This window comes from Micromonospora sp. WMMD998, assembly GCF_029581235.1.
Lineage (GTDB): Bacteria > Actinomycetota > Actinomycetes > Mycobacteriales > Micromonosporaceae > Micromonospora.
On the sequence record NZ_CP120740.1, the window covers coordinates 1,262,389 to 1,319,681 of the forward strand.

General features: G+C 71.5%; 56 protein-coding genes and 1 tRNA gene (1 of these 57 running past the window's edge). 35 read left to right on the top strand and 22 right to left on the bottom strand.

Annotated elements, in window-relative coordinates:
- From O7619_RS05985 to O7619_RS06010, 6 genes are all read left to right on the top strand, one after another.
- Window positions 1-43 carry the final stretch of an ATP-binding protein gene (locus O7619_RS05985; protein WP_282286213.1) on the top strand. The gene continues 395 nt to the left of window position 1, outside the view, so 43 of the gene's 438 nt are visible here — the last part of the coding sequence; the start codon falls outside the window, past its left edge; it ends in the stop codon at window positions 41-43.
- A gap of 293 nt (window positions 44-336) precedes the next feature.
- Entirely contained in the window at window positions 337-2,688 is a 2,352-nt protein-coding gene (locus O7619_RS05990) for a sodium-translocating pyrophosphatase (RefSeq protein ID WP_282286214.1), read from the top strand.
- A 96-nt stretch (window positions 2,689-2,784) separates the two neighbouring features.
- Entirely contained in the window at window positions 2,785-3,327 is a 543-nt protein-coding gene (locus O7619_RS05995) for a hypothetical protein (RefSeq protein ID WP_282286215.1), read from the top strand.
- A complete protein-coding gene (locus O7619_RS06000) occupies window positions 3,318-3,926 on the top strand; it encodes a hypothetical protein (protein ID WP_282286216.1) in 609 nt (202 codons plus the stop codon). Before O7619_RS05995 ends, O7619_RS06000 begins: the two co-directional genes overlap by 10 nt.
- A gap of 299 nt (window positions 3,927-4,225) precedes the next feature.
- A complete protein-coding gene (topA, locus tag O7619_RS06005) occupies window positions 4,226-7,066 on the top strand; it encodes a type I DNA topoisomerase (RefSeq protein WP_282286217.1) in 2,841 nt (946 codons plus the stop codon).
- A gap of 102 nt (window positions 7,067-7,168) precedes the next feature.
- Window positions 7,169-8,128, top strand: a complete 960-nt coding sequence (locus O7619_RS06010) for a DUF559 domain-containing protein (RefSeq protein ID WP_282286218.1) — start codon at window positions 7,169-7,171, stop codon at window positions 8,126-8,128.
- Window positions 8,129-8,191: 63 nt separating this feature from the next.
- Here O7619_RS06010 and O7619_RS06015 read toward each other — a convergent pair whose 3' ends face one another.
- On the bottom strand, window positions 8,192-9,499 hold the full coding sequence (locus O7619_RS06015; RefSeq protein WP_282286219.1) for a D-arabinono-1,4-lactone oxidase: 1,308 nt from the start codon (window positions 9,497-9,499) through the stop codon (window positions 8,192-8,194).
- A gap of 227 nt (window positions 9,500-9,726) precedes the next feature.
- Between O7619_RS06015 and O7619_RS06020 the strand changes: the two genes are divergently transcribed.
- The gene (locus O7619_RS06020) at window positions 9,727-10,302 is read left to right on the top strand and encodes a TetR/AcrR family transcriptional regulator (RefSeq protein WP_282288691.1); all 576 of its coding nucleotides are present in this window, start codon (window positions 9,727-9,729) and stop codon (window positions 10,300-10,302) included.
- Window positions 10,303-10,355: 53 nt separating this feature from the next.
- Here O7619_RS06020 and O7619_RS06025 read toward each other — a convergent pair whose 3' ends face one another.
- On the bottom strand, window positions 10,356-11,564 hold the full coding sequence (locus tag O7619_RS06025) for an amino acid deaminase/aldolase (RefSeq protein ID WP_282286220.1): 1,209 nt from the start codon (window positions 11,562-11,564) through the stop codon (window positions 10,356-10,358).
- 147 nt (window positions 11,565-11,711) lie between these two features.
- Between O7619_RS06025 and tmk the strand changes: the two genes are divergently transcribed.
- From tmk to ricT, 6 genes are all read left to right on the top strand, one after another.
- The gene (gene tmk / locus O7619_RS06030; protein WP_282286221.1) at window positions 11,712-13,937 is read left to right on the top strand and encodes a dTMP kinase; all 2,226 of its coding nucleotides are present in this window, start codon (window positions 11,712-11,714) and stop codon (window positions 13,935-13,937) included.
- Window positions 13,934-15,157, top strand: a complete 1,224-nt coding sequence (locus O7619_RS06035; protein WP_282286222.1) for a DNA polymerase III subunit delta' — start codon at window positions 13,934-13,936, stop codon at window positions 15,155-15,157. The genes tmk and O7619_RS06035 overlap by 4 nt, the downstream gene beginning before the upstream one ends.
- A gap of 151 nt (window positions 15,158-15,308) precedes the next feature.
- Window positions 15,309-15,638 carry a YbaB/EbfC family nucleoid-associated protein gene (locus tag O7619_RS06040; RefSeq protein ID WP_282286223.1) on the top strand — a complete coding sequence of 110 codons (330 nt, stop codon included), beginning with the start codon at window positions 15,309-15,311 and terminating at the stop codon, window positions 15,636-15,638.
- Window position 15,639: 1 nt separating this feature from the next.
- Window positions 15,640-15,945 carry a hypothetical protein gene (locus O7619_RS06045; RefSeq protein ID WP_282286224.1) on the top strand — a complete coding sequence of 102 codons (306 nt, stop codon included), beginning with the start codon at window positions 15,640-15,642 and terminating at the stop codon, window positions 15,943-15,945.
- Complete coding sequence (locus O7619_RS06050; protein ID WP_282286225.1) at window positions 15,945-16,613, top strand: hypothetical protein; 669 nt, start codon at window positions 15,945-15,947, stop codon at window positions 16,611-16,613. Before O7619_RS06045 ends, O7619_RS06050 begins: the two co-directional genes overlap by 1 nt.
- Window positions 16,614-16,874: 261 nt before the next feature.
- A complete protein-coding gene (ricT, locus tag O7619_RS06055; protein WP_282286226.1) occupies window positions 16,875-17,720 on the top strand; it encodes a regulatory iron-sulfur-containing complex subunit RicT in 846 nt (281 codons plus the stop codon).
- Window positions 17,721-17,819: 99 nt separating this feature from the next.
- Here ricT and O7619_RS06060 read toward each other — a convergent pair whose 3' ends face one another.
- On the bottom strand, window positions 17,820-19,559 hold the full coding sequence (locus tag O7619_RS06060; RefSeq protein WP_282286227.1) for a metallophosphoesterase: 1,740 nt from the start codon (window positions 19,557-19,559) through the stop codon (window positions 17,820-17,822).
- Between the two features lie 132 nt (window positions 19,560-19,691).
- Between O7619_RS06060 and O7619_RS06065 the strand changes: the two genes are divergently transcribed.
- Window positions 19,692-19,765, top strand: a tRNA-Thr gene (locus O7619_RS06065).
- Between the two features lie 138 nt (window positions 19,766-19,903).
- Here O7619_RS06065 and O7619_RS06070 read toward each other — a convergent pair.
- The 4 genes from O7619_RS06070 to O7619_RS06085 are packed head-to-tail and all read right to left on the bottom strand — an operon-like array spanning window position 19,904 to window position 23,335.
- The gene (locus O7619_RS06070; RefSeq protein ID WP_282286229.1) at window positions 19,904-21,121 is read right to left on the bottom strand and encodes a site-specific integrase; all 1,218 of its coding nucleotides are present in this window, start codon (window positions 21,119-21,121) and stop codon (window positions 19,904-19,906) included.
- A gap of 3 nt (window positions 21,122-21,124) precedes the next feature.
- Window positions 21,125-21,334, bottom strand: coding sequence for a helix-turn-helix domain-containing protein (locus O7619_RS06075; RefSeq protein WP_282286230.1), 210 nt, complete (start codon window positions 21,332-21,334; stop codon window positions 21,125-21,127).
- Entirely contained in the window at window positions 21,331-22,587 is a 1,257-nt protein-coding gene (locus O7619_RS06080) for a DNA methyltransferase (RefSeq protein WP_282288692.1), read from the bottom strand. Before O7619_RS06080 ends, O7619_RS06075 begins: the two co-directional genes overlap by 4 nt.
- Window positions 22,588-22,600: 13 nt before the next feature.
- Complete coding sequence (locus O7619_RS06085) at window positions 22,601-23,335, bottom strand: hypothetical protein (RefSeq protein WP_282286231.1); 735 nt, start codon at window positions 23,333-23,335, stop codon at window positions 22,601-22,603.
- 660 nt (window positions 23,336-23,995) lie between these two features.
- On the opposite strand from O7619_RS06085, the gene O7619_RS06090 reads away from it, so the two are divergent.
- The 20 genes from O7619_RS06090 to O7619_RS06185 all read left to right on the top strand — a co-directional run bounded on the left by O7619_RS06090 (window position 23,996) and on the right by O7619_RS06185 (window position 44,109).
- Window positions 23,996-24,817 (top strand): hypothetical protein, encoded by an 822-nt coding sequence (locus O7619_RS06090; RefSeq protein ID WP_282286232.1) that lies wholly within the window; start codon window positions 23,996-23,998, stop codon window positions 24,815-24,817.
- A 280-nt stretch (window positions 24,818-25,097) separates the two neighbouring features.
- Complete coding sequence (locus O7619_RS06095) at window positions 25,098-25,541, top strand: pilin (RefSeq protein ID WP_282286233.1); 444 nt, start codon at window positions 25,098-25,100, stop codon at window positions 25,539-25,541.
- A 332-nt stretch (window positions 25,542-25,873) separates the two neighbouring features.
- On the top strand, window positions 25,874-27,568 hold the full coding sequence (locus O7619_RS06100) for a hypothetical protein (protein ID WP_282286235.1): 1,695 nt from the start codon (window positions 25,874-25,876) through the stop codon (window positions 27,566-27,568).
- On the top strand, window positions 27,565-28,491 hold the full coding sequence (locus O7619_RS06105; protein ID WP_282286237.1) for a PrgI family protein: 927 nt from the start codon (window positions 27,565-27,567) through the stop codon (window positions 28,489-28,491). The genes O7619_RS06100 and O7619_RS06105 overlap by 4 nt, the downstream gene beginning before the upstream one ends.
- Before the next feature lie 5 nt (window positions 28,492-28,496).
- Window positions 28,497-30,281: a DUF87 domain-containing protein gene (locus O7619_RS06110; RefSeq protein ID WP_282288693.1), complete on the top strand. Its 1,785-nt coding sequence runs from the start codon at window positions 28,497-28,499 to the stop codon at window positions 30,279-30,281.
- Between the two features lie 140 nt (window positions 30,282-30,421).
- Window positions 30,422-31,672: a hypothetical protein gene (locus O7619_RS06115; RefSeq protein WP_282286239.1), complete on the top strand. Its 1,251-nt coding sequence runs from the start codon at window positions 30,422-30,424 to the stop codon at window positions 31,670-31,672.
- Entirely contained in the window at window positions 31,669-33,267 is a 1,599-nt protein-coding gene (locus O7619_RS06120; RefSeq protein WP_282286240.1) for a type IV secretory system conjugative DNA transfer family protein, read from the top strand. The genes O7619_RS06115 and O7619_RS06120 overlap by 4 nt, the downstream gene beginning before the upstream one ends.
- 62 nt (window positions 33,268-33,329) lie before the next feature.
- Window positions 33,330-34,151, top strand: a complete 822-nt coding sequence (locus tag O7619_RS06125) for a replication-relaxation family protein (protein WP_282286241.1) — start codon at window positions 33,330-33,332, stop codon at window positions 34,149-34,151.
- Entirely contained in the window at window positions 34,139-35,191 is a 1,053-nt protein-coding gene (locus O7619_RS06130) for a M23 family metallopeptidase (RefSeq protein ID WP_282286243.1), read from the top strand. The genes O7619_RS06125 and O7619_RS06130 overlap by 13 nt, the downstream gene beginning before the upstream one ends.
- Window positions 35,192-35,621: 430 nt before the next feature.
- On the top strand, window positions 35,622-36,821 hold the full coding sequence (locus tag O7619_RS06135) for a hypothetical protein (RefSeq protein ID WP_282286245.1): 1,200 nt from the start codon (window positions 35,622-35,624) through the stop codon (window positions 36,819-36,821).
- 250 nt (window positions 36,822-37,071) lie between these two features.
- Window positions 37,072-37,536: a hypothetical protein gene (locus O7619_RS06140; RefSeq protein ID WP_282286248.1), complete on the top strand. Its 465-nt coding sequence runs from the start codon at window positions 37,072-37,074 to the stop codon at window positions 37,534-37,536.
- Window positions 37,533-38,093, top strand: coding sequence for a hypothetical protein (locus O7619_RS06145; RefSeq protein ID WP_282286249.1), 561 nt, complete (start codon window positions 37,533-37,535; stop codon window positions 38,091-38,093). Before O7619_RS06140 ends, O7619_RS06145 begins: the two co-directional genes overlap by 4 nt.
- Before the next feature lie 170 nt (window positions 38,094-38,263).
- Complete coding sequence (locus O7619_RS06150) at window positions 38,264-39,250, top strand: DUF932 domain-containing protein (protein WP_282286251.1); 987 nt, start codon at window positions 38,264-38,266, stop codon at window positions 39,248-39,250.
- 127 nt (window positions 39,251-39,377) lie between these two features.
- Window positions 39,378-39,875 carry a hypothetical protein gene (locus O7619_RS06155; protein ID WP_282286253.1) on the top strand — a complete coding sequence of 166 codons (498 nt, stop codon included), beginning with the start codon at window positions 39,378-39,380 and terminating at the stop codon, window positions 39,873-39,875.
- 94 nt (window positions 39,876-39,969) lie between these two features.
- On the top strand, window positions 39,970-40,428 hold the full coding sequence (locus tag O7619_RS06160; RefSeq protein ID WP_282286254.1) for a hypothetical protein: 459 nt from the start codon (window positions 39,970-39,972) through the stop codon (window positions 40,426-40,428).
- Between the two features lie 28 nt (window positions 40,429-40,456).
- The gene (locus O7619_RS06165) at window positions 40,457-40,876 is read left to right on the top strand and encodes a hypothetical protein (RefSeq protein ID WP_282286255.1); all 420 of its coding nucleotides are present in this window, start codon (window positions 40,457-40,459) and stop codon (window positions 40,874-40,876) included.
- Window positions 40,876-41,541 (top strand): hypothetical protein, encoded by a 666-nt coding sequence (locus tag O7619_RS06170; protein ID WP_282286256.1) that lies wholly within the window; start codon window positions 40,876-40,878, stop codon window positions 41,539-41,541. The genes O7619_RS06165 and O7619_RS06170 overlap by 1 nt, the downstream gene beginning before the upstream one ends.
- Window positions 41,538-41,933, top strand: a complete 396-nt coding sequence (locus O7619_RS06175) for a hypothetical protein (RefSeq protein WP_282286257.1) — start codon at window positions 41,538-41,540, stop codon at window positions 41,931-41,933. The genes O7619_RS06170 and O7619_RS06175 overlap by 4 nt, the downstream gene beginning before the upstream one ends.
- A 209-nt stretch (window positions 41,934-42,142) precedes the next feature.
- On the top strand, window positions 42,143-42,790 hold the full coding sequence (locus O7619_RS06180) for a hypothetical protein (RefSeq protein ID WP_282288694.1): 648 nt from the start codon (window positions 42,143-42,145) through the stop codon (window positions 42,788-42,790).
- A gap of 581 nt (window positions 42,791-43,371) precedes the next feature.
- Entirely contained in the window at window positions 43,372-44,109 is a 738-nt protein-coding gene (locus O7619_RS06185) for a hypothetical protein (protein ID WP_282286258.1), read from the top strand.
- A 100-nt stretch (window positions 44,110-44,209) separates the two neighbouring features.
- On the opposite strand, the gene O7619_RS06190 is transcribed toward O7619_RS06185, so the two are convergent.
- The 15 genes from O7619_RS06190 to O7619_RS06260 form a co-directional block, all read right to left on the bottom strand.
- A complete protein-coding gene (locus O7619_RS06190) occupies window positions 44,210-44,371 on the bottom strand; it encodes a hypothetical protein (protein ID WP_282286259.1) in 162 nt (53 codons plus the stop codon).
- A gap of 164 nt (window positions 44,372-44,535) precedes the next feature.
- Window positions 44,536-44,925 carry a hypothetical protein gene (locus O7619_RS06195; protein WP_282286261.1) on the bottom strand — a complete coding sequence of 130 codons (390 nt, stop codon included), beginning with the start codon at window positions 44,923-44,925 and terminating at the stop codon, window positions 44,536-44,538.
- Window positions 44,926-44,974: 49 nt separating this feature from the next.
- Window positions 44,975-45,886: a DUF2637 domain-containing protein gene (locus O7619_RS06200; protein WP_282286263.1), complete on the bottom strand. Its 912-nt coding sequence runs from the start codon at window positions 45,884-45,886 to the stop codon at window positions 44,975-44,977.
- Window positions 45,883-48,696, bottom strand: a complete 2,814-nt coding sequence (locus O7619_RS06205) for a BTAD domain-containing putative transcriptional regulator (RefSeq protein ID WP_282286265.1) — start codon at window positions 48,694-48,696, stop codon at window positions 45,883-45,885. Before O7619_RS06205 ends, O7619_RS06200 begins: the two co-directional genes overlap by 4 nt.
- A 28-nt stretch (window positions 48,697-48,724) precedes the next feature.
- A complete protein-coding gene (locus tag O7619_RS06210) occupies window positions 48,725-49,180 on the bottom strand; it encodes a pilus assembly protein TadG-related protein (protein WP_282286267.1) in 456 nt (151 codons plus the stop codon).
- A complete protein-coding gene (locus O7619_RS06215) occupies window positions 49,177-49,638 on the bottom strand; it encodes a TadE/TadG family type IV pilus assembly protein (protein ID WP_282286269.1) in 462 nt (153 codons plus the stop codon). The genes O7619_RS06210 and O7619_RS06215 overlap by 4 nt, the downstream gene beginning before the upstream one ends.
- Entirely contained in the window at window positions 49,635-50,120 is a 486-nt protein-coding gene (locus O7619_RS06220; protein WP_282286272.1) for a TadE family protein, read from the bottom strand. The genes O7619_RS06215 and O7619_RS06220 overlap by 4 nt, the downstream gene beginning before the upstream one ends.
- 3 nt (window positions 50,121-50,123) lie before the next feature.
- Entirely contained in the window at window positions 50,124-50,315 is a 192-nt protein-coding gene (locus tag O7619_RS06225; protein ID WP_018803909.1) for a hypothetical protein, read from the bottom strand.
- A gap of 67 nt (window positions 50,316-50,382) precedes the next feature.
- On the bottom strand, window positions 50,383-51,282 hold the full coding sequence (locus O7619_RS06230) for a type II secretion system F family protein (RefSeq protein ID WP_282286281.1): 900 nt from the start codon (window positions 51,280-51,282) through the stop codon (window positions 50,383-50,385).
- Window positions 51,279-52,184, bottom strand: a complete 906-nt coding sequence (locus O7619_RS06235) for a type II secretion system F family protein (RefSeq protein WP_282286283.1) — start codon at window positions 52,182-52,184, stop codon at window positions 51,279-51,281. Before O7619_RS06235 ends, O7619_RS06230 begins: the two co-directional genes overlap by 4 nt.
- Window positions 52,175-53,563, bottom strand: a complete 1,389-nt coding sequence (locus O7619_RS06240) for an ATPase, T2SS/T4P/T4SS family (RefSeq protein ID WP_282286285.1) — start codon at window positions 53,561-53,563, stop codon at window positions 52,175-52,177. Before O7619_RS06240 ends, O7619_RS06235 begins: the two co-directional genes overlap by 10 nt.
- On the bottom strand, window positions 53,560-54,369 hold the full coding sequence (locus O7619_RS06245) for a hypothetical protein (protein WP_282286287.1): 810 nt from the start codon (window positions 54,367-54,369) through the stop codon (window positions 53,560-53,562). The genes O7619_RS06240 and O7619_RS06245 overlap by 4 nt, the downstream gene beginning before the upstream one ends.
- A gap of 1 nt (window position 54,370) precedes the next feature.
- Window positions 54,371-54,976: an SAF domain-containing protein gene (locus tag O7619_RS06250; RefSeq protein ID WP_282288695.1), complete on the bottom strand. Its 606-nt coding sequence runs from the start codon at window positions 54,974-54,976 to the stop codon at window positions 54,371-54,373.
- Window positions 54,977-55,131: 155 nt separating this feature from the next.
- Window positions 55,132-56,043 carry a hypothetical protein gene (locus O7619_RS06255; protein WP_282286288.1) on the bottom strand — a complete coding sequence of 304 codons (912 nt, stop codon included), beginning with the start codon at window positions 56,041-56,043 and terminating at the stop codon, window positions 55,132-55,134.
- Window positions 56,037-56,390, bottom strand: a complete 354-nt coding sequence (locus tag O7619_RS06260; RefSeq protein ID WP_282286289.1) for a hypothetical protein — start codon at window positions 56,388-56,390, stop codon at window positions 56,037-56,039. Before O7619_RS06260 ends, O7619_RS06255 begins: the two co-directional genes overlap by 7 nt.
- 518 nt (window positions 56,391-56,908) lie before the next feature.
- Between O7619_RS06260 and O7619_RS06265 the strand changes: the two genes are divergently transcribed.
- Window positions 56,909-57,238: a hypothetical protein gene (locus O7619_RS06265; RefSeq protein ID WP_282286290.1), complete on the top strand. Its 330-nt coding sequence runs from the start codon at window positions 56,909-56,911 to the stop codon at window positions 57,236-57,238.
- Window positions 57,239-57,293 lie beyond the last annotated feature (55 nt).

The window sequence follows — 57,293 nt, forward strand, 5'->3', positions numbered from 1 at the left end:
CGGCACCGAGGTCCGGATGGCCTGGCCGGCCGGCCGCCTCTGACCGTTCTTCCCACAGGCCGCGTTTCCCGCACGGGGGGCGCGGCCTGGTCGTGTTGACCGGCCCATATATCAGATTTCCTCGCCTAACACAGTTACGAAGATCATCGGCGGCGGGTGCCCCCTCGGTGTGACCCTCACCACGCCAGAGGGCTACAGTACCCGGGTTGTCAGCAAGTGATCGCTCCCCGCAGCCAGCGGGACCGGGTGGATGGCGCACGCTGGCGAGTTCGCATCCAGGCGTCGGCCCGTGCGTCTCCACGAGCCGACGCGAGTGTTCGGTACAGGAGGACACAGATGTCCGGGACCTTGGCCGCCGACGGCGGCGCACTGTCCCTTACCGGAGCCAACGTGACGTACGTCGTCATCGCCGCGGTCATCGCGCTGGTGGCGCTCGTCTTCGCCGCCGCCTTGACCAAGGCGGTACTGGCAGCCGGTACGGGAACCACAAACATGCAGGAGATCTCCGGGGCGGTGCAGGAGGGCGCGTCGGCGTACCTGCTGCGGCAGTTCCGCACGCTGGCGATCTTCGTGGTGATCGCCGTCGTGCTGCTGTTCCTGCTGCCGGTGCACGACACCGACGGCAATCAGACGCTGGTGAAGATCGGCCGCTCGGCGTTCTTCGTGGTGGGTGCGCTGTTCAGCGCGTTCATCGGCGGCGCCGGCATGTGGCTGGCCACCCGCGCCAACCTGCGGGTCGCCGCCGCCGCCCGGGAGCGGGAAGGCGGGCGCGAGGGCGCCATGAAGATCGCCTTCCGGACCGGTGGCGTGGTCGGCTTCCTCACCGTCGGCCTCGGCCTGTTCGGCGCGGCGCTCGTCGTCATCCTGTTCCGGGGGGACGCGCCGACCGTGCTGGAGGGCTTCGGCTTCGGCGCGGCGCTGCTCGCCATGTTCATGCGGGTCGGCGGCGGCATCTTCACCAAGGCCGCCGACGTCGGCGCCGACCTGGTCGGCAAGGTCGAGCAGGGCATCCCGGAGGACGACCCGCGTAACGCCGCCACCATCGCCGACAACGTGGGCGACAACGTCGGCGACTGCGCCGGCATGGCCGCCGACCTCTTCGAGTCGTACGCGGTCACGCTCGTCGCGGCGCTGATCCTGGGCCGGGCCGCGTTCGGCGAGGACGGCCTGGTCTTCCCGCTGATCATCTCCACCATCGGCGTGCTCGTCGCGATCGTCGGCGTGTTCATCACCCGGCTGCGCGCCAGTGACCGCAACGGCCTCACCGCGATCAACCGGGCCTTCTACCTCTCCGCGGTGATCTCCGCGGTGCTGGTGGCGATCGCCGCCTTCGCCTACCTGCCGGCGACCTTCGGGGAGCTGGAGGGCGGGCTGACCGACGTCGACCGCAACCCGCGGCTGGTGGCGATCGGCGCGGTCGTGATCGGCATCGTGCTGGCCGCCGCGATCCAGGCGCTCACCGGCTACTTCACCGAGACCAACAAGCGCCCGGTGCAGGACATCGGCAAGAGTTCGCAGACCGGCGCGGCCACCGTCATCCTGGCCGGCATCAGCGTCGGCCTGGAGTCGGCGGTCTACTCGGCGCTGCTGATCGGCGCCGGCGTCTTCGGCGCGTTCCTGCTCGGCGGCAGCTCGATCACGCTGTCGCTGTTCGCGGTCGCGCTGGCCGGCACCGGCCTGCTCACCACCGTCGGCGTGATCGTCGCGATGGACACGTTCGGCCCGATCTCCGACAACGCGCAGGGCGTGGCCGAGATGTCCGGCGACATCGACGAGCACGGCGCGCGGACGCTCACCGAGCTGGACGCGGTCGGCAACACCACCAAGGCGATCACCAAGGGCATCGCGATCGCCACCGCGGTGCTCGCCGCGACCGCGCTGTTCGGCTCGTACACCGACACGCTGCGGACCTCGTACTCCGACGCGGGTGTGGGCGACGTCGGGACCGAGATCCTCAACGCGCTGAACGTGGCCAACCCGCGCAACCTGGTCGGCCTGATCATCGGTGCGGCGGTGGTCTTCCTCTTCTCCGGCCTGGCCATCAACGCGGTCTCCCGCTCGGCCGGCGCCGTGGTGATGGAGGTACGCCGCCAGTTCCGCGAGCTGCCCGGCATCATGGACCGCACCCAGCGGCCCGAGTACGGCAAGGTCGTGGACATCTGCACCCGGGACGCGCAGCGCGAGCTGATGACCCCCGGCCTGCTGGCCATCCTGGCCCCGATCGCGGTGGGCTTCGGCCTCGGCCCGGGCGCGCTGGCCGCGTACCTGGCCGGCGCGATCGGCGCGGGCACGCTGATGGCGGTCTTCCTGGCCAACTCCGGTGGCGCCTGGGACAACGGCAAGAAGCTGGTGGAGGACGGCGCGTACGGCGGCAAGGGCTCCGACGCGCACGCCGCCACCGTCATCGGCGACACCGTCGGTGACCCGTTCAAGGACACCGCCGGCCCGGCGATCAACCCGCTGATCAAGGTGATGAACCTGGTCTCGCTGCTGATCGCGCCGGCCGTGGTGGCCTGGAGCGTGGGCGACGACCGGAACAACCCGCTGCGGATCACGATCGCCGTGGTGGCCGCGCTGATCATCGCGGCTGCGGTGGTGTTCAGCAAGCGCAAGGGTGTGGCCATGTCCGACTCGGACGACACCGGCGCGGGCACCCCGGACCAGCGCCCGGAGACGGTGAGCGCCTGATCGACGTGACGGTTCCCGGCCGGCCCACGGGTCGGCCGGGAACCGCGCGAAACCTGACCGGTGGCGGTTCCACCCGGAGGTCGTACGCTGCAACGCATGCGTACGTGCCGGGCGGCAACCGCCGGAAAGCTCACGGTGGTCCTGGCCACGCTGGTCCTCGTCGTCGCCGGGTGCGGCGGCGGCCCGAGCCCGCGGGCCTGGGCCGCCTCGGTCTGCCAGGCGCTCACGCCGTGGCGCGCGGAGATCTCCAAGCTGACCAGCAGCACCCAGCAGCAGATGACCGCGCAGACCACCCCGGCGCAGGCCAAGGAGAACCTGGTGCGGCTCTTCTCCGGCGCCGAGCAGGCGAGCGAGACGGCCCGGCGCAAGGTCGAGGAGGCGGGCGTGCCCGAGGTCGAGCGCGGCAGCGACGTGTCCGCCGGGTTCCAGGGTTCGCTCGGCAAGATGCGCGACGCCTACGGGCGGGCCCGGACCACCATCGACGGGCTGGACACCGCCCAGGCCGGCCCGTTCTACGACGGCGTGCGCGCCGCCGTGGACACGCTCAACAAGGAGTACGACGCGAGCGCGCTGGACACCAGCAAGCTCAACTCACCCGAACTCAAAGAGGCCTTCGACGAGGTCCCGGAGTGTCGCTGACCCCTCCCACACCCAACCCGGCCCGCCAGCCCTCGCTGTTCTCCACCGAGGCGGCCGATCCCTCGCTGGCGGACCTCGCCGGCCTGCTCGCCGGGCCGGGGGAGATGGTGCGGATGGGCGGCACGGCCCGGCTCTCCGTGGTGGTGGACGCGGCCTGGCGGGTGCACGTGCTGGTGGCCGAGATGGCCGCCCGGGGCGTGCCGGCGAGCTGGGAGCCGACCGAGGACGGCCGGCACCGGGTGCGCACCGCGTACGCGACCACGCTGGCCCCGCTCGCCCGGGCCTGGCTGCGTGGCACGGCGAAGCGGCCACCGGCCCGGTTCCACCTCGACGGGCGGCGGCTGCGGCTCTGGGTCGCCGCCGCCGGTGCCGCCGAGCCGGCCGGGTTCCGGCTCCGGCTCGGCCCGGCCGACGAGCAGTGCTGGCCGGCGGTGCGCGCCGCGTTGGCCGGGGTGGGACTGCCGGCCGCGTTCGTCGAGCCGGGCGACGGCGGGCCCGCGTACCGGATCGGTGGCCGGCGGATCACCCGGCTGGCCGAGTTGGTCGGGGAGCGGCCGTCGGCCGCGCCGGCCGGGACCTGGCCGGGCCGGGCCGGCTGACCCGCCGACTGTCCGATCGCGGACCGGCCGGGCGGCGATTTGGGCAGGAAAACGACGGGCGTCACCTCCGCCGGGGGTGCGTGATCGTCACAGTGACCCGCCCGGCGCCCTACCCACGGTGTACGGTGGCGCCGTCCGGCAGGGTTCGGCCGACCGTCGCCCGGAAGGCGACCCGTCTGCCGCCCACGAAACCCGGAACGCGGGCGGCGCGTTACGTTGGACGTCCGGGCCACCGGCGGTCCGGACGGTGCAGGACGGCCCGAACCGGGCATGGCGTAGGAGTGAGGTCGGAGAGAGACGTGCCGAGCAACGCTGGAACCACCCGTCTGGTCATCGTCGAGTCACCGGCGAAGGCCAAGACGATCTCGGGCTACCTCGGCCCGGGGTACGTCGTGGAGGCCAGCTTCGGCCACGTCCGGGACCTGCCCCGCAACGCCGCCGACGTGCCGGCGAAGTACAAGGGCGAGCCGTGGGCGCGGCTCGGCGTCGACGTCGACAACGGCTTCCACGCCCTCTACGTGGTCTCCGCCGACCGTAAGCAGCAGATCAGCAAGCTGGTGAAGCTGGCCAAGGAGGTCGACGAGATCTTCCTGGCCACGGATGAGGACCGCGAGGGCGAGGCGATCGCCTGGCACCTGGTGGAGACGCTCAAGCCCAAGGTGCCGGTCAAGCGGATGGTCTTCCACGAGATCACCAAGCCGGCCATTCAGGCCGCGGTCGCCAACCCGCGGGAGATCGACCGCGACCTGGTCGACGCCCAGGAGGCCCGGCGCATCCTGGACCGGCTCTACGGCTACGAGGTCTCCCCGGTGCTGTGGAAGAAGGTCATGCCGAAGCTCTCGGCGGGCCGGGTGCAGTCCGTGGCGACCCGGATCGTGGTCGAGCGGGAACGGCAGCGGATGGCGTTCCGCACCGCCGAATACTGGGACATCCTGGCCACCCTGGCGGTGGCGAAGCCGGGCGAGGGCCCGCGCACCTTCAACGCCACGCTGGTCGCGCTGAACGGCGACCGGATCGCCACCGGCAAGGACTTCGAGCCGACCACCGGCCGGGTGCGGCCCGGCGCAGGCGTGGTGCACCTCGACGAGGGCGGGGCCCGGGGCCTGGCCGCCCGCCTGGCGGACCGGCCGTTCACCGTCACCCGGGTCGAGGAGAAGCCCTACCGCCGCCGCCCGTACGCGCCGTTCATCACCTCCACGCTCCAACAGGAGGCGGCCCGCAAGCTGCGCTTCTCGTCGCAGCAGACGATGCGCACCGCGCAGCGGCTCTACGAGAACGGCTACATCACCTACATGCGTACCGACTCGGTGAACCTGTCGGAGACCGCCATCGCGGCGGCCCGCCGGCAGATCGTCGAGCTGTACGGCGAGCGCAGCGTGCCGCCGGAGCCGCGCCGCTACACCGGCAAGGTGAAGAACGCCCAGGAGGCGCACGAGGCGATCCGCCCGGCCGGCGACAACTTCCGCACCCCCGGCGACGTGGCCCGGGAGATCTCCGGCGACGAATACAAGCTCTACGAGCTGATCTGGCGGCGCACCATCGCCTCGCAGATGACCGACGCGGTCGGCTCCAGCGTGTCGGTGCGCATCCGCGCGGTCTCGTCGGCGCAGGAGGAGGCCGACTTCGGCGCCACCGGCAAGACCATCACCGACCCGGGCTTCCTGCGCGCGTACGTCGAGTCGAGCGACGACGAGAACGCCGAGGCGGAGGACGCCGAGCGGCGGCTGCCCACGCTGGTCAAGGACCAGCCGCTGACCGCCGACGAGCTGGCCGCGCAGGGCCACCACACCCAGCCGCCGTCGCGCTACACCGAGGCGTCGCTGGTCAAGGCGCTGGAGGAGCTGGGCATCGGCCGCCCGTCCACCTACGCATCGATCATGCAGACCATCCAGGACCGTGGGTACGTCAACAAGCGCGGCCAGGCGATGATCCCGACGTTCCTGGCGTTCGCCGTGATCGGGCTGATGGAACGGCACTACCCGCGCCTGATCGACTACGACTTCACCGCCAGCATGGAGAACGAGCTGGACGAGATCGCCGGCGGTGACCACGCCGCGGTCGACTTCCTCACGTCCTTCTACTTCGGCAGCGCCAACGGCACCGGCGACCAGGCCATCGCGCACGCCGGCGGGCTGAAGAAGCTGGTCACCGAGAACCTCAGCGAGATCGACGCGCGCAGCGTCAACTCGATCCCGCTGCACACCGACGACGAGGGGCGCGAGGTCGTCGTCCGGGTCGGCCGGTACGGGCCCTACCTGCAACGGGCGCTCCCCGACTCGGCCTCGGGCTCGGCGTCGGCGTCCGGCTCGGCCTCCGGGGAGGGTGAGGGTGAGGAGGGCGGCTCGCAGGGCGACCGGGCGCCGATCCCCGAGGGCCTGGCCCCCGACGAGCTGACCCCGGAAAAGGTGCACGAGCTGTTCCTCGGTGGCGGCGGCGAGCGCAAGCTCGGCGACGACCCGTCGACCGGCGAGCCGATCCTGCTCAAGTCCGGCCGCTTCGGCCCGTACGTGGCGAGCGGCGAGCGGAAGTCGTCGCTGCTGCGCTCGCAGTCGCCGGACAGCCTCACCCTGGACCAGGCGTTGCGGCTGCTCAGCCTGCCCCGGCTGGTGGGCGTGGCCCCGGACGGGGTGGAGGTCTTCGCCAACAACGGCCGCTACGGCCCGTACGTCAAGCGCGGTGACGAGTTCCGCTCGCTGGACTCGGAAGACAAGATGTTCACCGTCACGCTCGACGAAGCGCTGGCGCTGCTGGCCGCCCCGAAGACCCGCCAGCGTCGGGCCGCCGCCCCGCCGCTGCGGGAGATGGGCGCGGACCCGCTCACCGAGAAGCCGCTGGTGATCAAGGATGGGCGCTTCGGGCCGTACGTGACGGACGGGGAGACGAACGCGTCGCTGCGGCGCGGGCAGACGCCGGAGGAGCTGACGCTGGCGGAGGCGTCGGAGATGCTCGCCGAGAAGCGCGCGAAGGGTCCCGCCCCGAAGAAGAAGGCCACCAGGAAGGCCGCCCCCGCCAAGAAGACCACCGCCGCGAAGAAGACGACGGCCGCGAAGAAGACGACAGCGAAGTCGACAACGGCTGCGAAGAAGGCCCCCGCAAAGAAGGCGGCACCCAAGAAGGCGACCTCAACCCCGAAGGAGTGAATCTTGGAAGCAAACGGCCCTCAGAGGGGCCGGTAGCTTCCAAGATCTCGCGGTTGTCCACAGGGGCGGCGCAGCCGGCATTCGAGCGGCAGTGTTGGGCGGGTGGGGGATTCGTGGGCGGGTATGCGGCGGGCGCTTCCGTCGGACGACGCGGACGAGTTGACCTGGCTGCTGTTCCGGCAGGATGACGTGCTGAGCCTCGGTCAGGCGCAGGCGCAGGCGCACCTCACCCGCAAGGCGATCCGCCACCGGGTCGCCACCGGTCGTTGGCGCCGGGCCCACCGTGCCGTTCTCGTCGCACACAACGGTCCGGTCAGTTCCGCTCAGCTCCGCTGGATCGCGGTGCTGGCCGCCGGGCCGACCGCGTTGCTCGGCGGGATCACCGCCGCCCAGGCGGGTGGTCTACGCGGGTTCTCGGATCGCATCATCCACCTACTCCTGCCGGCCACCTGCCGGCGCGCCCCGCTGCCGGCCGGGGTGCGAGCACACCGGACGACTCACCTGCTCGACGAGGATGTGGTGCACGTCGGCCGACCGCCCCGCACTGCTGCTGCGCGGTCGGTCGTCGACGCGGCCCAGTGGGCGCCTTCCGACGGGCAGGCCCGGGCCGTCGTGGCGGCGGCGTTCCAGCAGCGGCTGGTGGGCGGTGACGATCTGCATGAGGTGCTCGACCGGATGCCGCGGGTCCGCCGACGGCGGCTGATTCTGTCCACCGCCACCGATGCGGCCGGCGGTGCGCACTCCCTGGCTGAGCTTGACCTGCTCCGTCTGCTGCGCGGTGCCGGCCTGCCCGAACCGACCCGCCAGTTGGTCCGGCGTGACGCCGCCGGCCGGCGGCGCTACCTCGACGCCTACTTCGAGGAGTGGCGGGTGCACGTCGAGGTGGACGGCGGGCAGCATCTCGACCCGGCGCACGCGTGGGCGGACATGCGCCGGCAGAACGAGCTCTGGGTCGAGGGCGACCGCGTCCTCCGGTTCCCCTCTTGGGCTCTTCGCACGGAACCGGAGGCGGTCATCGCCCAGATCCGTGCCGCTCTCCTGGCCGCCGGCTGGCGAGGATGACGAAGGCCGAGATCTTGGAAGCAAGCGGCCCTCGGAGGGGCCATCATCTTCCAAGATCTCGGGTCAGGCTCCTAGCACCTGCTGCAGATACGGGTTTCCGAAGAGGTTTTCGGGGTCCAGGCGGGCGCGTTGGGCCTGGAAATCGGCGAACTTCGGGTAGGCGGTGGCCAGCGAGTCCGCGTCGCGCCAGTGCAGCTTGCCCCAGTGCGGCCGGCCGCCCAACTCGGTGGCCACCTGCTCGAACGCGCGGAAGTACGGCTCGTACGGCATCCCGACATACTGGTGGACCGCGACGTAGGCGGAGTCCCGCCCGTAGGAGTGGGACAGCCAGATGTCGTCGGCGGCGGCGAATCGCACCTCGACCGGGAAGAGCACCTTGAACGGCAGCCGGTCCACGATCCGACGCAGCTCCGCCAGCGCCGTGGGCAGCGCGTCGCGTGGCAGCCCGTACTCCATCTCCACGAAGCGGACCCGGCGCGGGGTGCAGAAGACCCGGTCGGAGCGGCCGGTGTAGGTGCGTTCGGTGAGCGCGCGGGCGGAGACGGCGCTGATCCCGGGCGCGAGGGCGGGCACGGCGCGGCCCAGCCGGCAGGCCCCGGCGAAGACGGTGTTGGACAGGAAGTCGTCGTCCAGCCAGCCGCGCCAGCGGGGCAGCGGCCGGTCGTCGGCGGGGACCCGGTCGTTGGCCTTGACCTGCACCCGGTCGGTGTAGGGGAACCAGTAGAACTCGGCGTGGTCGTGCCGCTCGTAGAGGCCGGGCAGGTCGTCGAGCACCTCGGCGAGCGCGGCGGGCCGTTCGTGCGCGCGGAGCACGAAGGCGTCCACGCAGCGCAGGGTGACCTCGACGAGCACGCCGACCGCGCCGAGCCCGACCCTCGCTGCGTCGAACACGTCGGGGTGCTCGTCGGCGGAGCAGCGCAGCACCTCGCCGGTGCCGGTGACCAGCGTCAGCCCGGTCACGAAGGTGGAGAGGCAGCCGAGTTTCGCGCCGGTGCCGTGGGTGCCGGTGGAGAGCGCGCCGGCGATGGTCTGCGCGTCGATGTCGCCGAGGTTGGGCATCGCCAGCCCGTGCCCGGCGAGCAGGTCGTTGAGCGTGTGCAGGGTCATTCCGGCCGGTACGGTGACCAGGCGACGCGCCACGTCGACGGTGACCTCGGTGGCCAGGTCGGCGAGGTCGAGCCGGTGTCCGTCCGCGACGGCGGTGGCGGTGAAGGAGTGACCGCTGCCGACCGCCCGGATCGTCCGGCCGGCGGCGCCCGCCTGCCGGACCGCGTCGGCGACCTCGGCGACGGTACGCGGGCGCACGGTGACGATCGCCGTGCTGTGCTGGTTGCCGGCCCAGTTGGACCAGGCGGCGGAGGTACCGGCCATGGCGCCACTCCTCGACATGAATATGAACTGAATTCATATCAGGAACGTTGTGCCTGGTAAATACCGCAATCGAGCCCGGCTCGTTGTACCGGTAGTCACAGACTCGTGACGTGCAGATATGTTCATCCGTCGAAGGGGGGTGGCGCCGAGTGTCCACACCAGCCGCCACGACCGGGCCGCTGCGTCGGGTACCGGTGCAGGGTCGAAGTGTGGCGCGGGTCCAGCGGATGCTGGACGCCTGCGCCGAGCTCGTCGACGAGGTGGGGTACGAGGGCTTGACCACGACCCTGCTCGCCGAGCGCGCCGAGGTGGCGATCGGGTCGGTCTACCAGTTCTTTCCGGACAAGCGGGCGATCGTGCAGGCGCTGACCCTGCGCACCATGGAGTCCTACCTCCAGCGGCTCGACGAGCGGTTCGCCTCGGACGACCTGACCCACTGGTGGGACGGGGTCGACGCGGCGATCGACGAGTACATCTCGATGCACCGCACCGTCCCCGGTTTCCGTACCCTGCACTTCGGCGACGTGGTCGACCTGCACCTGCTGGACGACGCGCGGGACAACAACGGCGTCATCGCGGAGCAGCTCGCCCGCGTGCTCACCGAGCGCTTCGGCCTGGCCAGCGTGCCTGACCTGCGGTTCCACCTGGAGGTCGCGGTAGAGGCGGCCGACGCCCTGATCAAGCTGGCGTTCCGTCGCCGTGCCGACGGTGACGAGCGGGTGCTTGTCGAGGCGAAGGCGCTCATCCGGGAATACCTGCACCGGCAGGTCGACGCCCCGACCGAGGCCGTCCAGCAGGGCTGAGCGGCACGCGATCGGCGGGTTCGGAGAGCGCGCCCGGGCCCGCCGTCGTCAGGTCAGAGGAACGCCTGGCCCTCGCCCCGGTAGGTGGGCACGGTCCCGACCAAGGTGTCGCCCTCGACCAGGTGCACCTCGTTGACGTGCTCGCACACCTCGCCCGCCTTGGCGTGGCGGAACCACACCCGGTCACCGACCCGCAGCCCGTCCGCGGCCTGGCCGGCGAGCGGGGTCTGCACCTCGCCCGCGCCCTCCGCGCCGAGGAGCTTCAGCCCGGCCGGGAGCCACGGCCGGGGCAGCCGGCTCTCCGCCGCCGGGCCGGAGGCGATCCAGCCGCCGCCGAGCACGGTGGCCAGCCCGGGCGCCGGCCGGCGGACCACCGTGCAGGCGTAGAACGCCGCCGGGGTCGGCCGCCAGGCACGGTATCCGTCGAACAGCGTGGGCCCGTAGAGCCCGGAGCCGGCGGTGACCTCGGTGACCGCCGGGTCGGCGCTGGTGGCGGCCACGCTGCCGGTGCCGCCGCCGTTGACGAACTCCAGGTCGGCGTGCTCGCGGACGGCGGCGACCGCCGCCGACCGGCGGGCCAGCAGTTCCCGGTACGACCGGCGCTGGGCCACCCGGATCGCGGAGCCGAGCACCGCCTGTCCCGGCGGGGCGTCGCCGAGGCCGGCGATCTGTGCCTCGTACGACATCAGGCCGACCAGCCGGAAGCCCGCCCGGCCGGCGACGGCGGCGGCGAGCGCGCCGGCCGCCCGGGCGCTGTGCACGGGCGAGCGGCGCACCCCGACGTGCACCCGACCCCGCAGCGGTCGCCAGGAGGCGTCCAGGTCGAGGCAGACCCGCAGCGCGGTCCGGCTTCCGGGCGGGCACGCCCGGTCGATCAGGTCGAGCTGCCCGGCGTCGTCGATCATCAGGGTGACCGCGTCGGCGAGCTTCGGGTCGGCCGCCAGCTCGGTGAGCGCCCCCCGGTGTGCGGTCGGATACGCGACCAGCACGTCGTCGGCGACGCCGCCACGGACCAACCAGAGCGCCTCGGGCAGCGTGAAGGCCATCACGCCGTGCCAGCCGGGCCGCTTGAGCACCCGGGTGAGCAGCTCGCGGACCCGCACGGACTTGCTCGCCACCCGCAGCGGCTTGCCGCCGGCACGTCCGGCCAGCGCGTCGGCGTTGGCGTCGTACGCGGAGAGGTCGACCACCGCGTACGGCGGGTCGAGGTGGGCGGTCGCCCGGTCGAGGCGATCGCGAAGTTCGGCACGGTCGATGGCCACGTCTGCACGCTAACTGTCTGGACGGCAATGCGAAATACCCTCGCGTCTGTCCGGGCTGCGGGCGGTGGTTCCGGCGGCCTAGGCTCGACGATCAGGCGATGTCACCGGAGGGGACCCCCTCCGCGCGGCTAGAGTGTTCCACCGGGGATGCCCAGACCTGGGCCGGCACGTGGAGGTACGGCCATCGAAAGCCAGCAGAACGGCGAGTCGTCCGGCGTGTCGTCGCCCGGCACACAGGCCGACCGGTCCGGCCTCGCCGCCATCCGCGCGGTGCTGCGCATCCGGCCGTTCCGCAGGCTGTGGATCGTGCTCAGCGCGGCCTCCTTCGGCGACTGGCTCGGCCTGCTCGCCACCTCGGTCTTCGCCGCCTCGCAGGTGTCCGGCAGCACCGCCAAGGGCGCCGCGTTCGGCACCACGATCGCCATCCGGCTGCTGCCGGCGCTGATGCTCGGGCCGGTGGCGGGCGTCTTCGCCGACCGGTTCGACCGGCGCTGGACCATGGTCATCTGCGACCTGCTGCGCTTCCTGCTCTTCGCCTCCATCCCGCTCTACGCGCTGACCGGCGCGGCGGGCGGCCTGGTGGTCGGCTGGGCGCTGATCGCCACCTTCCTGATCGAGTCGATCACGTTGATGTGGATCCCGGCCAAGGAGGCCGCGGTCCCCAACCTGATCCCGCGTACCCGGCTGGAGGCGGCCAACCAGCTCACCCTGATCACCACGTACGGCCTGACCCCGGTCGCCGCCGCCATCGCGCTTGCGGTGCTGACCCGCGGCCTGCCCGGCGCGGTCGGCGGCAACCTGCCCGACTGGGCCCAGCCGGCCCAGCTCGCGCTCTGGTTCAACGCCTTCTCCCGGCTGGCCACCGCGCTGGTGGTGGCGTTCGGGATCAAGGAGATCAGCGAGGCCCAGCGCGGCGACGCCCAGCGCACCGAGCAGAGCATGTTCCGCCAGTTCGCCGACGGCTGGAGGTTCATCGGCCAGACGCCGCTGGTCCGTGGCCTGGTGCTGGGCATCTTCGGCGCGTTCGCCGGCGGCGGCATCGTGATCGGCACCGGCAAGTTCTTCGCCAACTCGCTCGGCGCTGGTGACGCCGCCTTCTACATGCTCTTCGGCGCGATCTTCGTCGGACTGGCGCTCGGCATCGGGCTCGGGCCGATGATCGTGCGGGACATGTCCCGCCGTCGCTGGTTCGGCATGAGCATCGTGCTCGCGAGCGCCTCCGTGCTGGTGCTCGCGTTCGCCATCCACCTGTCCATGGCCATCCTCGGCGCGATCCTGGTCGGCGCCGGCGCCGGCATGGCGTTCCTGGCCGGCACCACGCTGCTCGGCGGCGAGGTCGCCGACGAGGTGCGCGGCCGGGTCTTCGCCGTGGTGCAGATCGGCACCCGGCTGGTGCTGATCCTGGCCATCGCGCTGAGCAGCCTCCTGGTCGGTGTCGGCGGTTCCCGCCAGCTCACCATCGCCGACCTCGGCATCTCCATCTCCTCGACCCGGCTGCTGCTGCTCGCCGCCGGCGCGGCCGGCATCTTCGCCGGGATCAGCGCGTTCGGCCAGATGGACGACAAGAAGGGCGTGCCGGTCCTCGCCGACCTCTGGGGCTCGATCCGGGGCCGTCCGCTGATGCCGGCCGAGCCCTTCGTCTCCACCGGCCTCTTCGTGGTCTTCGAGGGCGGCGAAGGCGCCGGCAAGTCCACCCAGCTCGCCGCGCTCGCCGAGCGGTTGCGCGGCGGCGGCCGGGACGTGGTGGTCACCCGGGAGCCGGGCGCCACCGGGGTCGGCGCGCGGATCCGCTCGCTGGTGCTCGACACCGCGACCGACGACGCGCCGTCGCCGCGCGCCGAGGCGCTGCTCTACGCCGCCGACCGGGCCCACCACGTGGCCACCGTGGTCCGCCCGGCGCTTGCCCGCGGCGCGGTGGTGATCAGCGACAGGTACGTCGACTCGTCGCTGGCCTACCAGGGCGCCGGCCGGACGCTGCCGGTCGACGAGGTCTCCTGGCTCTCCTCCTGGGCCACCGGTGGGCTCAAGCCCGACCTGGTGGTCCTGCTCGACGTCGAGCCGCACACCGGGCTGGGCCGGGTGGCGGCCCGCAGCGAGGGCGCCGACCGGCTGGAGGCCGAGTCGCTGGCGTTCCACGAGCGGGTCCGGTACGCCTTCCTCGACCTGGCCTCCGGCGACCCGAAGCGCTACCTGGTGCTCGACGCGTCCCGTCCGGTCGAGGAGATCGCCGACGCGGTCGCCCGCCGGGTGGACGAGTTTCTCGTCAACCCGGCCGGGATCGTGCACCCGCGCCCGGCGCAGGGCCCGGACACCTCGGTCCAGCCCGAGTTATCCGAATCGGAGCTGGTGACGATGGAGCGGCGCCGACGATGACGGACGTCTTCGGCGATCTGGTCGGGCAGGACGAGGCGGTGGTCACGCTGCGGCGGGCCGCCGCCTCCGCCGCCGCGCTGCTGCGGGCCGGCGAGGCCGCGCCGGCCGGCGACACGGGCGGGGCCGGGCCGACCGACGCCGGGATGACACACGCGTGGATCTTCACCGGCCCGCCCGGTTCCGGCCGGTCGGTGGCCGCCCGCGCCTTCGCCGCCGCCCTCCAGTGCGTGCACGGCACCGGGTGCGGTCACTGCCCCGGCTGCCACACCACGCTCGCCGGCACCCACGCCGACGTGCGGCTCGTGGTGCCGGACGGGCTCTCCATCGGCGTCGGGGAGATGCGGGCGCTGGTGCTGCGGGCGGCGAGCACGCCCTCCGGCGGCCGTTGGCAGGTCGTCATCATCGAGGACGCCGACCGGCTCACCGAGGCCGCCGGCAACGCGCTGCTCAAGGCCGTCGAGGAGCCGCCACCGCGTACCGTCTTCCTGCTCTGCGCCCCGTCCACCCACCCGGACGACGTGTCGGTGACCATCCGGTCGCGGTGCCGCGTCGTACCGCTGCGCCAGCCGCCGGCCGGCGCGGTGGCCGAGGTGCTGGTCCGTCGGGACGGCATCGCCCCGGACGTGGCGCAGTGGGCCGCCGCGGCGGCGCAGGGGCACGTCGGCCGGGCCCGGCGGCTGGCCCGCGATCCGGAGGCCCGGCAGCGGCGGGACGCCGTGCTCGCCGTGCCGCGCCGGCTCACCGGTGTGGGCGCGGCGTTCGACGCCGCGTCGGCGCTGATCGAGGCCGCCGAGGCGGAGGCCGCCGCCTCGGTCGCGGAGGCCGACGAGGCGGAACGGTCGGCGTTGCAGACCGCGCTCGGCGCGGGCGGCACCGGCCGGGGCGCGGCCGGCGCCATGCGGGGGGCCGCCGGCCAGCTCAAGGAGTTGGAAAAGCGGCAGAAGTCGCGGGCCACCCGGGCCCAGCGGGACGCGCTCGACCGGGCGCTCGTCGACCTGGCCGGCTTCTACCGGGACGCGCTCACCATGGCACTGCGGGCACCTGTCGCGCCGGTGCACACCGACACCGCGACGCTGGCCGGGGCCGGCGCCCAGAAGTGGGACGCGGAGGGCTCGCTGCGCCGCCTGGAGGCCGTGCTCGAGTGCCGGACGGCGATCGGGGCGAACGTCAAACCGCGGATCGCGGTCGAGGCGATGATGCTCTCCCTCTGGCGGGGTTGAGGCGCTCGTCCCGCGCTGTCCACAGGGCATCGACACGCGCAATTGACGTGCGGTACGGTCCGGTGATGCCGTGGTGACGAGGGCGGCACGCTCAGTGAGGGTGGCGTCGGGGTGGGGCCGGCGGCGCCGACCGGCCGGGAGGAGTGCGCCGATGGCGCGGGGGGAGATCGACGAGGCCTGGATCGAGGAGGCGGTGCGGCGCTATCGCCGCATCGAGGCCCTACAGGCCGAGTTCGACCAGTCGGTAGCCACGGTGGAGGTCACCGTCCGCTCACCCGACGGGCTGGTCGAGGTGGTGGTCACGGCCGGCGGGCGGATCACCGACGTGCGTTTCCTCGGTCCACTGCACCAACGCAGCCCGCGCGACGTGGCCGGCTCGGTGCAGGCCGCGGTGACCGCCGCCGCCGACGCGGCGCAGTGGGCCCGGGAGAAGCTGCACAACGAGACCTTCGCGGCATACCGCCCGCTGGCGGGAGCCTGACATGGAATCGCTGCGCACGCTGGCCGCCCGCCTCGACGACGCCGGCGCGACCCTCGCCACGCTGGCCCGCACCGTGACCGCCGCCGACCCGCCGCACCCCGCCTTCGGCGCCCACGCCGCCGGCCGGCCCGGCGAGGTGGGTCGCGCCCTGCACCGGCAGTGGACCGCCGCCACCGCCGACCGGGCGCGCGAGGCGCAGGCCGCCGCCAACCGGTTGGCCGCCGCCGCGGCGGCGTTGCGCAGCGCCGCCGAGCGCTACACGGCGGCCGACGACGCGGTGGCCGGCCGGCTGGCCCGGGAGGCGTGATGGACGCGCTGGACCGCCTCGCCGAGCCGGGTCTCGACCTGCTCACCCGGGTCGACACGCTGCTCGCCGCCGGTGCGCCCGAGGGGCACCGGCTCTGGCCGCTGCTGCGCCGGATGCAGGTGCTCCCCGGCGTGGCGGTGCGCGAATTCCTCGAACTGCACCCCGCGCCGCTGGCCGACGCCGGCCACGCCGTGCGCCGGCTCGTCCGGGGGTACGACGACACCTGCGCCGTCCTCGCCGACCCGGTCGCCTGGTCCGGGTCGGCCGCCGGGGCCTACGACGAGGCGCGCGGCGCTCTGCTCCGCCACCTCGACGAGGGGCCGGAAAGCCTGGTCGGGCGGCTGGAGTCGACCGCCGGCTACGCGGACGCGCTCGCCGCCTGGGTGGAGAGCAGCCGGGCCGCGCTGGCACGGGCGCTCGCCGAGGCGATCGGCTCGGCCGAGGCGGTCACCGTGCACGCCGCCGTCCGGCCGGGGGTCGAGGCCGGCCCGGCCGGCGCGTCGGCGGCGGCGGAGATCGCCACCCGGATGCTGGGCGTGCTCGGCGTGGCCTACGACGGGGCCGAGACGCTGCTGCGTCAGTGGGGGCCGAGCCTGGCCGAGACGACTTGGCGGGACCGCGCCGGCACCGCGCCGCGCTATGGCGGCACCACCCGGATCGGCTCCTGACGACTCACGGCGTCGCACGTCGATCCGGCCGTGGCCGGACACCGGCGTGCGACGCCGTGGTCTTCCCCTGCACCCCCCGCAGGTATGCCTTCACTCAACGCGAACGGCAGGCGTTTGTCCCGGGACCGGCCCAGGTTTCAACCGTCCGGGCGAGGCATGGGGGCCGCTCGGTCGGTTCGACCGGGATGGATCGCTGCGCGGTGTGACCGGACGGCGACCGGCGAGCCGTCCGGCCGAGCGGGGCCGCGTAGGGTAGGGCGCATGGGCATGCTCTGCGCGGTCAGCTTCAACCGGTACGGGCGTCTCTACTACCTCGACCCGGGTGAGCTGCGCCCGCAGGTCGGCGACCGGGTGCTGGTGCCCACCGACGACGGTCCCGAGGTGGCCGAGTGCGTCTGGGCCGCGCAGTGGGTCGACGAGGAGACCGCGGGTTTCCCGAAGCTGGCCGGGTTGGCCGACGACGACGACCTGCGCCGGGACGAGGCGCTGCGCCGGCGCAAGGCCGACGCGAAGGTGGCCGCCAAGCGGCTGATCCGCGAGCACGGCCTGCCGATGAAGGTGGTCGCGATCGACCACGTCCTCGGCACGCCGGAGACCGGCAGTGACCGCACCACCATCTATTTCACCGCGCCGCACCGGGTGGACTTCCGTTCGCTCGTCCGCGACCTGGGCGCGACGCTGCACTGCCGGGTCGAGCTGCGACAGCTCTCCGCCCGCGACTCGGCGCGGGTGCAGGGCGGCATCGGCTCCTGCGGGCGTGACCTGTGCTGCGCCACGTTCCTCACCGACTTCGAGCCGGTGACGATCCGGATGGCGAAGGACCAGGACCTGCCGCTCAACCCGCTGCGCATCTCCGGCGCGTGCGGGCGCCTGATGTGCTGCCTGAAATACGAGCATCCGCTGTATCAAAAATTCCAGGAGTCCGCCCCCGCGGTCGGCACCCGCGTGGAGACCCCGCAGGGCGAGGGCAAGGTGGTCGGCCACAGCGTCCCGCGCGACGCGGTCACCGTCCGCCTGGACGCCGACGGCTCCCGCTGCCAGTGCAGCCGCGCCTCCGTCTGCGCCCCCCGCCAGTCCCACGACAAGCACTACAACCCCACCCCCTGACCCACACACACCCCGTCTTCGCGTTGATCAAGGGGTTTGTGTCATCGTTCGCGCCCAGGCGTGACGCAAACTCCTTGATCAACCGAGTTGGACAGGCCGTCAGCGGAGGGTGATGGGGGGTTCGGCCAGGCGGGGGGTCAGCGGGGTCTTGGGGGTCAGCCAGGGGGCTGTCGGGGAATCGTCCGGGTTTAGCTGCCAGGTGTGGGAGACCCTGTCCAGGGCGATGGGGTAGATCGTCAGGGTGCCGTCGGGGTCGAAGCGGAACCTGAGGAACGCCTTCGAGTCCTCGATGCCCTGGGCGGCGAAAAGCTCGTTCAGGTTCACCCCGAACGCACCCGCCACCAGCAGATAGAGCGCCACCAACTGGCTGGCGACCAGCCCGCTCGCCGGGCCGTAGAGCACCACCGCCGCGACCGCCGGCAACGGCCACGGCCAGTCGTAGAACGGCAGGTGCAGCCAGAGCCAGGTCCCACCGGCGGCAAGCGCCACATGGGCTGCCCCGTGCGCCACCCCCAGGATCCAGTGCCGGGCGTGCCGCTTGCCGCCCGCGCTCGGTGGCTTGGCGAAGAACACCGCCCCCATCAGCGTCACCACGAGCATCGCCACCAACGGGACGCTGAACAGCCGCTGCGCGGTCGAGTCGGCCCGCTGCGCCGCCACCCCGGCCATGGCCAGCATCAGCAGCGTGTGCAGGGTGCCGAGCAGCGTGGCGAAGCCCGGATTGCGGTACGGCAGCCGGCCGAAGATGCCCCAGCCGTAGCGGCGGGAACGGGCCTTGTCCGGATAGCGGGCGGTCAACTCGTACTCGCGGGTGCGGCTGGCCCGCCGGGTCAACGTGTCCCGCGGCGGCACCTCCAGCCGCTCCGGCAACCGGTGGGTGGGATAGAGGTAGGCGCCGCCGCCACCGCAGGTGATGAGCTGCCGCTCCGGTCCGGCGTACCGGGCGTAGTGGTGCAGGTCGCCGGAGACCAGCACCCGGACCTGCGCCCCGGTGGGCGCGACGATGGTACGGATGAAGTAGTCGATCGAGTCGTACGCGTTGGGGTGGTCGGCGGCCTTGACCCACGTCGGCTCCGGCACCGCCAGGATCACCTTGGACTGCGGGGTGAGCTTGCGGGCGACCTCGTCGAAGTAGGTGAGCTGCGGATCGTCCAGATACGACCCGGACTGGTCGTCCAGGCCCAGCAGCCACCAGCCGGCCGGCAGCTCGACGGCGAAGTACGAGCGGGACTGGGCGGTGCCCCAGCCGGCGAAGTGCCGGTCCCGGGACCTGACGAACAGTCGCAGGAACGCGGTCAGCCCGTCGTACCAGTCGTGGTTGCCGGGCACCGCGAAGAGCGTCGGCCGCTCCGGCGGAGCGACCGGCAGCGCCGCCTGGTAGGGCCCCTTGCAGCGGTCCTCGTACGCCTCGTAGCCGGCCGACGGATACACCTGGTCGCCGCCCATCACCAGCGTCTGTGCCCGGGGCAGGCGGTGGCCGTCGACGGTCAGCTCCGGCTGGGCGAGCAGGTACGCCACCGAGTACGTGGCGTCGAAGCCGTCGCCCAGGTCGGCCACGTAGTCCAGCCAGAGCCCGCCGTCCGGCCCGACCTGCCGGAACGTGTCGTTGTCGAAGGCGTTCTGCAACTCGCGCTTGTCCAGGTAGGCCCCGAACAGCATGGCCAGCAGCGTCCGCAGGCCGGTGGTGATCAGCAGTAGCGGCGCGAGCCAGGGCACCGGCCGGCGCGGGGTGAAGCCCAGCTCCAGCGGGTCGATGCGGTGGGGTCGACGGCTGGCCCGCTCACCCGGGCGCGCCTCGGGGTCCGGCTGCTGCGGCGGCGGTACGTGATCGTCGTTCACCCGCCGCAGGGTAGTCCGCGCCGGCCGGGAAGTCTCTCCCGCGCGGGGCTGCTCGTGCCCTGCTGTCCGGTTCCGGACGTGGGGGATCCGATTCGGCCTCCGGCCGGGCGTGCCGTACACTTGATGATCGTTGCCGCCTTAGCTCAGTCGGCTAGAGCGACGCACTCGTAATGCGTAGGTCGACGGTTCGATTCCGTCAGGCGGCTCAAGGAGAGGCCCTGACCAGCAGATTCGCTGGTCAGGGCCTCATTTTCATCGATGCAGTTTTGAATCGCCCCCCGAAAACCCCCCACAAACGCCTACCGGCGATCAGGTTCCGCGCACCAGCCAGCGGGGGCAGGGGTCTACTTGGTCCGGCGCTGCCCGCGATCTTGAAGCGTAAGGCCAGTTGCCTCCGGACCTGCGCCAAGCTGTTCGAGGATGTCGGAGCTGTCCGGGGCGAGGGCGGGCTTGACGATGTAGTGCTTGTTGGTGATCTGCTCGGTGGCGTGCCCGAGCTGGGCTGCGGCGCTTTTGGTGTCGGCCTCCTTGTCGATCAGGGTGGCGACGGTCTTGCGGAAGGTGTGTGGGGTGACCCATTCGAGGCCGGCGTCGGCGCGGGCTTGACGCCACTGGCGGCGTACGTTCTGCGGTGACAGCCAGGTGCCGCGCCGCGAGGCGAAGATTGCGTCGTGGGGATTGTCGGCGGCGTTGAGTTTGCGACCCATCAGCATCCCGACCGCGAACCGAGGCAGCACGACCGTTCGGAAACCGGCGTCGGTCTTCGTCCACTCCTGCCGGAAGAAGCCCTTGCCTTTGAGGTAGACGATCGTGCCGCAGATGGTGAGCGTCGGGCGTTCAGCGGCAAGATCGAGATCCTCCCAGCGCAGCGCCAGAATTTCGCCGATGCGGGCGCCGGTGGCGAGCATGAGGTCGACGATGTCGGCCAGGTCGCCGGTCGGCCGAGGTCCCGACTTGCCGGGGGCAGGTTGCTGCCAATTCTGGATCGCCTCGCGAACCTCGTGCAGTTGCTTCACCTCCAGGGCCACCACCTTGCGACGGGGGTTACGCAGCCGACCGGTATCGCGCACGGGGTTGGCCGTGAGCGCGCCTCGGCGTACAGCCAAGGCGAACATCTGGCCGAGGACGACCTTCGCGCCTTTGGCGGCTGACGGACGGTCCTCGGCGATCTTGCGCAGAAACCTGTCGAGGCGGCCTGCGGTGGCCTCTCGGATACGCAGTTCGCCGAGGGCGGGCTCGATCGAGACACGCACGCTGATCTCGTACCTACTGATCGTTTGCGGCGTGACACGTTCCTCCGCAGTGATCTCGTCCAACCAGAGCCTTGCGAGGACGCTGACGTGGGTATCCCTGGTGATCTCGTCGTCGTTCGGGGTGACTCGGTCGCGAAGTTTGACCTTCAGAGCCCGAATGGCGGCGGGGCCGGTGGTGTCGGTGGCCTCGACGTCGCGGGTCTTGCCGTCGTGGTCGCGGAATCGGGTTCGGGCGCAGTACCGGTTGGGGCCGAGCTTTTCGGTGCGGATCGCGCCCCAGGTGCCGATGGGTAGTGGAGGTCGGGCCATGGCTCAGCGCTCCGGGTCGGTGTGGGCGTCGAGCCAGCGTTCGATCTCGCTGCGTCGGTAGCGCAGGGTGTTGCCGACGCGGATGGCGCGTGGTCCCTTGCCTCGGCTGTGCCAGGCGTAGAGGGTGTTCTTCGGCTTACCCAGCCAGACGGCGACGTCATCAATGGTCAAGAGAGGGTCGGGCCGCCATTCGGCGGTGGTCGGCGTGGTCATCGGCGGCCTGCCGATGGGCCGGGCTGCCGGATCGCCCTGTCGTTGTCGGTAGACCGCCGGTGGTCGGTGGCATCTGGTCGTACGGACCCTGGTGGACGGCACGGATCGGATGTCCTTTCAGCGTCCCGGCCCGGGTGGGCCGGGGGTGCGGTGGTGCCACCCGCGTTGGCGGGGGGCACCGGTTGTGGACGTCGATCCACGCGTGGCGGGGTGAAGGCATCAAGCCTGTGATCACGGCGCGCATCGCCGGTGACTGGCCGAGGCGATGTCGAGTGGCACCCCAGGGCGTGCGGCTGGCCGAGTACGGATTCGCGCCGCGACGCCGCTTCGGCCGAACTCTCGGGGATTAGTGGAGCTTTGAGGATCAAAACGTCTTCGTGCTGGACGAGCCATTGCGGGTCGCCTGCGGCGATGGCGTCTCGGGTGTTCTTCTGCTGGAAGAACGAGGCCCGGGGGATGATCACGCCGTCGCGGACGCCGCAGATGAGGGCGATGCACTCCTCGACGAGTTCGAGGCCGGCGTTGATGCCGGCGGCGACGACCATGCCGGGGATGTCGATCAGCTCGCCGTGGCGGCGGTAGGGCCGGGCGGTGACGACGACGTGTCCGCCGGGACGCAGGAGCTGGCGGCAACCGGCGAGGATCGCGGTGAATCCGTCGGCGAGTTGGCCGTGGCTGCGGTAGGCGAGGTTGTCCACGCCGCCGTACTTGTGGTTGATCTTGCGGACCTTGCCGCGCCTCGGGCCAGGGGTGCGGACGTGGCCGTGGGTGGACGACCCGTAGGGCGGTGAGGTAATCACGAGGGAGACTTGGCCGTGCAGGCTGGCCGGCAGCAGGGACGGCAGCGCGGTCGAGTCCCCGTGATAGATCTCGCCCTGGCCCGGTGCCCCGGTCTGGAGTGTGTGGCGGATGTTGTCGGCTGCCTTGGCGACCCATTCGGCTTCGTACTCGACTCCGACGCCGTGCCGGTCGAGGTGCATCGCTTCGATGATGGTGGTGCCGATGCCGGCCATAGGGTCGAGGACCACGTCACCAGGCTGGGTGTAGGTGCGGATGGCGTACCGGGGGATGGTCGGTAGCATCTTGCCGGGGTGCGTCAACGACTCCGGGGTGTACCGGTCGCGCCGCAGATCACGCGATGCGGTTTGGCCGGTGAGCCAGACCGAGCCGAGGTAGCCCTCGGTGAGCAGCGCCGCCAGATCGGACGCGCTGGGGTACGGCGGTTCGGAGTCGTGGGGGTCGCCGGGGTGCAACGGCGGACGAGATTCAGGCACGGGCGTTCTCCTCACCGGTGGCGATGGCGGTGGCGGTGGTCCTGAGCACGACCAGGTCCCGGAACGTCGGTAGATGACGGCCAGCGAGCAGACGCCGCCCGTCGTCGGCTTCGCCGGGGCGTCCTGAGGCGGTGCGCGGCTCGTGCTCGGGCAGCGGGACCAGCACAGCGGGGATGTGCTGGTGGTAGAAGAGGCCGGCGGCGCGGGCGGCGGCGATGACCGAGGTCCGCTGGCTGACCTCGCCCGGCTGAGGCGGTGAGGCGGTGAGTCCAACCAGCAGGAAACCGCCGGGGCGTAGCAGAGGCCGCCAGGTGCTCATTGCTGTGGCGATGCCATCTCGGGTGAGGCCCTGTGCGCCCTGCGGCAGGGTCGCCAGGATCAGGTCGACACATGGGCCGTGCCGTCGTGCGGCGTGTGGGTTCGGGCGTTCGGGGGTGGGCGGTAGGAGCCGCACGTGTAGACCGTGGCGATCGGTGACCAGCCGGGCCGGTACTCGGTCCAGGTAGGCGGTCGCGGCGATGGCGGCGGGGTGCGCGTCGAGGTCGAGCACCACGTCACGGACGTGGGTGTAGCGGCGGATGAGGTAGGCGAGGTGGCTCGGGGACAGTCCGTGCCAGTGCGGCACTCCCGGACGGGGCGTGCGCGGGACGCGGGCTCGGGGAAGGAGTAGCCCGACCGGTGCCGGCTGAGGCCGGTCGTCGGGGGCGGTGGAGTGGGGCTTCGGCATGGGCGTGTGGGCCACGTCCGCCGACAAGCGCTGACACTAGGGGATTACAAATCCGGGCCTCGGATTGGAAACCGCGTCCGCTGCCGAGCCGGGTACCTCGCGCGACGCCGCCGGGTTGAACAAGATCCTCAACGGGTTGAACGCGCAGGTCAGAGCCATAGAGACACCGGCTGTCGGCATCACCCGACCCGTGAGGGCCGCCGACGCGATCCGTGACCGGTTGAACAAGATCCGCGCCGGGCTTGAACAAGATCGTCATCTGGTTGAACACGAGGCGGCTCCCCGCCTCGGGGCCTTGAACACGATCGAGATGGGGCCTGAGTGCCCTCAGCGAAAGCCGCTCGTGGTCGTCCTGCTTCGCCCCGTGGCTGCCTCGTAGGCGACGCGTGTTCAAGGGTTCCGTCTTGACGTGGCTGCGCCCAGCTTGAAGGGCCTTGAACAGCCTGACCACGGGTTACACACCCCGACTCGGGGTGTCCACTGGTGGACGTCGAAATGCATCGACGGGGGATTGGCGACGGCCGGGTTGAACACGGGTCGAGACGCCTTGAACAAGATCAACAGTGTTCATGATCTGTTCAAAGTCCCTGGTGGCGTGGTGGCACAGCGCCGACCGGCACTCCCGCCGGACGGCCACGGTCATCACGAGGGAGCACCACCATGGATCGTCGTACCCCCGCCACCGGCCCGACTGCCGGGCCGCGCGGCGAGACACTACTCAGCGACATCGAGTACCGGTTCCGGCTGTTGGGGCAGGGGCCGAGCCCGCTGTCGGTGGACGGTCGCAGCCTCGGCCACGGCTTGCCCCGCCGGGCCATCGCTCTGCCCGAGCTGTCGGCGATCCTGATGCACCCGTCCTGCGGCTACGCCGCCCGGGACGCGGCGTGGCGGCTGCTCGTGCAGCGCGCCCGGACCGGTGATCCGGCGTGGCGTGCCGGTGTGGTCGGCGTCGCGTTGCCGGGCCTGCGGTTCAAGGCGTACCTGCTGGCGAAGCTGTTCACCGGCGACGTGCAGGCCGCCATCGTCGAGCACTTCCTCCGCGCTCTCAGCACGGTCGACGTCACCAGGCCGGGCGTGGTCGGCAACCTGCTGTCCGCCGCGTTCTCCAAGGCCCGCGCCGAGCTGCGCGAGCAGGAGCCCGCCTCGTCCGGGGCACCGAACCACGCCCCGGGCGCGGTGGTGCCGCCAGCCCCGTACGGCCACCCGGATCTCGTCCTGGCCCGCGCGGTCACCGCCGGGGCAATCACCGTCCAGGAGGCCGAACTGATCGGCGCGACGTACCTGGAAGAGGTCAGCCTCACCGCCTACGCCGAACGTACCGGTCAGCCTCGCTGGAACCTCTACAAGCGGCGCACCGCCGCCGTCGCCCGACTGAAGGCCGCGATCGAGGCCGGGGAACTGTCCGATCCCTACACCGACGTGGTCAACGAAGCCACGGCGACGGTGGTCCTCGACGCGTCCACCGCCCGGAAGCGTCCGTAAGCAGCCTTCCTGAGCTGCGGCTTTCCAATCCGGGGCTCGGATTTGTAATCCCCTAGTGCGGGACTCTTCCGCGCAGGTGACCATGTTCCGACCGGACCGCTGACGGCGCTGACACCCCGCACGGTCCCCGGCCCACCCGCCATCTCTGGTGAGGAGGACGGCCGCGCCGGTCGGCACCACAGGTCACCCCGCACCGCCCGGTCCCGCCTTCGCCACCCACTCGCGCACCCACGCCCCGCTGCGGGCTGCGTCGGCGTGTGCACCGGAGGTGCCCAACCTGATGAATCCCCACCCCTTCCCACGCCCCGAGGCGGCGAACCGCCGCCTCGGGGCCGGCAAGCGCGGACGGCCTTCCGTCCGCCGTCCGCCCCGAGGCCGTCCTCGGACTGTCCGCGCCGTGCTACTACTCCTCAACGCCGCCGCGGTGACGGCAGCGCTCGTTGCCGTGCCGACCGTGGCGTGGGCGGCCGAGCCCGCTGCGGTGGTGCTGGCCGCCGAGTCGATCCAGCAGGTCGCCAACAACATCCGCACGTGGCTCGTCGGCATCCTCGTCGCTGTCGCCACCCTGTTCCTGACCGTCGGCGGCCTGCGGTACCTGGCGGCGAACGGCGATCCCGGTGAGGTCGAGAAGGCCAAGCTCGCGCTGCGGTCCGCCGCGATCGGCTACGCCCTCGCGCTGCTCGCGCCGCTGTTCGTGACCATCGTCGGCGCGTGGGTGGCCTGATGAGTGCCCTCACGCTCCGATCCCGCCGCCCGGTCCGACCGGTGTCGTTGCTGCTGCTCGGCGGCATGATCCTCGCCGGACTTGCCCTGACCGGGGTCGGACCGGCGCACGCCGAGCCGAGCCCGGCACCCGGCCCGCCCGCTACCGCACCCGGCACGTCGCCAACGCCCGGCGTACCTGATCCTGGCGTCCGCCCGCCGGGAGGGGAACCGTCTCCCTCCGTGCCGGCACCCGCGCCCGGTCCAGCCCCGACTCCCGGCCAGTCCTCCGTCAGCGATGACCCTGCCTGGTACGACGTCGGAGGTCAGATCCGCAAGGCCGTGGTGGACCTGGTGGTGTGGGCCGCTGAGCAGGCTCTCCAGCCGGTGATGGAAGCCCTCGGCGCGTCATGGCTGTCCACCCCCGACCTCACCAACAACGAGCACGTCAAGGCGATCTGGACAACCAGCCTGATCGTCGCCAACGGCATCATCGTGCTGTTCATCGTCGCCGGAGGGTTCCTGGTCACCGCCCGGGAAACCCTGCAAACGCAGTACGGGCTCAAGCAGGTGCTACCCCGCATCGCCGTGGGGGTGGTCCTGGCCAATTGCAGCCTGATCATCGGGCAGAAGGCCATCGAGCTGACCAACGCGCTGACCGTGGCCATCGCGGGCAACACGATCGACGGGCCGAGCGCGGCGACGGCGATCCGGCAGATCGTGGACGAAGCCCTGCAGGGTCAGGGGTTCTTGATGGCGTTGCTGGTCATCGCCGTGATCGTGATGTGCCTGGTTCTGGAGTTCACGTTCGTGCTCCGATTGGCGGCGCTGATCATCCTGCTCGGGGTCGCCCCGGCGGCGTTGATCTGCCACGCCAGCCCACTCACCGAGGGCGTGGCGCACCTGTGGTGGCGGTGCACGCTGGCCTGCCTCGGCCTGCAACTCGGTCAAGCCGTCGTCGTCATGGCCAGCGTCAAGGTGTTCCTCACCCCCGCCGGACCGACCGTGCTGGGCGTACCAGCGACCGGGCAGGGGCTCCTCGGCATCGTGGTGTGCCTGACGATGCTGTGGCTGCTGATCAAACTGCCGGGCTGGATGCGACAGTTCGTCCTCGGCCCACTCGGACAGCGCAACGGCCGAGGACTGCTCGGGCAACTCGTCCACGCCTTCATCATGATCAAAACGCTCGGTGCGGCGGCCGGCATCCTCGGCGCGAGCCCGTCCCGGACCGGCGGACGGACGGCCCCTCGTCCGCCCGGCCCCCGTCCGTCACCGGGTGGACCCCGTCCGCCCCGTCCACCGCGCCCGCCCCGTCCGGGGCCGACTCCCGTCCCCCCGCCTTCGCCGGGACCGGTGGCCTTCAGCCACGCCCCGGCCACCCACACGCCGCTGCCCGCGCCGTCCGGGACGAACGCCGCCCCCACCTTCAGCCACCCGTCCGCCCCGTCCACACCGACCCCTGCCCCGTCCGGCGGTGTCCCGGCGGCACCGTTCTCCCACCCAACCCCGCCCCACCCGAGCGTGCCGTCCCCGAACACCCCACCGGCCCGAGTCGCCTTCAGCGACGCCACGACCACGGCACCGACACCAGCACCCAGAGGCGCGGCACCAGCCGTGAGATTCTCGGCCGCGCCAGCGCCGCAGAGCGCGCCGCGCCGGCCACCTGCCCCGGTCACGCCGGTGTTCTCCGCAGCCCAGGCCACACCGGCACCCGGCGGGCCACGACGAGCCTCGACCCCCGGGACACGGCCCACGGCGGCGCGACGCGCTACCCCGAGGGGGCAAGCCGCCGCCAACCCGGGCACCCCGTCCGCCGTTCGGCGGGCAGCCACGCCCAGCACGCCCCGGCCCCGTCCGCCGGTGTCGTCCGTCCCGCTGTCCCCGGACGGTCGGCGGTCGGCGTTTCCGTCCCCGCCGCGAACGTCCCCGTCCCCGGCGGGCGGTGTGACATCGGCAGGTCCGTCCGCCGTCCCGTCCCCGTCCCCGCCGTCCCGGTCGTCCGGTCCGGTGCGGGGTTCTTCATCGAAGCCGAGGGGTGATCAGCGGTGAGCCGCCACAGTGACGAGGCCCCGATGAGGGCTAGGGTTCCCGCAGACATCGAGCGGCCGGACAGGCTCGCGTTCGGCATGTCGGGACGGCAGTTGGTGATCCTGGCCGTCACGGGCCTGCTGCTCTACGCGGCGTGGACGGCGGTGGCCACGGTGGTGCATCCGGTGGTGTTCCTCGCAGGGGCGATGCCGATTGCGGCTGGGGCGTTCCTGCTCGCGGTCGGCCGCCGAGACGGCGTCAGCCTCGACGCCTGGTTCCTCGCGGCGTTGCGGCACCGCCGCAGTCCGCGTCGGCTCGTCCCGGCCGATGGGCCGGTCGTCCCGGCTCCGGCGTGGGTGCAGACCGCCGCCGGGCCGGGTGACCGGCTGCCGCTGCCTGCACCTCTGCGGCTGCCCGCGAAGGGCATCACCGGCGACGGGCTGATCGACCTCGGCCCGGATGGCACGACGGGCCTGGTCGCCGCCTCGACGGTGGCCTTCGGCCTGCGGACACCAGGTGAGCAGAACGGCCTGGTGGCCGGGTTCGCGCGGTGGCTGCACAGCCTCGACGGCCCGGCGCAGATCGTGGTGCGGGCGCAGCGGGTCGACCTGACCTACCTGGCCGACCGGTTCCTCGCCGCCGCCCCGGGGCTGCCGCATCCCGCCCTGGAAGAGGCCGCCCACGCGCACGTTGCGTTCCTCGATGACCTGGCCGCGCGGCGGGAGTTGCTGCACCGGCAGATCACCGTCGCGGTGCGCAGCCGACGCGGCGCGCACCATACCGCGCACACAGCGGCCGAGGCGGTGCGTGCCCTCGCCGGCTGCGAGGTTCCCGCCCGGGTCCTTGGTGAGCCGGAGGCCACGGTGCGGCTCGCGGCCAGCCTCGACCCCACCGCCCCAGCGCTCACGCCCTACGCCCCATCTGACGGAGGTGACCAGCGGTGAGACTGCTGTCCGCGCTGCTGCCGAAGCGGCGGTCCGCCCTGCCTGAGTCTGCCGCGATCCTGCCCGGTTCCCCGGACGCCGTGGAGGTCGACGGCCGATACGTGCGGGTCGGGGACGGCTACAGCGCCACCCTGGCTGTCGTCGGCTACCCGGCTGAGGTCGGCCCGGGGTGGGCGGAGCCGATCCTGTCCTACCCGGGCCTGGTCGACGCCGCCTTCCACATCGAGCCTGTCGCGCCGGCGGTGGCCTCGCAGCGGTTGCGGAAGCAGCGCGGCCGGTTCGAGTCCTCCCGCCGGCAGGATGCGGCCAAGGGCCGCCTCGACGATCCCGACCTCGACGCCGCTGCGGCCGACGCCGCCGAGCTGGCCGCCCGTGTCGCCCGAGGCGAAGCCCGGCTGTTCCGCCTCAGTCTGTACCTGACTGTCCACGGCGCCAACCCCGACGAGTTGGCCGACCGAGTGGCCGAGGTGCGGTCCCTGGCCTCCTCGTTGCTGCTGGCCACCGCGCCGGTGACGTGGCGTCAGTTGCAGGGCTGGATCAGTGGCCTACCCCTCGCGTTCGACGCGCTCGGGATGAAGCGGGTCTTCGACACTGACGCCCTTGCCGCGAGCTTTCCGTTCACCAGCCCGGACCTGCCGGACACCGCTGGGGACAGCGGTATGGGGGTGCTGTTCGGGTTGAACTTGTACTCGGCCGGAGTCGTGGTGTGGGACCGGTGGGCGCAGTCCAACTACAACGCGGTCATCCTCGCCCGATCCGGGGAAGGCAAGTCGTACCTGGCCAAGCTCGACCTGCTGCGCAACCTGTGCCTCGGGGTGCAGGCGTTCGTCATCGACCCTGAAGACGAGTACCTGCGGCTGGCCGATGCGGTCGGCGGCACGGTCATCCGGCTCGGCGCGGCTGGTGTGAAGATCAACCCTCTCGACCTGCCGCCGGGTAACGACGATGCCCTCAACGACCGGGCACGGTTCCTGCACACGCTCGTGACCGTGATGGGCAGCGGCGATACCGCCGTCACCGCCCCACTGCCCGGCGACGAGGCCCGCTCCCTCGACGTCGCCGTGCTGGCCGCGTACCGGGCCAAGGGCATCACTACCGACCCGCGCACCTGGAGGCGACCGGCCCCACTCATCGGTGATGTGATGGCCGCGCTGGAGGACACCGACGACGCCGGCCGCCGCGTCGCCGCCCGACTGCACCCCTACGTCTCCGGCAGCATGAAGGGTCTGTTCGACGGCCCCACCACCACCGCCGCCCGAGGGCACCTGGTGGTGTTCGCCATCAAAGACCTCCCCGAACAGCTTCATCCGGTCGGGACGCTGCTCACCCTGGACACGATCTGGCGCACCGTACGCGGCGCGACCGCCTCCGGTCAGCGGCCTGATGCGCTGCGGATGGTGCTGGTGGACGAGGCGTGGAAACTGCTGTCTGGCGGGCGCGGCGGCGTGTTCCTGGAAACCCTGGCCAAGTCCGCGCGCAAGTACGGCGTCGGGTTGACCGTCGTGACCCAGGACGCCGCTGACGTGCTCGCCACCAAGACTGGCCGTGCCGTCGTCTCCAACGCCGCCACGCAGGTGCTGCTGCGGCAGGCGCCGCAGGCGATCGACGCGGTGGCCGAGGCGTTCGGCCTCACCGACGGCGAACGGGCGTTCCTGCTGTCCTGCCAACGCGGCGACGCGCTCCTCACGGCCGGGTCGGCGCGGGTGGCTTTCCACAGCCATGCCTCGCCCGCCGAGCACGAGTTGATCCTCACCGGCCCGGTCACCGGCCCGCCTGCCCGCCGCCGCTGATCCCGCCCGCGAGCCTCCTTCCCCACTGCCGATCGGAGTTCCCGATGGTTCTCTCCTCCACGCTGTCCGCATTCCCGCCCTCGCCGGCATCGGCCCCCGATGGCTGTGTGCCCGGCCAGGGCGGAGTGCCCGACTCGATAGTGGGCGAGCTGGTGTGCGGGTCCGGGGGCATCGACGCCACCGACGCCGTGTGGCGTCTCGTCCGCGACCGGTGGCCGCTGCTCCTCGCCGCCCTGACAGCCCTCATCGCCGTGCGGGTCGGGTGGGCATTGTGGCGGCGGCGCGTCTGGCGACGGCACGCCGCCGCAGCCCGATGGCTGCAGATCACCCCGCCCGTGACCGCCACTCCGGCCGCGACGATCGGCCTGTGGCGGCTCCTCGCCACGGTGCTGCCCGCGCCGCGCCGGTGGGCGCTACGCCCGGCCCGGCTCGTGTGGGAGGTCGCCGCCGACCCGGACGGGATGCGCTGCGGACTGTGGTTGCCACCGGGGGTCAACCCGACCGCCGTGGTGCGGCTGCTGCAACGCGGCTGGCCCGGGGTCCGCGCTGAACAGACCCGCCCACCGGCCGTCCCCACCATCGGGGCCAACGCCGCCCTCGCGGTCTGGCCCACCCAGCCGGACTGGCTACCCATGGTCGAAGACACCACGCCAACCCACCGCCGAGGCATGGACGCAAGCGCACCCGAAGAGGACCGGCTCCGGGGGGTCTACGGCGGCCTGGCCTCGGCCGGGCGCACCGGCGGCGCGATCCTGCAAGTCCACCTCGGCCGAGCACCCGCCCACCGGATGCGCACGCTGCGCCGCGCGATGACCAACCCCCACCGCGCCGGTCGCCCCCGAGGCACCGCTCGCGCCGCCGGGCTGCTCGCCGACGGGCTACGAGCGCTGATCATCGGCGTCCTGGACATCGTCACCCCCGGCCCGTCGAGCCCGAAGCGGCACACCCGTTCCACCGACCCGTACACCGCCGAGTTGGCCCGGCAGGCGAGGGCAAAGTACGCCGACGCACCCCACCTGCTCGTCGCCGTGCACACCATCGCCGCCGGCCCCACCAAGCCCGCCGCCCGCGCTGCCGCTGCTGATGTCAGCTCCGGGTTCGGGCTGCTGTCGGCCCACTTCACCCGCCGCCGGCTCCGATCCGGCGTGATCGCGGCGGCCGACCGGTGGGTGCCCGAGGCACGGATGAGCCTGGTGTCCGTGGCGGAAGCCGCCGCCCTCGCCGGGCTGCCCGCCGAACCGGCCGCCTATGGCCTGCCCGGCGCGGCGTCACGCCGCCGGGCCGCGACCCGCGACATCTTCCGGGCCACCGAGCGGGACACACACCCTCGCCCGGCAGAGCAAGCCGAGCCCAACGCCGACGACCCGCCAACCGCGTGGAGCACCCCATGAACAAGACCAACCCCAACGCCATGGCTCCGACCCCTCGCCCGGACGGGCGCCGGCTGAACCTGGTGCCGGTCGAAGACCGGCAGGGCCTGGGCGGCAAAGTCATCGGCGTCGCCAACGCCGGCCCGCCGATGCGGGTCGGGATCTCCTTGGCCGACTGCCGGTTCCACATCCACGCACTCGGACCGACCGGCACGGGTAAGACGACGCTGCTGATGCGGATGATCCTGGATGACGTCGAAGCCGGGCGCGGCGTGGCCGCGTTCGACCCGGCCAAGGGCGACCTCATCCGAGACCTCCTGGCCCGGCTGCCGAAGAACTGCGGTGACCGCCTGGTCCTCATCGACCCCGACGAGAAGATTGCGCCACCGGCGATCAACCTGCTCGACCCGGCCGTGCACGGCGGCAGCGAGCACGACGTGGCCGCGAACCTCACAGCGGTGATGGCGAAGGTGTGGTCACGCTGGTGGGGGCACCGCACCGCCGACATCTGCTACCACGGCCTGCTCACCCTCGCCCACGTCGAAGGCGCCACCCTCGCCCAGCTACCGCGGCTGCTGTCCGACTCGAAGTGGAGGACCGCACGGGTCAACGCCGCCACCAGCAAGCTGAACGCCTGGGAAGGCAACACCCTCGGTGAGTTCTGGGAAGGGTTCAACGAGCTGCCCGCCGCCCAGCGATCCGGTCTGATTGCCCCGCTGCTGTCCCGGCTACGTCTCGTTCTGGCGCATCCCATGGCGAACAGCTTGTTTGGGGTGCCGGCCACCACGTTTTCCTTCGCCGAGATCCTCGACGGCGGCATCATGCTCGCTCGGCTACCCAAGGGCGTCATCGGTGAGGACGGCACCCGTCTCGTCGGTTCCCTGCTCCTCGCCGGGTTGTGGCAGGCGACTACCGCCCGCGCCCGCATCCCCGAGGACGAGCGTCCCGACGCGATGATCGTGTTGGACGAGTGCCACAACTTCCTGCACCTGCCGATCGGCATCGATGACGCCCTCGCCGAGGCCCGCGGCTTGCACACCTCGTTCGTCCTCGCTCACCAGTACCTTGGCCAGTTGTCGGGGGACATGGTGGAGGCGATCGACGCCAACGCCCGCAACAAGGTGTACTTCGCCCTCGCCCCCCGCGACGCCATCGACCAGGCCCGGCACCTGCGGCCGTATCTCGATGACGGGGACCTGATCCGCCTCGGCGGCTACGAAGTCGTCCTCCGTCCGGTCGCGGGCGGAAGGGTCGTGCCACCGGTCACCGCCGACACCGAGCCCCCACCACCGGCCGTGCCAGGACGAGCCGGCGAGCTGCGCCACGCGGCCCGTGACCACACCGGCCTCGCCATGAAGGAACGTCACCGGTTGCTCGGCGAGACCGCCACCGCCGCCCCCAAGGCCGAACCCTCGGCACCCACCGAGGACACGGCGGTGGAACTGGTAGGGCGCAACACCTTCGCTGTTCAGGGCGAGGGTTCTAACGAGAGGTCTAACGAGCGATCCAACGAGGAACGCAACGACCACGAACCACCGGGTGAACACACCCCCATGAACGCGTCGTACGCGCACGTGGACGGCGGTGAGGAGGACTCGTGGACCGGAACCGACTGATAAGAGATATCCCTCCTACCCGCACATCTGCCACCGGCAGTCTCCGCCTCACGGCGTCCGTCGTGGCCGCCGAACTCGGCCGACTCACCCCCCGAGACCGACTCCTGCTCGACCTGCTCGACCAGCACCGAACCTTCACCACCGACCAGCTCGTCGACCTCGCCTTCGGCTCCGTCGGCCGAGCCCGCAACCGCCTCAACACCCTCCACGATCGAGACATCCTCGACCGGTTCCGCCACTACCAACGCCCCGGATCACAAGCGTGGAGGTGGACCCTCGGCCCGGTCGGCGCGGCACTGCTCGCTGCCGGACGAGGCGAAACGCTGCCCCGTCCCGCCGTTGTGCGTGACGCCACCGCCCGACTCGCCATGTCCCCGACGCTGGCACACCTGCTCACGGTGAACGGGTTCTTCGTCGCGCTCACCGGGCACGCCCGTACGTACCCCGGGGCGCGGTTGGTGCGGTGGTGGAACGAGGCACGCTGCCGGGAGGCGTGCGGCAACCTGGTCCGCCCGGACGGACACGGCGTGTGGGCCGACAACGGGCGTGCGGTGCCGTTCTGGGTCGAGGCCGACCTCGGCACCGAAACCCTTTCCCGGGTGGTGGGCAAGCTGACCGGCTACGCCGCACTACCGCCCCGCCGCGCGTACCCGGTGCTGTTCTGGCTACCCACCACCACCCGCGAGACCAACCTGCACGCCCACCTCCGGCGGGCCGGGGTCGGGGTGCCGGACGGGGTGACCGTGGCCACCGCCGCCGCCGACCACGCCGCCGCGTCCGGCGGCCCGCCGGGGCCGGTCTGGCGCATCGTGGGGCACCCCGACCGGGTGCGTCTGGCCGACCTACCTACGCCGACCGGGGGCGGTGCGTCGTGGGACGGGTAGCCCTGTGGGTCGCGACCGGGGTAGCCGTGGCATTGCTGCTGCTCACCTCGGCTACTGCCGGTGTCGTCTCGTCCGTATTCGGTGGCGGTGGAGGCGGGGGTAGCTGCGTCGGGGCGGTCACGGCACCGGGCGCGACCCCGGCGGGGTTGTCGGCTGAGCAGGCCCGTAACGCCTCGGTGATCGTGACGGTGGGTGAGCGGTTGCGGGTACCGGTGCGCGGGTGGGTGATCGCCGTGGCGACCGCCCTCCAGGAATCCTCGTTGATCAACCACGGGTATCTCGGCCCGGACAACGATCATGACTCGTTGGGGTTGTTCCAACAGCGACCGTCGCAAGGATGGGGCACCCCGGAACAGATCATGAACCCCGAGTACGCCGCCGCGAAGTTCTACGAGCGCCTCGTCACCGTGCCCGGGTGGGAACGGCTACCGCTCACCGACGCGGCACAGAAGGTGCAACGGTCGGCGTACCCGGACGCCTACGCCCGACACGAGACGCGGGCAACCGAGATCGTGACGGCGTACACCGGCGGGACGCTGCCCGTGTGCGACGGCGCGCCGATCAGTGCCTCCGGGTGGACCCGCCCGGTGGCGGGCACGGCAGGCTCCGGCTTCCGCACCAGCGACCGGCCCGGCCACGACGGGGTCGACATCATGGCCCCGAAAGGCACCGTCATCCGGGCCGCGTCTGGTGGCGTCGTGGTGCGCGTCCGGTGCAACATCGGGGGCAGCTCGTGGGACCCCACCGGCGGCCCGATGCCGTGCGACAGCGACGGCTACCCCGGCCTCGGCGGGTGCGGCTGGTATACGGAGATCCGCCACGCGGGCGACGTCGTTTCGCGGTACTGCCACATGGTGCGACAGCCGACTGTCCGAGTAGGGCAGAGCGTGATAGCGGGGCAGCCTATCGGCCACGTCGGGAGTTCCGGGAACTCGTCCGGTCCGCATTTGCACTACGAGATCCACGAAGGCTATCCCGCCACCGAGAACAATGCCGTTGACCCGGTTCCTTTCATGCGTCAAAAGGGCGTGGCCCTGTAGATTCGTGAAGTGATTTTCCGCACAGTTCAAGAAGGCCCGCGCGGGTTGCGGTGAGCGCCGCGCATCCGGTCCGCCGGGCGCGCGGCGTTGTCGTTTCTACCCGGAAACCGCGACCCCGTAAGACGGTGTGAGCGGCCACCGTGCCGCCCAACCTATGCAGCACCAGGGAGCCGCGCCGAACGTTCCGCAGCGTCGGACGTGGGGCCGCCAAATGGCGTTTCGGGCGGCGGTAGCGGCTCCAGAATCGAGAACGGAAGCGGTGCGGGGTGATTCCCGTAAAGAGTCTTGCGCAACGGGGTTGACAATCGTCGTGTGCAGAGGGTCCATGGACGTGGGCAACAAAAACCGCCCCGGCGGAACCGCAAACAATGCGCATCACGCGTACGCGGAATCGCTATTTGTCGACCCCATTTTGTGGAGGTGTATTGCCATGACCGCAAACATCGTTCTCACCCCCGGCAGCGACGAGGCCCGGTCCGCTGTCGCCGAGGCGCTGCGCACCTACCCCGGCGTCACCGCCCGCAAGTTGGCCGGACAGGCGAACCTGCCGCTACCGGTCGTCACCGAGGCGCTCACCGCCATGGAAACCGCCGGGACCGCCACCCGCACCCCCGACCCGGCCAAGGGTAACCGCAAGAGCGCCGACACCTGGCAGACCACCACCGCCGACCCGAACGCCGACGACGAGCCGACGCCCACCGGCGACACCCCGGCCACCGACCCGGCAACGGGCACCGCCGACGACGAGGCCACCACGGACGCGACCCCGGACACGGCCGACGAGCCCACCGCCGACAACGACGGCCCGGCCACCGCCGACGAGCCGACGGCCGAGGACACCCCGCCGACCGACCCGGCGACGGTCACGGCCGACGAGGCACCCCTGCCCGAGGCCCCGGTGTCCGGCGCGCCCGTGTCCGGTGCGCCGGTCGCCCCGCGTCAGCCCGACCTCAAGGTGTTGATCATGGCTGGTGTGCTCGGTGGTCACCCGGACGGCATCACGGCTGACGCGGCGATCGGGGAAAGCGGTCTGTCGGTGGCGATGGGTGACACGATCCTCGCCGCGATGGAGGTTGCTGGTGCGGCCCGTCGCCTGCCGGTCACCGAGGACGGTGACGAGTTGTGGGTGATCGGGGACGGTGACCTCGCCACGGTGGACCCGGCTAACGCCCCGACGCACAGCACGTGCCCGACGTGCGGTCACACCCGCAAGATCCGCCGTCCCTCGGCTCGCCGCGCCAACGGCACCGGCCGCACCATGGGTGAGATCAACAGCGACGGGTCGGCCAAGTTGGGCAAGAACGAGTTGCGTAACCGGGTCGAGGCGTTCATGCGTGACCTCGGCCCCGGCCACGACGTGACCCCGGGCACCGTCGCCCGTGAGATCGGCGGACGGAGCCCCGGGGCGGTCCGCAACGGCATGGAGAAGCTGACCGGGTTCGGGGTGCTGGTCCTGACCCGTGAGGCCCCGGAAACCTACGCCCTCGCGGACAACCCGCCCGCCCCGACCGCCGAGGTCCGCGCGTTCATGGCCCCGCCGCAGACCGACACCACCCCGCCCGCCGGTGACGAGACCAGCGCCGACGAGGCCGGTGCCGACGAGGCCGCCGCCGTGCCGGTGGCGGCCTGACCAACCGCCCCGCCGGGGCCGGGCACCATGCCCGGCCCCGGCACCCGCACGCCACCCACAAACACCACGGAAGGAACAGGCCATGACCACCCCCCACAACCACCCCCACGGCCCCACGGCCGCGCCGGGGGCGCTGCGCTGCCCCGAATGCGCCGAACCGGCCCGGCCCGTGCCGCCGCGTCGCTGGCCCCTCGACGGATTCGCCTCACGCCCGGCCACGTCCCACCTCGACGGCACCCCGCTATGCCCGGTGCCCGGCCCGAACGGCTCACAACCGGCGGACCCGATCGGCGCACCGGCACGCCTGACCATCTGGCAGGCCGTACGGCAATCGTGGCTCATCCATCCCGACTGGACCGTCACCGATCACCTAGCGTGGCTTGATAGCGAGGGCTACGACACCGGCACCCTGACCGGCGACCCGGCCGAGGTGGTCGGCCGGTGGCTGGCCGAACACCGCCGTACCGCCCCGGTGTCCCGGCCCGCCGATGACCGGCGCGTCTACATGGTTGCCGGGGGCGACATGGTGGCCGTGTTCGACTCGGCGGACGAGGCCGACATCATGGCCGTGACGATGACCGCCGCGAACCTCGAACCTTTCACACTGCCCCTGACCGAGGCGCAATGGGAACAGGCACACGCCGTACTGCGGTCACAACTACCCCACGTCACCGTGACCGATACCCGGTCCACCCGCGCGGCCGGTGCCCCGTGACCGGCCCATCGGCCACCGCCGACCGGCCCGACATCCCGCCCTCGCTGGCCGCGCGTCCCCACGACGCGCGGCGCGGCCTGCCCATCCCGCCGGTCAACATCCACCCCAACCCCGGTGGCGGGTCGCACGTGGACTTCACCACGATCAACACCACCGTCTCGACCCGCCTCGCGGTCGAACGAAGGTGCTCGCTGTGCGGTGAGCCCATGGGCTACTGGGTGGCGTTCCTCGGCGGACCGAGGGCCGCCGAGTTGATGCGCTACGCGGATCCGCCGGGGCACCCCGAGTGCATGACTGCCGCCCTGTCGCTGTGCCCACACATCGCGCTCGGTCGGCACCGCCGCGCCCGTGCCGACCGGCCCGGGGCGGGCATCATCCCGCCGGGGTCGCACGGCGACAAACCCGACCGGTACCTGTTGGGCATCACCCGCACCTACCGAACCCGGTTCATCCCCGAACACGGGTTCACCGTGTACCTACCGGCCCCGTTCAAGACCGTGCACACCTACCTGTACGGGCCGGACGGGCGGCTACGCCGGGCCACCGACACCCGGTAGGCCACGCCCGGCGGTGGGCGTCAGATTCGCCGCAGAAACCTTCATCGACTCGAACCGATCGTCTTGATCGGCGGATAGAGGCAGGAAACATTGTTAGTGACGGCGCGGCCGGGGTGGCAACCCCCGGCCCCGCCGCCCGCCCGAAATTACAAGCCGGAAGGGGTGCCACGATGGCACACGAACTCGAAACTCTCGCCAACGGTCAGACGGCCTTCGCCTCCGCACGGTTGACCGCCTGGCACCAACTCGGCACCGTCACCGACTCGTGCATGACCGCGCAGGAGGTCATGAGCAAGGCGTGGCTCGGCGGCTGGGAGGTCCGCAAGATCGCCCTTCAGGGCATCGAGGTCACCGAGCGCGGGGTGACGAAGGTCGACTGCCCCGACAAGTACATGACCGTACGCACCAACCCGGCCACCGGCGAGACCGAGTACCTCGGCGTGGTCGGCGAGGACTACAGCGTGGTGCAGAACGAGCAGGTCGCCGAGACCCTCAACCTCCTGGTCGACGCCTCCGGCGCGCACTTCGAGACCGCCGGCTCCATGCGCAAGGGCCGGTCGGTGTTCGTGACCATGAAGCTGCCCACCGCGATGCGGATTGCCGGGGTGGACGACATGGACCTGTACCTCGCGGCCACCACCTCCCACGACGGCACCGCCGCGCTTCGCCTCGACGCCACCCCCGTACGGATCGTATGCGCGAACACCCAGGCCCTCGCCTACCAGCGGTCGCGCAGCTCGTACACGTTCCGGCACACCTCGAACGTGACCAGCAAGATCGCCGAGGCGCGGCAGGCCCTCGGCCTGATGTGGAAGGCGTTCGACGCGTTCGAGGCCGAAGCCGAGAAGATGATCAACGAGTCGTTGACCATGGGCGAGTTCGAGAAGATCGTCGCGCAGGTGTGGCCCCTCGCCGACGACGCCTCCGACACGGCGCGCAACAACGCCAAGCAGCGCACCGCGACGCTGCGCTACCTCATCCGCGACGCGGACACGCAGAAGGCGATCAAGGGCACCCGGTGGGCCGGCTACCAGGCCATCACCGAGTACGTGGACCACTTCGCCCCCGCCAAGACCGACCTCGCCCGCGCCTCGCGGGCGCTGACCGGGGCCGGTGCGGACCTGAAGGCCCGCGCGTTCGAGCTGCTGGCGGTCTGAGATGCGCTGGCCATGGTTCCGACGCCGGAAGAAGAGGAACAAGCCCGGCCCTGTCACCGGGGCGTACAGCGCAACCGGCACGGCGAAGGTCCGTACCGAGCCGGTCGTCGCGCCACCGCCCGCCTCGGTGCCTACCGACTCGGCCGTGATCGCGCTGGTCAACGATGTGTGCGCCCAGTTCGCGCGGGCTGAGGTCGCCCGCGCGCTGGCCGGACACTCCACCAGCCACGACGAACACGCCACCCTGACCGAACGCGCCGCCCGACTCGACGCACTCGTCGACGAGCGTTGGCGGGAACTGGTCAAGGCGATCCGCGCGGGACTGCCCGGCGCGGCGCAGGTCGAGCGGTTCATGCCGGTCCGGCCACTGACCAACGGCCACGTCGAGCTGCACGTGCACGACACCTCGGACCGCCGCCTCGTCGTGCTGCTCACCGGCGCGCAGGCCCTCGCCGTGGGCGCGCACATGACCGCCAACGGGGCGATCGTGCTCGACCGCATCGGTCAGAAGCTCGATCCCGGCCTGCCGCACGTGAAGGCCGCACCCCCGTTCGCCCCTACCGGGTCCACCGGTCGGCAGGCCACCCCGGACGGTGCCGCCGGCCCGCCGGTCGCCCGTTCCTGACCGTCGCCCGGTATGCCGCGCGGCCATCGGTCCGACCCGGGACCGCGCGGCACACCGGGGCGACGCCCCCTCTGACTCACCACGGAGTATCGCCATGAACCCAGAACGACTGTTCGACCTCGCTGCCGAATTCGCCCAGGCAATCGGCAACGCCGAACGATTCCACGCCCGCGCGGCCTCCTGCGCCGGAGACGACCACACGGCGCACACGAAGAAGGCGTCGGACTGGCAGGCAATCGCCGCTCGCCGCCGCGAGCACCTGCGCGCCGCGCTGCGGGAGGCACTGCGCGGGACGATGACCGCTGTACCGGACGCCGAGCTTCCCGTGGCCACCTGGCAGCGAGGCCGCGTCGAGGTCCGCGCCACCACCCTCGACGGCACCCGCGCCGTCCGCGTGCGGTACACCCCGGCCCAGGCCCTCGCCGCCGGAGCCGCACTCATCGCCTGCGCCGCCATCACCGACGAGCAGACCGGCGGCACCCTCACCGGCATCCTCCCCGCCTTCCCACCCCACCCGGCCACCGGCGGCGAACTCGACCACCCCACCAGCTAGCCCTCACCCCCCTTTGAACGGAGTTGTGATGTACCGATCCTTGGAGTACGGCGACACCGCGCGGGTGATCACGCCGACCGACCCGGTCGAGTACCGCCTCGGCACCGTTACCGACGTCCGCTATTCCACCCCGCACACCACCTACGCCCGCAGCTACACCCTCCGCTTCCCCAACGGCGACGAGCGCACCTACCCGGCCGCGAACGTCAGGCGAGCCACCCGGGCCGACGACCGCGCCGCCCTGGAGGCCGCACTCACCACAGCGGCCGAGGCGGTACGCGACGCCTGCCGCATCGCCCACGACTACGACGCCGACCTCAGCGCCGGAACCGCGAGCCTGCTGCGGCGGCTGGTCGACCTCGCGACTCTGCGTCTCGGCCTGATCCTTGGCCCCGCCAATCCCACCCGGCCCCAGCTCACCCGCCCTCAGGACGGAGGCGACCAGTAATGCCACCGCACTCCCCGCACCCCGAGGAATCCGCCCGACTCCCCGAGGCGGCAGCGCTCGACGTGAGCACGGCGCCGGTCCCGGAGTCGCTCTACTGCCGCCGCTGCCGCCGCGCGCTCAACGTCCGCTTCAACAACCTGGGCATGATCGTCGAATACCTGCACGCGGCCGAGCAGCGCGGCCAGCGCAGCGACCACCGCCCCGAGCCCGCACCCATCACGGAGATCCCCGATCCGATCATCGAGTGTGACTTCTGTTCCGCACCTGGGGCCGCCTGGATCTACCGGTGTGCCAACCAGATCACCGACGCCCGCCGAGTCACCGCACAGGTCATCGCCGTAGGCGACTACCAGTCTCAGCACCATGCGGCACGGGTACGCCGCACCGACACCGAGCACGCCTTCACCCAGGCGTGGGGCGAAGGCTGGTCGGCCTGCGACGGGTGCGCCGACTTCATCGAGGCCCGGGACCTGTATGGGCTGATCGGCCGGGTGGTCGAGGCCCTGCCCGCGAAGCTCACCCGAGGCAAGCACCTCATGCGGACCCGGGGCCAGCTCCACGAGCGGTACTCCGGCGTGTTCGACACCCTCGCCCCTGGCCGAGGCCGCATCGCCCCCGGCCACCCGCTCGGCATCTGGACCCACCGGGCGGGGGAGGCACCATGACCGACATCACGGGGCGGCACGGATGGCCCGCCCTCACGCACGCGAAGGCCCGCCGCCGGATGGGGCCGGTGTGCGGCGCTGCCGACGTGCCGTGGAGCCACGTCACCGAGGACCCCCACCTCGTGACCTGTCCCGACTGCGACGGGCTGGCCGAGATCGACGCGCTTCCGGACGACGCGACAGCAGGTGACCCCCGCGTCATCGAGCTGCTCCGAGAGGCGAAGCGCGGTGCGTGCCGCAAGATCGACGGGGTGCTGGTGGACGCGACCACCGCCGCCGCGATCCTGACCGTGTACGACGCGCTCAAACCCGCCACCCGCGCGAAACTGGCCGCGCTGCGCATCGACCGCATGGCGCAGGTGGCCTGGAAAGTGCTGCGCCCACCGAAGTAACCGGGGTGGGTCGGTGGCCGGCGGGCGCACCCAAGGGTGCGTGCAACCCCGACCGGCCACCTCGCCCACTCCGGGCCGCCTACGGATACAAGACCGCTTCTACCCGAGTCAGGGCGTGCCGCCGATCCTACGGCGAGCCACACCCGCTCGATGCCACCGCACCGGCAGCGACCCGGCACCGGAGGGAGGATGGGGGCGTGGCACGACGCATGATCGGCGCACGGATCGCCCTCGACCGGGCCGGAGTCGCCGCGCACACTGGCGCGGCGTACTCCACGGTCAACCACTGGCACCGCCACCGCGCCCGGTTCGGCTTTCCCGAAGGCTTCCAGCATGACGGGCGGGAGTGGTTCTGGCTCGACGACATCGAGGCATTCCACACCGCGCACCAGGCGGCGAAACGCGCCGAGCTGACGAGGGTCGACCGCCGCGGCGACTCCGACGACCTCATCGGCTCGGGCGCGGCGGCGAGGGTCCTCGGCTACGGCTCGTACCGCAACCTGCCTGACACCCTGTACAACCACCCCGACCGAGTCGAGACGCTGCCGGACGGGCGGGTGCGTCGTCTGTGGTTTCGGCGCACCGTGTGGGCCGTGGCCGACGCCCGGACGGGCCGGCAGTCCACCGGCCGCACCCCCGGCACCACCGGTGCCCGCAAACCGCACCCGTACGCCGACGACCCCCGGCTCTCCGCCGCCATCGCGCTCCTGGCCGAGGCGGACCGCGCCGGGCGTGACCGGCGCGGTCTCGGTGTCGCGCTGGCTCAGCAGCTCGGCATAACCGAGCGCACGGCGCAGCGACTTCTTGCCGTTGCCTACGAGGCGAACGCTACCAGCCTCGCCGCTTCATCTGGCTAATGCGACAATTAGCCCCTTAATCTGATCAAGGCGCACGTATGTAGCGCGACCGAGGGGTGTCGTAACAGGTTCGCGTCGCACCCCGCCCCTAGAGTCGAGTGCGTTTGTAGTTGACGCGACACACGGAGTCAGATCGGCGTGCGCCCATGCGCGCGACGCGTGAAAGGTGCGGTGTAGATGTTGGACGAAGCAACGCTTGCGATCATTACTGGAGCAACGGGAAACATTGTTGCTTACATGCTCAATGGTCACGCCGACGCCCTGCGCGCCTGGGTGTCGAGGATTTTCCGAGCTGGAGGGGGAGGGCAGCAGTCGGCACCCCTCCGGAGGATCGAAGAGGACAGTGCTGCCCTGCTACGAGGGGCGGCCACTGAGTCGGAAATTAGGGCGCGGTGGAGTGTCCTGCTCACCTCCCTCCTTGCTGCCAATCCCGAACTTCGCGCAGAGGTTGGCGCGTTCGCGACTGCTCCTGTCCCGGCGAGTGTGGTTAACCTTGGTTCGCAGAACAACTACGGTCCGGGGCCGTTCATTGCTGGACACAATTTCGGGAGCATTGGCTCCGCCTCGGAACGGGGGGGCCGGTGACGGTATCGTTCCCTGAGCGCAATCGTCCTATGCAACTGAACAATTTCGGGTCCGGCCCGTTTGTTGCTGGCGACAACTACGGCAATATCGGGATGGTGGACGATCAGACTAGGGTCGCCCTTGCTGAAATCTCCAGGGATTTGCCGCCCGTGGGTGCGTTGATTCGTAAAGCGCTTGATGAAGGATTGATACCACCGGAGACGGTACGTTCCTTGGTGGGTGTGGCGCAGCATATCAACGCGGATGTCGCTCATGCCATCTGGGAGGGTGGCCGAAACATCAATGAGGACACCGCCTCCTGGATCTGGGAGGGTGGCCGAAACATCAATGAGGACACCGCCTCCTGGATCTGGGAGGGTGGCCGAAACATCAATGAGGACACCGCGTCCTGGCTCTTGCAGGCAGGGAGAAGTATCAACCCAGAGGTGGCTAGCAGCCTCGCTGGCACTGCTGATGAGTTGAAGCGTGCGGCTGATAGGTTTGAGCGAGCCCTAGATCAGATGACGGTCGCCTCCGGCGCTCTTCGTGCGTCGAAGGCGTACGCAAGTGAGTGGAGCCAAACTGCCGAGGCAATGCAGAGCGCGGCGGACGCCTTAGCAATGGCCACTCAAGTCGAGGCAGGAATGCGAGACAGGTTTTCGGGCACATGGTTCAAGAACGGAATTATCGCGGGGTTTGCCGCTGCTGTAGCGCTCGCCATCATAGTCATCGTAATCCAGGTCAATATCACCTGATCGGCAAATCTGGTAGCGTGCCCGCACTCTAGCGCCAACAAATGGTGTCGCCGGGGCCGCGCTCGCGGACCCGGCGACGTGTCTCGTCCTGCGAGTTGAGTCAGTCCTCGTCGTCTGCAACAGCGCGAGGTGTCGGAACCTCGATCAGGTAGCGCAGCGCGCCGTTGATGTCGGTGTCTCGGCTGTCGGCGGTGCGCTTCAGCACGTCGTACACGTCGTCAGCGACCTCGATCGTACGGAGGCCGGGCGTTGTCTCGGTCATCGGTGATCCCTTCTGGCAGCGTTCGGCGTGGTGCCCGTTCGGGCAGCCGTGCCTATCCACGCCGACCTCGACGGCGCGATCAAGACCACCGCCGGTGCCAGGCCAGGGTCACGACTGACGGCTCTGTTCGAGGGTGGACCGCCGCCGCTCGCGTTTGCTGCGTGTCACTGCGGGGCGCTGCCATGAATGGCCGCGTCGGCGGTGTCGGCGGCGCGGAGCAGGGCGGCGGCGAGGGCGCGAGCGTGCTCCGGTGCCAGACTCAGGTGCAGGTCGTCTTCGGTGGGGCCGCTGATCTCGACGTAGGGGCGTTCGAGATCGGCGGGATCGGTGCCGATCCAGTCCGGTGCTTTGTCCCAGTACGCGACCCGCACCTGTGTCTCGACCAGGAGACACGCGTCGTCGTAGGCGTGAACGATGTCGGCCGCGCCTCGGTGCAGGAACGCTCGGGGTGAGAAGGGGTCTGCGTCGTCGTGGCGACAGTCGATGCACCAGGGCGGGCAGTGCTGTGGGTGGGGTGGGCGGGCGGCGCTGGCCGCTCGGGCAGGCTCGGCCACGGATGGCCTCCTCGCGTGTCTGATCCTGCGGTGAGCTGACGTCGGCACGCTATACCGGTGCCGTGGGCCGAGTGCCGTTGACCGGCTGCGCCTCCTGGCGCAGCGTGGCGAGTAGTTGTGAGACGGCGCTGTTGCGGATCGAGTGGCCGTTCTGGCGTAGCCGCCGGGCGAGGGCATCTCGGCTGACGGTGTGGCCTTCGCGGGTCAGTTCGTCACGGGCCGCGCGGGCGGCGGGCAGGAGCGGCACCAGGTCCGGGGCGAGGTCGACGTCGATGTCATCGGTCTCGTCGGATGGGTCGTCATCGTCAGATTCAGCATCAAGGTCGGCACCAGTCTCGCTGCCGTCCGCTTCCCGGTCGTCGTCCCGGTGGCCGGCAGCGTCAGGAGTCCCGCCGTGGGCCGACCCGTCGGCACCGGCATCAAGGGAAGGAGGTTCGGACGGTGAACTCCGACCGGTTGGCATGGTGTCGCTGATCCCGGGCATGGTCTCGACGGGTGTCGACTCGACGGGCTGACCGGGAGATGGTGCCGGTGGGGTCTGCGCCGCTACGACGCGTGGCGGGTCCTCGGCTTCGCGGCGGCGGGCGGCGAGTTCCACCAGCGATACCGACGCGACGATGATCAGCCCGTCCACCGAGAGCGGCAGGAGGTAGGGGACGGTGCCGGTTTCGCCGTACCGGGCGACGACTCCGACCATGTGGTGGTAGCTGATCCAGGCGGCGATGGCGGCGATGGCCGAGGCGGCGACGATCCGGATGATGCCGAGCGCTCGGCGGTAGACGGGTATGCGGGTGACCAGCTCGACGGTGATCAGGAGAGCCAGGGGTGGCCATGCCGCGATGGTCTGGGAGATCGGGTTTGGTTGGGCGTGCAGGATGTTCGCGGTGACCGAGGCGGCCACGCCGAGGACCAGTGTGGCCCGCACTGCCCACTGCATCCGTTGGAGCTGACGGTGGTTCACGGCCGTCCTCCACCAGCGGGGGCGACGGGTCGGAGCTGGCGCTCGGCGACGCGGCGGGTGGCCTGGGACGGTTCGGCGTCGCCGAGATCTGCGAGGCGTTCCTCCAGGCGGCGCAGGGTGCGCCGGACGGCGTCGGGGCGCTGCTGTCGGCCGTGGATGCGCATGATCCGCTGGTACAGCTCCTCGTTGACGGGGTCGAGGTCGGCGGCGTGTTCGAGGGCGGCAACCGCCTGGTCGGGGTGGTCGGGTTCGAGGATCTCGGCGATGCGGGCGTAGGCGGTGAGGATCTGGTGGCGGTAGCTGGTGGCGTAGTCGGTGGCCCACGGATGGTCGTGGCCTTCGGCGAAGTCACCTCCATACAGCTCGGTGGCCCGGCGTAGCGCGCTGAGCATCGCTGTCTCGTCGTCGGTGGTGGTGGCCTGGTCGATGGCGGTGAGCATCTGCCAGAGGTCCACGGTGACGGTCTCGGGGTCGAGCTGGTATCGGCCGGTGGCGGGGTCGTAGACGATGAACATGGGCTCGTCGTGGCCGGTGGCGGCGCGGAGCACTCGCCGGGCGGAGGTGATGTCGGTGCGGACGCGTTTGACGGCGGCGGTCGGGTCGGCGTTGGGGTGTAGGTCGGTGGCGAGTTGGTCGAGGGTGCGGCCGGCGGGGTGGGCGGCGAGGACGGCGAGCGCGGTGTAGGAGCCGGTGCGCATTCCGGTGGCGATGGGGCCGGCGGCGGTGGTGACGGTGACCGGTCCGAGCACCCGGAGGCGGACCAGGGCCGCCGTGTCGTCGGGCTGGACCGGTATGGCCTCGTTCGGCTCGGCGGTCACCGCGGCTGACGAGATCTCGGCGGGCGGGTCGTCAACGTCAGTACCGGCCTCGGGACGGGCTGTCGCGTCGGTGAGCATGGAGAGGATGGCGGCTAGGTCATCCGCGCCGAGAGTGGAGAGCCGTCCCACCGGATGCGGTTCGCCGCCGCTGGGGGTGCCCTCGGGGCTGATCTCGATGGTGGGGATGCCGTCGTGCGGGCCGAGGATGACGGGGTGCAGGTTCAGAGCGGCGCGGTGGGTGGCGACGGCCTGGAGGCGAGCGGCGTGCCGAGGACTGGAGTCGATGAGCAGCACGTACGGCGGCTGGGTTTCGGCGTGGTCGGTGCGGGCGTTGAGGTCGATAATCGTCTCGGCGTCGAAGGTGTCCAGCAGCCGGCGACGGCCGATCATCTCCTCCTCGGCGTGGGTGATCGCCGCAGCGGTGTCGGCGAGCACGATGAGGCGTTCTCCGTCGTAGGCGGTGCCGTCAGGGTCCAGCCCGACCGCCGGGGCGTTCTCTGGCAGGAGCCGGGCGAGTAGATCGGCGGTGGTGACCACGACCGGGCGGGCACTGGCTGTCTCGACCGCGCCGCTGGTCAGGACGGACGCGAGGATGGCGCGGGCCGCTGGTACGGCTCCGTCGCCGTGCAGGGCGACGCCGGGACCGGGCAGGTGGAACAGGCTTACCTCGGTGCCAGCCGAGTCGACGCCGATCGGTGCCGCAACGGTAGGGCTGGCCGGGCGGTGGTCGCTGCTGGGGCCGAGGTGACGGCTGCCGATGATGTCGACAGGAGCCAGAGAAGGCGGCATCGGGGATCGGTGCGGCGCGGTGCTGACCGATGCCGGGAAGGTCAGCCGGGCGCGGCGGCGGCGTTGCAGGCGCAGCAGAGCGGCTACGGCGGCGATGGCGGTGGCCAGGCCGAGGCTGATCCAGCCCTGCGCTGGCAGCGTCATTCCGGCCTCGTCGGTCGGCTGGTCATCGGATGGGTCGGTGTCCGGCGCGGGGGTGTCGACATCGGCCGAGTCGGCGGGTGCGCTTGGTTCGGCGGTAGGCGGTGAAGGGCTTGGCTCCGGGGTGGTGGGGGTTGGGGTGGCGCTGACCGGTGGCGGTGGGACGGCTGGGGCGGTCTCGTTGGCCTCGGGCACGGTGGTGTCAGGGCTGCCGGGCGGTGGTGCCTGGGTGTGGGGTGGGGTGGTTGCTGGTGCGGCCTCGCGGGCGGGGAGAGCGAGGACCCATCCGACGTGGATCTCGTCGGGGTCGGTGAGGGCGTAGCCGTTGGCCTGTTCGTGTCCCCGGTTGAGTTTGTAGATCTCCCGCCAGCGGTGCGGGTCGCCGAGGTGCTTCTCGGCGAGGTCCCACAGGTTGTCTCCGGCGACGACGCGGTGTGTCCCGCCCGGGGCGTCTTGTGCCCGGGACGGGACGGCTGGGCTGTCTCGGTGGGTGGTGAGCGGGAGAGTGGTGCTGGTGGCGGACACGCCGATGGTGAGCGCCGGGCGCGGGCCGTGCTCCACAGTCGGCGGGGCGACGGCAACGGCCGGGCGGCGTGCGGCGGCATCGGCGGCAGCCGCGCCAGCGGTGGGGGTGCTGGTGACGGCGCGGGCGGCGTCGAACAGCACGGCTCCGACGATCGCGCCGACGAGGACAGCGGCGACCCAGCGGATCGGGCCGCGTCCACTCGCCGGCGGTCGGGGCTGGCCGTGCCGGCTGCTTCTCGCGGCGGCGGACGTCTCGATGATCTCGATGATGGTGTCGCGCAGGAACTGCGCCCACAGCATCCAGCCGATCGTGGCCAGCAGCGCGAAGACCATGTTGTCCGACCATGGGCTCGTGATCGCGGCTTGTAGGTCGGTCAGCGTGGGCACCGTGTCGGGCTGCGGCCAGCCGATCCAGTCGAGGGGCCAGCCGGCCGCGACGATCAGCAGCCATGGCACCCCGGCGGTGAAGCCGGCCAGCACGGCGAGTGCGAGCAGGGCGCGCACGGTCCGGGCGATGGCGGCGATGGTGCGGGACATGCGGGGTCGTCCTCTCCCAAGGTGCGGCTCAGGTGTTGGGGCCGGTGACGCCCTGCACGGCGGTGGCGCTCGCGGAGGCGGACACGTCGAGCTGCCGCACGCCGACGATCTGCAGGAGCTGGGTGCGGCTGGCACGGCGTACGGTCACCGTGACCGTTGTCGTGGTCGCGCTGGCCTCGCCCGTGGCGCCCGCCGAGGCCAGCCACGCCCGTGCGGCCGACGTGGCTCGGGCCAGGTCGAGTACCGCGACGTTGCGGGTGCGGTACTGGTACAGGTCGAGTTCCTGCGCACCGGCCCTGGCCGCCCCTTGGGCGATGTCGAGGGCACGGACCTTCTGCGTGAGGGCCAGGCCGGCGTCGAGGACCAGCCCGGCCACGGCGAGCAGGGCGACCATCATCAGGACCGCGAACGCGGTCACCTGGCCGGAGTCGTCTCCGGCACGCTCGCGTAGCCGTTGCCAGTAGCGGGCATCGGGTGGGGTCATGAAGGGCCTCCGCGCCACACATCGATGGGAGAGGTCGCCGTGGCCATCACGACGCGGGAACCAGGGACGGACAACAAGGCGAGGTCGGACAGGGGAACCGAGCACTCCACGGTCACGGTGACCGCCCCGCCTGGTCGGAGCCCTCCGGTGGCGACCGTGACAGTGACCTGTCGGCAGGTGACGGAGCGGGCGGCGAGGGTCTCCCGGGCGGTGCGATCTGCCTCGGCGCGTGCGGCGGCGTCGGTGCGGGCGAGGGAGGCGGACCGGGCCGCGGTGCTAGCGGCGGCGTCGAGGTCCATCTGTGCCGAGACCAACCTCCCGCACAGCACCACGAACAGCATGACGGCCACCAGCAGCGGGGTAACGAGGGCCGCTTCGGTGGTGCTCGCTCCCCGGTCACCGAGGGCGATGACCTGCCGCAGTCGGAGGAGTCCGGTTGACGCAGCGGCCCAGGTCATGGTGCGGCTCCGTCGTCGGGCACGAAGCGTTCGACGGGTCGTGCGACGGTGGCGCGGACGGTCCAGCGCACCCCGGGGACCACCGTCGCGGCGGTGCCGGTGATCTCGGTACGGACCTCGGTGGCGGTGCGGGTCACCGACACCGACGGGTCCTTGAGGACCCCATCACCGATCGCGGCAAGGGTCTGCTCACCCGCGTCTCGGCCGGCGGCAGCGCTGGATTGGTAGCCGGCGGCGGCGTTGGCCGAACGGGTCGCGGCGCTCTGGGCAACGTGGGTGGCGTGCATGAACACCCCGGCCTGGATGACGAACATGACGATGAGCAGCAGCAGCGGCATAGCGATGGCCAGCTCGGCGGTCGCGGCGCCCGCGTCGGAGTGGGCGGTCACGCGCCTGCATCGGGCGCGCAGCACTCGGGCCGCGACGAGCGCCGGGGAGGGCGGGCGCTCGGCGCGGTGTTCCCGGAAGGTGGTTGGCGGCATCGGTCAGCCGAGGTTGATGCTGTTGGCCTTGCTGGTGACCTTGACCGCGATGATGCCGAGGACCACGATCGCCAGCGTCACGAGCACGGCGGTGACGAGGACGGCTTCAGTGGAGTAGCCGCCGTCTTTGGTGTCGCGCACCGCCTGCCAGCGGTGCCGCAGCTCGGCGGCGAGGTAGGTGACGAGAGCGGACATGGCGTGCTCCTCCAGAATCGGGTACGGAATCTGTGGCTGTTCGGGATTGGTGAACTGGGGGTGCCTCCTACAGCCCGCCGAGTACGGCAGCCATCGCCGGATAGCCGAGGAAGATCAGGAACCCGGCGAACAGAGCGACGATGGGCAGCGCCATCCGCTCGGTCGCCGCGTTCGCCTCACCCTCGGCGTCGGTGAGTTGCCGGGCGCGCAGAGCGATGGCACGCGAGCGCAGGGACGCGCGGACCTTCGCTCCTTCGGTGCCGGCCAGCCCGACGGTGGCGGCGAGCTGCTGTAGCTCGGCAACGGCGACCCGGCGGCCGAGGGCGGCGAGGATGTCCCACGGCGGTATCCGGGCCAACCGCGCCTCGGTCAACGCATACCGCAGTTCGGTGTACGCGGGGCCGGAGCCGACCTTCGCCGCGTCGTCGAGCGCCTGGTCCACCCCGGCCCCGGACGCGAGGCTGATCACCACCAGATCCAGAAAGGACGACAGGGCATCACGGAACGCGGCCCGGTGCTTGACGGCCTCCGATCGCACCGACAATTCCGGGGCGAGGAATCCAGCGATGCCGAGCGCTAGTGACGCTGCGACGGGCACCGTCACGCCGGTACCCACTCCGGCGAGGACGAGCAGCGTCGCGGCGAGGGGAGGCAAGAGCAGCCCGAACACCATCGCGGTCGCCTGCTCGGCGAGGTGCACGTCGACCGGCTTGTCGACGGTGGCGAGGTCGCGGCGGGTACTGGCCAGGGGAAGACCCATGCGACGCAACCACCGCACCGCCGGGCGACCCCACCGCCCCGACCACCCCAGAGAGTGAGTCTCGGCTGCGACGTCACCAACGCGGCCGATCCCGTACGGGGCGTCGAGGGCCTTGTCCAGCCGAGGTGGGCGGGGGAACCAGCCCACCAGCACGAGCCACAGGCCCACTCCGGTGCCGAGCCCGGCCAGCAGTATCAGCCCGGTCATGTCGGCACCGCCTCTGGCTCGGCCGGTGCGGCGACACCGGCCAGGACGCGGGCGGTGTCGCGGTCACGCATGAGCCGGCCGAGCCAGACGAACGCGGCGGCGAAGCAGCCACCGGCGGCTAGGAGGACGAGCTGACCGGTCGCCGTGTCGAACGGGGCCAGGTAGCCCCGGTTGAGCAGTGCCAGCAGCCCGGCCATGGCCAGGGTGGCACCGACGATGACCCGCGCGGAGGTGCGGTTGCGTTTGCGGGCGGCGGCGATGCGTTGCCGGGAGGCGACCTTCGCCCGCGCGGACGCCGCCAGCTCTCCCAGCACGTCACCGAGTTGCCCGGCGCTGCCCCGCGCGGCCATCACCAGCCCGGCGACCACCAGATCGGCGGTCGGGTCGGCCAGCTCGGCGGCGAACGCGCGCAGCGCGTCACGCAGTCGCCAACTGCGCTGTAGGCGCACCGCCAGGCGGGTCACCTCCTCACGGATCGGCTCTGGGGATTCGATCGCGCTGGCGGTGATCGCCTGTTCCAGCCCGGCCGCGCCGGACAGGTTGTCCCGTAACGCCTCGGTCCAGGTGGCGATGGCCTCGATCCGGGCCACCCGGCGGGCGTGGTCACGGTCCGGTCCGATGACCTGCGGCAGCATCCACGCCCCGGCCGCTGCCAGGGCCGCCGCGACCGGCCAGCGGGTCACCACACCGACGACCACGCCCACAGCCAGGCACAGGGCTACCCGACGCCGGTCGACCGGCCCACGGGCCGAGGCGAGCCTCGACAGCCACGAATCGGTGGTGGAGTCGCCGGGCCCGTCGTTGTCCCGGGGCGACAGGCCCAACGCCAGCAGGACCAACCCGAACGCGGTTCCGGCCCCCAGCAGGGCAGCCAGCGGCACCGTCAGCACCATCACGCCCACCCCCCACCCGGGGCGGTGCGGGCCTCATCGAGCGACCCTGGGTCGAAGCCGCACCCGGCCAGCGCCGACAGCAGCCCGGTCGACGGTGGCGCACCCGGAACCGCCCGGCCATCCCGGTCAGGACGGAAGATCTCGTTGCTGGACACGGCCAACCCGTCAGCGCCGACCACCTCCCGCACCGACGTCAACGCCCGCACCCCGTTGCCACCGGTTAACCCCAGGTGCACGACCAGGTGAACCGCCTCGGACACCAGAAGATTGGTGGTGGCCGGGTCGAGGCGTTCCGGCGCCTGCGCGGCGTAGAGCATGAGCTTGTGAAACGCCCCGGCCGATGACGAGGCGTGAATGGTGCCCAACGAGCCGTCGTTGCCCTGCGACATCGCGTTGAGCATGGGGATGACTTCGTGCCCGCGGATCTCCCCGACGATGACTCGGTCCGGGGACATGCGCAGTCCGGAGCGGAACAACATGCTCATGTCGAGCGTGCCTTCACCCTCGACGTTGGCCTCCCGCGACTGCAACGCCACCACGTCCGGATGCGCGGCCTTGTCCGCGTCGAGCGCCAGTTCGTAGGTGTCCTCGATCGTGACAATCCGTTCGCTGAAGGGGATCGCCGAGGCGAGAGCGCGCAGGAGGGTGGTCTTGCCCGCACCGGTACGCCCAGCGATCAGCACGTTCAACCGTGCCCGCACCGCAGCGGAAAGGAGTTCCCGCAGCACCGGGTTGACGGTGCCGAGCTGCTCCAGATCGGCCAGGGTGACCTTCACGTAGCCGTGCCGACGGATCGACAACGCAGGACGCCGAGTCACCGACATGATCGCGTGCAGCCGGGAGCCGTCCGCGAGCTGCAGGTTCAACACCGGGGCGGCCCGGTCCCAGCGGCGTTCCTCCGCGCCCTCGCCGCCGGTCTCCGCGCGCCCGGCGTCGGCGGCCAGGCGGCGGATCAGCTCCACCATCTCCGCATCCGAGTCGGCGATCGGCCCGACCTGAGCGCGGCTGCCGTCGCTGTAGCGGACGAACACCTGGTCACAGCCGTTGGCGTTGACCTCCTCGATCCGCTCGTCGTTGAGCAACGGTTGCAGGCCGCCCGCGCCGAGCAGCATGTCCGCCACCGCCCGACCCACCCGCGACTCCACCTCCGGGCGCAGCGGCGCCCGCCCGGCGTTCATCTCCTCCGTCGCGTACCCGTCCAGAACCTCGGTGATCAACCGGCGGGTCGCCGCCGCGCGCTCGTCGGCGGGCATCGGCGAACCGGTGGCGGTCTCGTGCGCCCGTGTGGCCCGGGTCAGCCGCTCGGCGACCTCCCGGCGAACCCGCCGCACCACCGTGACCTCGCCGGACTCCACGGCACCCGGGGTCGACAGGAAGGGGCCGGTCACGATGTCGCCTCCGTGGGTACGTCGGTGGGCTGCGGGGCCGCGACGGGCAGGTACGGGCCGAGGTCCGTCCACAGCCGCGCGTAGGCGGCCATCAGAGGCAGGCGACGCCAACGCCGCCCGGCCACGAGGTCCCCGCCGAGCACCGCCGCCGCCCGCCGGTCGTCCGGCAACGGACCGAGCACGCTCACCGCTTCCGGGTCGCGGGCCAACTCCTGCCCGACGTGCTTCGACAGGACATCGGCCACGTCCGCAGCGGAGTACACGCCGCCCGCGCCGAGCAGCACCACCAAGCGGCCTGCGCCCGCGTCGACGAGGTCGCCCAGGTGCTCCCGCAGATGGGCCATCTCGTCGGCGTTCGCCCGAGCCAGCACCACCACCACATCCGCGAGCCGGACCATCGGCCACACCGGCGAGCCCGGCCCCAACCGGCCGCAGTCCGCCACCACCACCCGACCCGTCGCGGCCAGCACCGCCCGACCGCTACCGGTCAACTCCGGCAACGCCGCGCGGGTCTGCGCCCCACCCGCCGGGGCGACCACCACCGGCACCACCACCTCGGCCACCGACACCGGCTGCGACGCGTCCGCGAACACGTCCCCGGAACTCGCCGCGCCTCGCACGGCGGCGGCCAGGTCCACCACGCTCGGCACCGCCGCCAACCGGTGCCGGCGCATCAAATCGCCGCCCGTCGGATCGCACTCCACCACCACCGGCCGCGCCCACTCCGGCGCGACCGCGGCCAACCCGAAGGCTGTCGTCGTCGCTCCCGGACGACCCTTCACATAGGTCACCGCCACCAGAGGCATGTCAGCTCCCCACCGGCGAGGTCTGCATCAGCACCACACCGCCAGCCGGAGCCGCCGCCAACTGCGGCGCGTCCGAGGCAGCCAGCAGAAGCGTGATGACCGTCGAGCCCTGGCCGTCCCCGGCGAGGTCGACCCCCAGCACCACGGCCGACAACCGCGCCGGGGTCGAACCGCTCGCCGTCGAGCTGGCCGCCGGAGCGGGCTGACCCCCGTCCTGCACAGCCGCGACGTAGACGGACACCTTCGCACCGGCCGCGAGCCCTTGCGGATACTGACCCGGCTTCACCGCCACCGAGGCGGTCACCTGACCACCGGGCGGAAACGCGGCATCCCCAAGCAACTCCGGCGTCAGCAACGTGCCGGCCACCAACGGCACCACCGCCGTACGACCGACCACCTCCACCGCTTGCGCGGCCTCAACCAACCGCACCCCAGGGTCACGGGCTGCGGAGACCTGCTTGAGGTCCGCAGCGGTGATCGGCTGCCCGGCCGCCACCGGCCGCGCCGCCGCGAGCACCTGAACACGGTCACCGAGCTGCGCCGCCCCGTACGCGTAGGCCAGCACACACACGATCACCAGCAGGCCGCCCAACGCGACGAACGGCAACCGGCGACGACGACGGGCGGCCCGCCACGGCCCACGTCCCGCACGGCCGCCAACAGCCGCCGCACGATCGCCCAAACCTGTTCTAGGGCGCACGGAATCCAGCGCCATGACTTGCCTCCTCGGGAAACGGCGCTCAAACGAACGGACTTGTTGGCCTAACGCACGACGGCCTGCGACTCCTGGACCCGGGTCTGCACCTGCCCCGTCGTGGTCAACCCCGGCACCGTGCCGGACTGCCCAGCACCCGCCCAGGTCACCTCCCACGTGACCGTCACCGTCACCGTGTAGCGCCCGCCCGGGGAGCCAGCCGAGGACCGCCGGTAGACATGCCCGCAGTCAGGCGACGCCTTCGCCGGATCGGTACCCGAGGCCCACAGCGTTCCCGGCCCGTCGCATGTCACTGTCACCCCGTCACCCATCGACCAGCTCGCCTTCACCGGCCGCGCCGTCGCCGTGACGCTGACACCCGGAACGGAAGCGGTCGCCGACCGCGACCCCCACGACCCCTGGTCGAGCGCCAGCCAGGCCGGCAGGTTGACGAGCTGATCACCCGGCGGATTCATACGAATCACGACCCTCGGCAAGTCAAGACGCGCCCGCGCCTGCCGCGCCAACACCGCCGGAGACACCACCGGCGGGTCACCCGCGATCCACACCGCACCTCCGAGCGCACTGCTGCCGCCGTAGCAGATCCGCATGTACCAACCACCCTCACCCGCAGGCTGACCCCCGAGAGCCGCAATAGTCGACGGCGACGGATCGGCCGGCGAGTAGTAGCAGCCATCCGCCCCCGCCCACGCACCGTCCCGCTCACACGGAATCTCCTCGCCGGCAGGGTTGCGGCACTTGCCATCGCCACCCTGGCCTCCGCCACCATTGCCGCTGCCTCCCGGATTGCTCGGCTGGCCGGGGGTGCCGGCGTTGACGTCACAGACCGGGCGGGGATCGTCCTTGCTGCACACCACGCCACCGGTACCGCCACCGGCGTAGGCGACTGCTGGCCCCACCAGAAGGACAGCCACCGCGACGGTGGCCAGAGCAGCGAGTCGGCGCGTACCCGTCAGCATGTGCCCGCCTCCTCCAGGATGAACGAGCTGACCCGCCAGCCCTCGGCCGTCCGGTCGAGGGTCGCCGTCGTGCGGTGCCTACCGCCGGGCTCGTCGTTGGCCAGACCGCCGGACGCCTTGTGCTCCAGCCACTTCTCGTCGTTGACGCAGTCCAAGATCGTGGCCTTCGTAGGGTCCTCGGCGGGTGTCAGCGCCGTGACCTTCGGGTCAAGCACCAGTTCGCCGAGGATGACCTCCTTCTGCTCCCGGTTGGTGAAAAGCGCGTTGACGATCAACCTGAGCGCTTGGCCCGAGGCGTACTTGCGCAAGTCGGGGGCGTCAGGGTCCGATACCTTGCCCGCCTCCACGAAGGCATCCCACATGCCCCGGTACGCGGCAATAGCGTTACTACCGGCAGTGGCGCTCGGCTCAACGGTCGTAGTGCTCGGCGATGTCGCCGGAGCCGTCGGTTCTGGCCGGGCAGAGTCGCCGGAGTTGCAAGCAGCGCTGAGCAGCACCGACGCACCGACGAGACAAGCCATGAGCGGACGGGTCAGCACCGGCCACTACCTCCCAATCTCGTGAACGGCCCCGGCTCGCAGCCGGGCCTGCGACCGTGAACGCCGCCCACCGACGGCCGACTCGTACAAGGTCACGAGTCGTGTCTACACCCTGACCCCGCAGTGATGTCTACGTGCGTACCTGCGGCTACGCGCTTCAAGAAGGGCTGGACTCACGCGCGCGGACGTATGCACTATGGGCAAAGCGGCCTTCAAATAGGCGCAAAGCGATCAAAAAGGGCTGTCGCCTACCCGACAGATAAGTCGACATCAATTGTGGCCACGATTGGCTGAAAATGGCTGTGCGGGAAGGGTGAGGAGGGTCAATGGGCGACCACCATGGAACAGAGCAAACACTGTCCCTGCTAGCCCGGCGCGGTGCCTTGGAGTTGCTACTGGCGATGCATCATCGCGGCGGGACTGCCAGCTTCGCCCAGATCGCGGCCGAGTCCCCCCGGCCTACAGCCCTGTTGCGAGCAATGGCGGCAGATGGCTTCGTGGTCAGCCCTCACGCCGGCTCGCTGGACAGCGAGCCGCTCGCCGAAACCCGCTTCTGCCTGACCAGCAGAGGGGCGGCGATCCTCGGCCACCTCCTTCGGCTACGTCACTGGCTGGCATCGCGCACGGCCCCGGACCCGAGGCCGACCGGCACCTGACCCGTCATTCGAGATGCATTAATTGCGAAGATCATCCCGAAAGATACCGTATCCT

Coding starts and splice junctions, on each gene's coding strand:
- O7619_RS05990 (WP_282286214.1), top strand. CDS start 337: ATGTCCGGGACCTTGGCCGCCGACGGCGGCGCACTGTCCCTTACCGGA.
- O7619_RS05995 (WP_282286215.1), top strand. CDS start 2,785: ATGCGTACGTGCCGGGCGGCAACCGCCGGAAAGCTCACGGTGGTCCTG.
- O7619_RS06015 (WP_282286219.1), bottom strand. CDS start 9,499: ATGGCCGGTACCTCCGCCGCCTGGTCCAACTGGGCCGGCAACCAGCAC.
- O7619_RS06020 (WP_282288691.1), top strand. CDS start 9,727: ATGCTGGACGCCTGCGCCGAGCTCGTCGACGAGGTGGGGTACGAGGGC.
- tmk (WP_282286221.1), top strand. CDS start 11,712: ATGCCCAGACCTGGGCCGGCACGTGGAGGTACGGCCATCGAAAGCCAG.
- O7619_RS06035 (WP_282286222.1), top strand. CDS start 13,934: ATGACGGACGTCTTCGGCGATCTGGTCGGGCAGGACGAGGCGGTGGTC.
- O7619_RS06040 (WP_282286223.1), top strand. CDS start 15,309: ATGGCGCGGGGGGAGATCGACGAGGCCTGGATCGAGGAGGCGGTGCGG.
- O7619_RS06045 (WP_282286224.1), top strand. CDS start 15,640: ATGGAATCGCTGCGCACGCTGGCCGCCCGCCTCGACGACGCCGGCGCG.
- O7619_RS06050 (WP_282286225.1), top strand. CDS start 15,945: ATGGACGCGCTGGACCGCCTCGCCGAGCCGGGTCTCGACCTGCTCACC.
- ricT (WP_282286226.1), top strand. CDS start 16,875: ATGGGCATGCTCTGCGCGGTCAGCTTCAACCGGTACGGGCGTCTCTAC.
- O7619_RS06070 (WP_282286229.1), bottom strand. CDS start 21,121: ATGGCCCGACCTCCACTACCCATCGGCACCTGGGGCGCGATCCGCACC.
- O7619_RS06075 (WP_282286230.1), bottom strand. CDS start 21,334: ATGACCACGCCGACCACCGCCGAATGGCGGCCCGACCCTCTCTTGACC.
- O7619_RS06085 (WP_282286231.1), bottom strand. CDS start 23,335: ATGCCGAAGCCCCACTCCACCGCCCCCGACGACCGGCCTCAGCCGGCA.
- O7619_RS06090 (WP_282286232.1), top strand. CDS start 23,996: ATGGATCGTCGTACCCCCGCCACCGGCCCGACTGCCGGGCCGCGCGGC.
- O7619_RS06095 (WP_282286233.1), top strand. CDS start 25,098: ATGAATCCCCACCCCTTCCCACGCCCCGAGGCGGCGAACCGCCGCCTC.
- O7619_RS06120 (WP_282286240.1), top strand. CDS start 31,669: ATGAACAAGACCAACCCCAACGCCATGGCTCCGACCCCTCGCCCGGAC.
- O7619_RS06135 (WP_282286245.1), top strand. CDS start 35,622: ATGACCGCAAACATCGTTCTCACCCCCGGCAGCGACGAGGCCCGGTCC.
- O7619_RS06150 (WP_282286251.1), top strand. CDS start 38,264: ATGGCACACGAACTCGAAACTCTCGCCAACGGTCAGACGGCCTTCGCC.
- O7619_RS06160 (WP_282286254.1), top strand. CDS start 39,970: ATGAACCCAGAACGACTGTTCGACCTCGCTGCCGAATTCGCCCAGGCA.
- O7619_RS06165 (WP_282286255.1), top strand. CDS start 40,457: ATGTACCGATCCTTGGAGTACGGCGACACCGCGCGGGTGATCACGCCG.
- O7619_RS06170 (WP_282286256.1), top strand. CDS start 40,876: ATGCCACCGCACTCCCCGCACCCCGAGGAATCCGCCCGACTCCCCGAG.
- O7619_RS06175 (WP_282286257.1), top strand. CDS start 41,538: ATGACCGACATCACGGGGCGGCACGGATGGCCCGCCCTCACGCACGCG.
- O7619_RS06180 (WP_282288694.1), top strand. CDS start 42,143: ATGATCGGCGCACGGATCGCCCTCGACCGGGCCGGAGTCGCCGCGCAC.
- O7619_RS06190 (WP_282286259.1), bottom strand. CDS start 44,371: ATGACCGAGACAACGCCCGGCCTCCGTACGATCGAGGTCGCTGACGAC.
- O7619_RS06205 (WP_282286265.1), bottom strand. CDS start 48,696: ATGTCCCGCACCATCGCCGCCATCGCCCGGACCGTGCGCGCCCTGCTC.
- O7619_RS06210 (WP_282286267.1), bottom strand. CDS start 49,180: ATGACCCCACCCGATGCCCGCTACTGGCAACGGCTACGCGAGCGTGCC.
- O7619_RS06215 (WP_282286269.1), bottom strand. CDS start 49,638: ATGACCTGGGCCGCTGCGTCAACCGGACTCCTCCGACTGCGGCAGGTC.
- O7619_RS06220 (WP_282286272.1), bottom strand. CDS start 50,120: ATGCCGCCAACCACCTTCCGGGAACACCGCGCCGAGCGCCCGCCCTCC.
- O7619_RS06225 (WP_018803909.1), bottom strand. CDS start 50,315: ATGTCCGCTCTCGTCACCTACCTCGCCGCCGAGCTGCGGCACCGCTGG.
- O7619_RS06230 (WP_282286281.1), bottom strand. CDS start 51,282: ATGACCGGGCTGATACTGCTGGCCGGGCTCGGCACCGGAGTGGGCCTG.
- O7619_RS06245 (WP_282286287.1), bottom strand. CDS start 54,369: ATGCCTCTGGTGGCGGTGACCTATGTGAAGGGTCGTCCGGGAGCGACG.
- O7619_RS06255 (WP_282286288.1), bottom strand. CDS start 56,043: ATGCTGACGGGTACGCGCCGACTCGCTGCTCTGGCCACCGTCGCGGTG.
- O7619_RS06265 (WP_282286290.1), top strand. CDS start 56,909: ATGGGCGACCACCATGGAACAGAGCAAACACTGTCCCTGCTAGCCCGG.